Below are 57671 nucleotides of genomic sequence, written 5' to 3' on the forward strand. Positions count from 1 at the left end.
CCCCTGTTACCGCCGTGAAAGGGCGGTGTCCTAGGCCACTAGACGAAGGGGACACGCTGCCCGGAACACATGGTGTGTGTTTCGGTGCCCAGATCCGTATCCGAAGATCAGGTTCTGGTTTCACTCAGCCCTGCCCGAAAGCAAAGCCGTTTAAAACTGGAGCGGGAAACGAGACTCGAACTCGCGACCCCGACCTTGGCAAGGTCGTGCTCTACCAACTGAGCTATTCCCGCATTGGCGTCCCCTAGGGGACTCGAACCCCTGTTACCGCCGTGAAAGGGCGGTGTCCTAGGCCACTAGACGAAGGGGACACACGTACAACATTCACTCCCTACCGCGTTTCGCTGTGTGCTTTACGCTGTAAGTGGCGCGCATTCTATGGATGGATTGAGGGGTCGTCAACCCCCAGATATAAATTTATTTAAATCAATGACTTCGCCCTGCTTTCAGGAGCGTTTGAGGCTTTTCCGTCGACCGGCCTTTGGCGCCTATATTCTGGCATCCAGCAAGGCGCTATAGTCCCGCCGCGGATGATGGCAATGTGCATTTCCCCTGCTATTTACTTATCTATGCGGCGTTACGGCCGATACAGGCAGAAGCAGAGCCGATTCAACCCGTCGAGTGACCTAGGCGCCCAAATGCCAGGCAACTACACTCGATTCGCACGCGAACCCTGATAAAAGAGGTCTTACCGGTGACACCACTCATGATCACCCTGCTCGTCGTAGCCGGGATCGCACTATTGATCGCCATTGGCTACATGAACCATGTAGTGGAGAACAATAAGCTGGAAAAGGCCCGCACCAAGGTTGAACTCAATGACCGCCTGCGTCGTTGCGGCGAAATCACCGAGACCTTCCCCGGTCAGTTCATGACACCGACGCTCAAGCTGCTGTTGACGCGTCTTGAATTGAACGTGTGCCAGCGCTTGCTGAACCTGGAAAAATCCAACACCACCTTAAAGGCACGGATTGGCGAGCTGAGCACCCTCGTCGCCCAAGGCGAATCGATCCCGGTCAACAACCCGCCGGCACCGATCCAGACCGAAGCCAAAGCCAAAGACGTGCGCTTTTTGCTCGAAGCCTTGCATGGCCAGATCACCCGCGCGGCACAGGACGGTTTCCTGCCGCCCAACGAAGCCAAGCGCTGGATCCGTGAAGTGCGCCACATTCTGGTCCTGCTGCACATCGAATTCTTCAATAACCTGGGCCAGCATTCGCTGCAACAGAACCAGCCCGGCCAGGCTCGTCTGGCCTTCGAGCGCGGCGTGCAATACCTGCGCAAACAACAGGAACCGCAGATTTACGCTGAGCAGCTGGAATACCTGGAAAAACTCCTGGCCCGCGCGAACGCTCAGGTCATGGACACCATCGCCCCGGTTGAAGGCGACGTGAACCAGTTGACCGAAGGTCTCAAAGACGTCGAGGCTGATGCCGACTGGAAGAAAAAAGCGATCTACGACTGAAAAGCCACGGGTTCAGGTTAATGCCGGTAAGTTAAGACGCAGAACCTGTGGGAGCGTGGCTTGCCCGCGAAGAACGATGATGCGTAGCACCTGAAATACCGCGGTGCATTCTTCGCGGGCAAGCCACGCTCCCACAGGATTTTTTTCGTCGCTCAAAGGTTGGAATTGATGGAAGGCAGCGCTTACAACCTGAAATGCCCCACCATCCCCTTCAACTCAACCCCCAACTGCGCCAACTCAATACTCGACGCTGCATTGCCCTGCATCGCCAGCGACGATTGATCCGCACTGGCGCGGATACTGGTGACACTGCGATTGATCTCCTCGGCCACTGAACTCTGCTCTTCCGCAGCCGCGGCGATCTGCTGGTTCATCTGTTGAATCAACGAAACCGCTGCCGCAATGCTCCCCAACGCGCTCTCGGTTTGCAATGCATCGCTCACCGCCAGTTTCACTAACTCACCACTGTTCTGAATCTGCTGCACCGACGACTGCGCCGCCGAGCGCAAGGCGCTGACCAGCCGTTCGATTTCCTCGGTTGATTGCTGGGTTCGCTTGGCCAACGCCCGAACTTCATCGGCCACCACCGCAAAACCCCTGCCCTGCTCGCCGGCCCGCGCGGCCTCGATGGCCGCATTGAGCGCCAACAGGTTGGTTTGCTCGGCAACGCTTTTGATCACGCTGAGTACTGTGCCGATGTTCTGGATTTCCTCACTGAGGCTTTCGATGCTGGAGCTGGCCGAGGTGGCCGAGTCCGCCAATTGTTCGATCCGCGCCATGCTCTGACGCACCACCTGCTGACCGCTCTCAACCTTGCCATCGGCGGTCTGCGCTGCCTGGGCAGCCTCTTCCGCATTACGTGCGACGTCGTGCACTGTGGCGGTCATCTGATTCATCGCGGTAGCGACCTGCTCGGTTTCTTCCTTCTGGCTGCTGACTTCCAGGTTGGTCTGTTCGGTTACCGCCGACAGCGATTGAGCAGAGCTTGCCAGCTGTTCGATACCGGCCTGCAAACCACTGACGATATTGCTCAGCCCTGCGCCCATCTGCTGCATGGCTTGCATCAACTGGCCAATCTCGTCACGGCGGGTCACTTCAATCGTTGCACTCAAATCGCCCGCGGCGATCTGTTGAGCGACACGAATCACACTGCGCAGCGGCGTGACGATCAACCGGGTGATCACCCAGGCAGCAATCAGCCCCACCAGCAAGGCCAGCGCCGAAGAACCGATGATCAACAGCGAGTTCTTTTTCAGCTCCGCCTGCATCGACAGATCTTCAGCAACGTAGGCCTGATCCACCCGTTCCACCACTTGAGCGGCGCGCTGGTGAAGTTGCTCGTAGACGGTTTTTTCTTGTGCCAACAGGCCGGTGTATTCGGCGAGTTTTTCACTGAAACCGGCGATGTGACCGGACACTTCATTGAGGACAGTCTGGTAGCCCTCGTCCTTGATCGTGGTTTTCAGTTGCTCGGCCTGCACCAGCGCCTGATCGGCCTGCTCGATCTTGCCTTGCGCGCCGCTGTCGTCGCCCTTGCGGCTCTGGTCCAGACGAACGCGTGCTTCGTTCATGGCCTGCAACATCAGCCGTGCAACCTGGCTGACCTGATTGGCTTGTTCGATGAATTGCGCGCCGTCCTTGCCCTCGGACTCCTTCAAGGTATAGGCACCATCATCGGCAAGCCCGGCCTGCAGCACGTCCAGGTTATTGGCCACGCTGGACACCGACCAATTGGCCATTTCCAGTGCCAGGTCCTTGGCCTGACTCAGCGAGACAAACTCGTCGAACGCCTTGCGATAGGCCCCCAGAGATTGTTCGACGTCATTCATGACCGGCACATTGGCCGCCGACTGTGCCTTGAGTTCGGCCGCCAGAACGATCAGAGCGTCCACCCCGGCATGCAAGGCGTCCACGGTTTTCGGATTACCGTGCAAGGCGTATTCCTGCTCGAGCAAGCGAACCTTGAGCAAACCACTGTTGAGCGACGACATCTGCTTGAGCCCGTCGAAGCGCTGACTGATGGTTTGCAGGGACCATACGCCGATGGCTGCTACCAGTGCGGTCAACAGCAGCACCAGTACAAACCCGACACCCAGTTTTTTCGCCATACCGAGGTTGGCAAAACGTCCTTGCACGGCCGAAATCATTGCGCGTAGTCCCCTGCCATTGTCTGTTGATGCAGATTCGCAACGGGTTTGTGCCAACACAAGTCTCTGCCGGCGGAATAATGGCAAAAAGCTACGTTCGCGTCGTTTTCAGAACGCTCGAGGTCGATCCTCAAGGCCTGTTGAGGCTTGGCAACGCAACGCGGTTTGTTAGCGGACGTCAACAGACCCTGGCGGTGGCCTGAAAAAATGCCCGGGCGCGAGGATCACAGGCATAAGCTACGTTGATCCGTTGCCAGTCATGAGCCTGGCCGGTCGGGCTGAACGCCGTTGGGCAAGACAGCAGGACACCAAAGCGCCGAGCCTGAGTTCGCACCTGAGCATCGTCAGCGTTGCGCGATCGCGCCCAGATAAACAGGCCGCCAACCGGTTTGCCGAAAACCTCCCACTCCGTCTCTTCGAGCACCTGCAAGGCCGCTTCCCGGCCAATGCTCAAACGCTGTCGCTGACGCTGCACCAATTTGCGGTAGGCACCGCTGGCCAACAGATTCGCCAGCACCGACTCACTGAACCGTGAAGCCCCCATGCTGCTGATCATCTTGACCTGCGCCAGTCGCGAAATGACATCGGCACTGGCCACCACAAAGCCGACCCGCAATGAACTGCTGAGGGTTTTGGAATAGCTGCCGACGTAGATCACGTTGTCATCGATGCCGAGGGCCGCCAGGCGCGTGCCGGGACCGCTGTGAAAATCTGCATAGACATCGTCTTCGATCACCGGCACGCCATGGTTTTGCGCCAGTCGCAGGACCTGCTGAGCCACCCCCGGGGTCAAACTGCTGCCGGTGGGGTTGTGATAAAAGCTGTTGATGAACAAGCCACGGGGTTGGTACTTCAGCAGCACTGCCTCGAGTGCTTCGGTGTCTGGCCCGCGCGGGGTTCGTGGCACCTCGATCATGCTGACCCCCTGCAGCCTGAGCAGATCGAACAGCATCGAATAACCGGGGCTTTCCACCACCACGCAATCGCCCGGTTTGAACAGCGTACGCACAATCAGATCAAGCCCATGACTGGCCCCTGCCGTGGTCAGTATCCGGCTTTCATCCACGACAATACTCAGCTGTTTCAACCGCTTGAGGATCTGCTGGCGCAAGGCTGGCAGGCCCAGCGGCGTGCTGTAGTTGAACAACCCGGCCATGTCGGTGCGGCTGACCTGCCGTATGGCATAGCTCAGGTCGTCAGTCTCGCGCCAGCTTTCAGGTAGCCCGCCGCACCCCAGTTTCAGTTCCTCGACATGGCCGCTTTGCTTCCCCTCAGCCCCTTCGAACCAGGAAAAATCCTTTGGCCCCTGAGCGGCCAGCGCCGTTGCCGCGACAAAGAAACCCGCCCCGTTACGCGTCTCCAGTGCCCCTTGAGCCACCAGCCGTTCACAGGCCTCGACGACACTGGATTGACTGAGCAGATTGATCCGCGCGATTTGTCGCACGGAAGGCAAGCGCGCTCCCGGCGTCACCTCGTCGCGACGGAGCCAGTCGGCCAACGCGTCGACGATTTGCTGCACGACAGGCACCAATGCCTGTCGATCGATTCTCAACTCCATGAGCAAGCAAACTCCCTGTCCGTTTTGCGGGCAACAGTTAATCACAGGAGCGCTACAGGGGATGTGCGACAACGCCGCCAAAACCCTCGGTTCTAACCATTTGAAACACATTGATCGGCGTCTTCACGGAATTAACGCCGAACAAAAGAATGTGAGAGCGGGCTTGTGTGGCGAGGGGGCTTGCCCCCGTCCGGCTGCGAAGCAGTCGTAAATCCAGACAACTCGGTCTGTCTGGACGGGCGCCGGGGGCCGCTTCGCGACCCAACGGGGGCAAGCCCCCTCGCCACGCAAGCCCGCTCCCATACGTTGCGTACCATCGCAGCCTAAAGCACTAAAACGCCGTGACCCCACCATCCACCGCCAGCGAATGACCGGTGGTGAATGCCGCGCCATCGCTGCACAGGTACAACACCGCGCTGGCAATTTCCTCGACCTTGCCGATACGCCCGACCGGGTGCATGGCGTTGGCGAACTCGCCCTTTTTCGGGTCCGCTTCATAGGCCCGACGAAACATATCGGTGTCAATCACTGCCGGACACACCGCATTCACACGAATCTTTTTCTTGGCATATTCGATCGCCGCCGATTTGGTCAGGCCGATCACCGCGTGTTTGGAGGCTGCGTAAATGCTCATCTTCGGCGCAGCGCCCAGGCCCGCGACCGAAGCGGTGTTGACGATCGCGCCGCCGCCCTGGGCCAGCAGCAACGGCAATTGATACTTCATGCACAGCCAGACGCCTTTGACATTGACGCCCATGATCGCGTCGAACTCATCGAGCGTGCCGTCGGCCAGTTTGCCTTTCTCGATTTCGATGCCGGCATTGTTGAAGGCATAGTCGAGACGGCCGTAGGTATTCACCACCTCGTCCATCAGATGTTTTACCTCGCTTTCCACAGTGACGTTGCAGCGCACGAAGGTCGCTTCACCGCCGGCGGTACGAATCAGCGCCACGGTGCCTTCACCACCCGCCGCGTCCAGATCGGCGACCACCACTTTCAAACCTTCAGCGGCGAACGCCAAAGCGGTGGCGCGGCCAATACCATTGGCCGCGCCTGTCACAACGGCAACCTGGCCGGAAAACGTCATGCTCATTGTTATGTCCTCGGAGGGAAGAATGCAGGGGATAAGGTCGGGCCAGTCTAGCCACAGGCGTGTATGGCGCGGCAGCATTATCAGAAGGCCGGTTGGGCGCCCATGCGTTGCAGTGATAGAACCGGCGCCATGACTATCACCGCACTGGATCGATGTGCATTCGCAGCGTCAGCCAACCTTGCGACATCGCCCATGAAGGTCTATCAACAAGACTTCATTCATCTTGAGTGCCTGTCATGACTACCCAGACCAATCGCCAGTTCCTGCTCGCCAAACGTCCCGTGGGGCCGGCCACCCGTGAGACGTTCACCTATCAAGAAGTACCGGTCGGCGAACCGGCGGCGGGTCAGATTCTGGTCAAGAACGAATACCTGTCCCTGGACCCGGCCATGCGTGGCTGGATGAACGAGGGCAAGTCTTACATCCCACCGGTCGGCATTGGTGAAGTCATGCGTGCGTTGGGCGTAGGCAAAGTCATCGCTTCGAACAATCCGGGTTTCGCCGTGGGCGACTACGTCAACGGCGCCCTCGGCGTGCAGGATTTCTTCCTCGGCGAGCCGCGAGGTTTCTACAAGGTCGATCCGAAACTGGCACCGCTGCCGCGTTATTTATCCGCGCTGGGCATGACCGGGATGACCGCCTACTTCGCCCTGCTCGATGTTGGCGCGCCGAAAGCCGGTGACACTGTGGTGCTGTCGGGCGCGGCTGGCGCGGTGGGCAGCATTGCCGGGCAGATTGCCAAGATCAAAGGCTGCCGGGTGATCGGCATCGCCGGCGGCGCAGACAAGTGCAAGTTCCTGATCGATGAACTGGGTTTTGACGGTGCCATCGATTACAAAAACGAAGACGTACACGCCGGTCTCAAGCGCGAATGCCCGAAAGGCGTCGACGTGTATTTCGATAACGTCGGCGGCGATATTCTCGATGCCGTGCTGAGCCGGCTGAACATGAAGGCGCGGGTGGTGATTTGCGGCGCCATCAGCCAGTACAACAACAAGGAAGCGGTCAAAGGCCCGGCCAACTACTTGTCGCTGCTGGTCAACCGCGCCCGGATGGAAGGTTTCGTGGTGATGGATTACGCCGCACAGTTCGCCGCTGCCGGGCAGGAAATGGCCGGCTGGATGGCCAAGGGGCAGCTCAAGAGCAAGGAAGATATCGTCGAAGGACTGGAAACGTTCCCGGAGACGCTGATGAAATTGTTCAGCGGCGAGAATTTCGGGAAGTTGGTGTTGAAGGTTTAACGTATTACCTGACGACAACAAAACCTTGTGGGAGCGGGCTTGCCCGCGATGAGGGCGTGTCAGTCAACATCAATGTTGTCTGATTCACCGCTATCGCGGGCAAGCCCGCTCCCACAGGTTTAGTGGCGTTTAGACGAGTTCGGCAACGACCGCCGCCAACGCCTTCGCCGGATCCGCCGCCTGGCTGATCGGACGGCCGATCACCAGGTAATCGGAACCGGCCTCCAGCGCCTGACGCGGGGTCAGGATGCGACGTTGATCGTCCTGGGCGCTGCCCGCCGGACGAATCCCCGGGGTCACCAGTTGCAGCGACGGGTGCGCGGTTTTCAAGGCCCGGGCTTCCAGGGCCGAGCAGACCAGACCGTCCATCCCGGCTTTTTCCGCCAGCGCGGCCAGGCGCAGCACTTGCTCCTGTGGCTCGATGTCCAGACCGATACCCGCCAGATCCTCACGCTCCATGCTGGTCAGCACGGTCACGCCGATCAACAGCGGTTTCGGGCCGCTGCGCTGATCGAGCACTTCACGGCAGGCAGCCATCATGCGCAGACCACCGGAGCAGTGCACGTTGACCATCCACACGCCCATTTCCGCAGCGGCCTTGACGGCCATGGCGGTGGTGTTTGGAATGTCGTGGAACTTGAGGTCCAGGAACACTTCGAAGCCTTTGTCGCGCAAAGTGCCGACGATTTCCGAAGCGCAGCTGGTGAACAGTTCTTTACCGACTTTGACCCGGCACAGCTTCGGGTCCAATTGATCGGCCAGCTTCAGTGCGGCGTCACGAGTAGGGAAATCCAGGGCGACGATGATAGGCGTCTGGCAGGCGGACATGAGTGGGCTCTCAGGCAAGTCGAAATCGGCGCGCATTGTAGCGGAACCAGCGCCGCTGGGGGACCCGATGATCGGTAATTCGTCGTCGCGGCCAAGACAAGACTAGCTCCTGCGGCAATTGTGTCGAGTTAGGTACACACACGACACGCCCCCAATACCCTTCAGCACTACCCTCGGCAGCCGCAACAGGTCCTGCAGCACTTCCCGCCTCACGGCCGGACGCCTATGCTGAAGTCACAACCTCGCCGCCTATCTTTGTGGTTGGCAGCCTATCTGGCAGAACGCACGCATGCACAACTCCCCAGCACCTCTGAACGACGATCAAAAAGCGCCGGCCGACGATAAACGCTGGAGCATTCGCGCCCTGATCGTCGACGATGACGTCCCGATCCGCGAATTGTTGATCGACTACCTGGCCCGGTTCAATATCCGCGCCAGCGGCGTCACCGACGGCGCCGCCATGCGTCAGACGCTGCAAGCCGAGCATTTTGACGTGGTGGTGCTCGACCTGATGCTGCCGGGCGAAGACGGTTTGTCGCTGTGCCGCTGGTTGCGCGCCGAATCGGACATCCCGATCCTGATGCTCACCGCCCGCTGCGAACCCACCGACCGGATCATCGGCCTGGAACTGGGCGCCGACGACTACATGGCCAAGCCATTCGAGCCGCGGGAGCTGGTTGCACGGATTCAGACCATTCTGCGTCGGGTGCGCGACGACCGCACCGAACAGCGTGCGAATGTTCGCTTCGACAACTGGCGCCTGAACAGTGTGCTGCGCCAGTTGATCGCCGCCGATGGCCTGGTGGTGCCGCTGTCCAATGCCGAATTCCGTTTGCTCTGGGTGTTCATCGAACGTCCGCGCCGGGTACTCAGCCGCGAACAACTGCTGGACGCCGCCCGTGGTCGCTCGATCGAAGCCTTTGATCGCAGCATCGACTTGCTCGTCTCGCGCCTGCGCCAAAAACTGGGGGACGACCCCAAAGCCCCACAACTGATCAAGACCGTTCGCGGCGAAGGTTACCTGTTCGACGCACGAGACATCGGCTGATGCCCGCGCGCTTCGATACGCTGTTCGGCCGCCTGTTTGGCGTGCTGCTGCTGGCGATCATACTGGCGCACCTGTTGGCGTTCTTCTGGTTCAGGCATTACGGTCCACCGCGTCCCCCGCCTGCACCGTCGGCATTTTCCGAGCGCTTCGACGGACAACACCCATCACCGGCCCCGCGCTTCGGCAACCGGCCGCCACGGCCGTGGTTCGGCGGGCCGCTGGTACCACTGACTTTTCAATTTGTCTCGCTGATCATCGCCGCCTGGTACGGCGCCAAGCTGCTGACCCGTCCGATTCAACGCCTGAGCGACGCCGCCGAGCGCCTGAGTGAAAACCTCGACAGTCCACCGCTGGAGGAGTCGGGGCCACGGGAAGCGCGGCAAGCGGCGCATACCTTCAACCTGATGCAGAAGCGCATTCTTGAACAGGTGCAGCAGCGCTCGCGGATGCTTGGCGCCGTGTCCCATGACCTGCGCACGCCGCTGTCGCGGCTCAAGCTGCGGCTGGAACAGATCGATGACGACAAGCTGCAAGGCCAGATGCGTCAGGACCTGGACGACATGATCGGCATGCTCGACTCCACCCTCACCTACCTGCACGAACAGCGCACCAGCGAGGCGCCCCAATGGATGGACGTGCAGGCACTGGTGGAATCCCTGAGCGAAAATGCCCAGGACCAGGGCGCCAACGTCCAGGCCAGCGGCCATTGCGCCCCGTTGCAAGTTCAGCCCATGGCCTTGCGCTCGTGCATCAACAATCTGCTGGACAACGCCCTGCGTTATGCCGGGGACGCGTTGATCACACTTGAGGACAGCCGTGAGGAATTGATCATTCGGGTCATCGACCATGGCCCCGGAATCGCGGCGGATAAACGTGAAGCGGTGTTCGAACCGTTTTTTCGCCTGGAAGGTTCACGTAATCGCAACTCTGGCGGCGTCGGCCTGGGCATGACCATCGCTAGGGAAGCCGCGCAGCGGATGGGTGGGCAGTTGAGTCTGGAAGAAACTTCCGGTGGTGGTTTAACCGCCGTCATCCGCCTGCCCCGCCTCTAAGCCACAACGACTTCCCTGTGGGAGCGGGCTTGCCCGCGATAGCGGTCCGACAGCGAACATTGATGTTGAATAGGCTGGCCTCATCGCGGGCAAGCCCGCTCCCACAGGATCTGAGCCGGGCCAATATTTGTGTGTACTCATCGGTACAAACCCCACATACCCCCGACAACTCACCCCTTGAGGCTGCATAAGCCGGTGCACTCACCGGCGACCTGCCACCGCACGATCAGGCACCGAGCACCGAACTGGCCGATGCGCTGATCAGAGCTGAAGCCCTGAACAAAATGATCGCCAACCTGAGCAAGCAGTACTCGCTCGACAACGTGGCGACCGTGGGCAAATACCTGAACGAGGCGACCTGAGTCAAAAGCTTCGCGGGCAAGCCTCGCTCCTACTGATGTGCAGGGCACTGATGCCTCGTCCCCCCGTAGGAGCGAGGCTTGCCCGCGAAGAGGCCTTAAGCCCCAACAAAAAACCAGGGCCGGATATCTGAATCCGGGCCTGGCTTTTTTGCTTCAGCGGCACAGGGTTGGTAGATCAAAAGATCGTAGGCTTCGGCAGCTCTTACGCGCGATTGTGCTCAACCGCGATAGGGTGGTGAACACCGAATCTGTAGGAGCTGCCGAAGGCTGCGATCTGTTGACGTTCAAAACCCCAAACAACGAAAAGCCCGCCATTTCTTTCCAAAGAAATGGCGGGTTTTGTACTTTCAGCTCACACCGTATCCACCTTCAACGAATGGTCATTGAGCATGCCGTTGATGATTGTCGCGGTATCGTGACCGCCAGCAATCACACCATCCGCTCCCGGTGTGACGCCGTAGTGGCTGGCCAGGTTCACGCCGGCAAGGTCGATGGTCTGGTTCGGCGTAGCACCGGCCATGGCGCTGACGTCGATGCTGGTGATGACCGATGCGCCGCTGCCGCTGACGGTGAAGTGCAGGTAGTCATCCAGCGATTGCGCGGTGCCGTTTTCCCCTTGCAGCAGTTGCGACAAATCGAGTTTGTCGGTGCCTGGAGTGAAGTCGGTAATGACGTCGTGGCCGCTGTTGCCTTTGAGCCACTGGAAGGTGTCGGCACCGCTGCCACCGGTGAGGGTGTTGTTGCCCAGGCCACCGATGAGGAAGTCGTCGCCATCCCTGCCGTTGAGCACATCGTCACCCAAGCCACCGTTGATTCTGTTGCTGGTGTTGTCACCCATGAGGCTGTCGTTGAAGTTCGAACCGGTAAGGTTTTCGATGCCAGTCAAGGTGTCGGTGCCTGCGCCAAGGGTGTTTTGCGCGGTGAGCAGGTTCAGGTCGGCGGTGACCGCGGCAGTGGCGTGGGCGTAGCTCGCGGTGTCGTTGCCGGTGCCGCCGTCGAGCAGATCATTGCCCGTGCCACTGAACAACAAGTCATTGCCGGCGCCACCGTGCATTTCGTTGTTGCCTCCACCTGCGGTGAGCACGTCATTGCCGTCGCCGGCATTGATGACGTTGTTGCCCGCACCCGCCAGCAGTACGTCGTCACCTGAAGTGCCGGTCAGCGTATGGCCATCCTGATAGCTGATGGTCACATTGGCCGAGTCGCTGCCGCCGTGGTTGTCGTTGGCGGTGTAAGTGCCGTGGAAATCCGGCGTGCTGTCGTGGGCTCCGGCGTAGTTGACGGTCAGGGTCAACTGGTAGTTTTCCGCCCCCTTGCCGCTGTTGCCCGGACCACCGTCGTCGATGTTGATGATGTGGATCTGGTACGTGCCGTCCGCCGAAGCGGTGATGGTCTGGCCGTCGGCGATGGCAATGAAAGCCCCGCCGTTGACCGAGTACTCCAGGGTGATGTGCCCGGCCGCCAGGTTGTGGTCCAGGTTAAGGGTTTCACCTTGCTTGAGGTTGACGGTGATCTGATCCTCATCGTTAGTATTGTTGTTGCTGACCGCCCCCAATGCCCCGCTGACCACCAGCACCGCGGTCATGGCTGCCGTGTTGGCGACGAATGCGCTACGGGCGATGGTCACTGCCTGGTTATTTCCGGTGAAACTGAAGTTCGGGTTGGTTCCGGTAAAGTCCCCGCCCCTGGTCAGCCAACCGGTATTGAAGGTGGTTGGCGAGGCCGTAAGCGCGTCACCATTGACGTCGCTGTCGTTGGCCAGCAGCAGTTCGCCCGGCAGCACAATGCTGCCCGACAGCACGTTGGTGATGACATGGTCATCGACCGCCACCGGCGGCGTGTTCGGAATCACGTTGATCACCAGCGTGGAGCTGGCCAGATCGCCGTCGTTGTCGCTGACGGTGAAGCCGATGTTTTCGGTGATCATCGCCGTCGTGGTTTTCTGCGAGAGGTAGGTGTACTCGCCAGTGTCGAGGTTCACCAGCAGCGTTCCGCTGTCATTGGTGGCAATGCTCAGGGTGTTATCGGCGGTGTTGAAGGTGCCATGGTTGGCGCCACCGCTGAAACTCAGCGCCCCCTGATTACTGTTGGCTTTCGGGTCATAGGTGTAGGTGGTGCCGTCAACCGTGAGGGATTTGATGAAGCCGCCATCGGCACCGAAAGTACCGCCCTCGCCCAGCAAGGAACCGGTAACCGGCGCACCTTGTACGGTGCCCGAAAGTACCGAGTCGAGTTGATTGAGATCGGTCACCAGCACCGCGTTGGTGTCGGTGTGCGTGCTGCCGTCATAGGCCACGGGATCGAGGCTGTCGTTACTGACGCCACTGCCCAGGCCGATGGCGTAGTTGTTGATGTCATTGGCGTCAAGGAAGGCTTTGAGCGCGGCCTCGTCCGTAGGGCCGATGTCGCCTTCGTTGGGTTTGCCATCGGAGAAGAAGTAGCCGACGTTCTGCGCCCCGGTGAGTTTGCCGGGGGTGTTGAACGCGGTTTGCATGGCGGCCACGGCGGCGTCGTAGTTGGTGCCGCCGCCCTCCGTCAGCGTCGCGATGATCAACTTGGCGGTCGCCACATCGACCCACACCGAAGTCTGTTCCGTGGCGCTGCTGCTGAAGGTGACGATCTGCACTTTCACATCACCCAGATCGTCGTATTTGTCGAGCAATGTGCTGATTGCCTGCTTGGCCAGGTCCAGTCGCGACAGCCCCGATACGCCGGAAGGGTCGACCATGCTCCCGGACACATCGATCACCAACAGCACGTTGGAATCGATCTGCACCGCAGGCACCGAACGGTCGGAGGCGACGGCGTTGGGCACGTCATCGACGATGCTGACCACAAGGGTGCCGGTGGTGCTGTTGCCCACGGCATCAGTGGCGGTGTAGGTGAAGCTTTCGTTCAGGGTGTTCGCCCCGTCATTGGCGTTGGGCGAAGTTTTCGGCGCCGAGGTCAGGGTGTAGGTGTAGCTGCCGTCGGGGTTGAGCAGGATTTGCCCGTAAGTTCCGGTGGCGCTGCCGACCAGGCTATAAGTGATCGCGCCACTGGCGCCAGTGACTGCACCGACCAGCGTACCGGAGCCGGTTTCACCGGTGTTGCCGGGTTCGCTGCCAGTGGCCGTGCCCGCTGCCAGGTCCTGGCCGTTCTGGGTCAAGTCCAGGGCTTTTTCGTAGACCGTCACGTCAGTATCGGTGTCTGTTACGAGGCAGTTGTTGTGGACATCGATGGTGATCGTGGTGGTGCTTTCATCGCCATCGGCATCGCGCACGGTGTAGGTAAACACATCCGTGGCACCCGGTTCGCCGACCGAGTTCGGGTGGCTGTGGTACACGGCATTGCCGTTGGCATTCAGCGTCAGGTAGCCGTAGGTGCCATTGATTTGCGTGTTCAAACCGCCGACGGCCGAGGTCGAAGTGTCGCTGCCGGCGCGCACGCCGACCACGGCACCTCCCACGGCCGGGCCGTCAGCACCGAGCACATCGTTGTGCAACACGTTGCCGCTGACCGTACCGCCCTCTACCACCGCGACTGAATCGCAGTAAGCAGTCGGCACGTCATCGACGATGGTGATCACGATGGTACTGGTGACGCTGTTGCCTAGAGAATCGGTGGCCTGATAGGTGAAGCTTTCGCTCAGGGTATTCGGTCCGTCGTTGGCATGGGGCGTGGTCGCGGGTGCGGACGTCAGGGTGTAGGTGTAGCTGCCATCCGGGTTGAGCAGGAGTTGCCCGTAGGTGCCGGTGGCGCTGCCGACCAGGGTGTAAGTGATGGTGCCAGTAGCACCAGTGATGGAGCCGGCCAGTGTGCCGGAAGCGGTTTCACCGGTATTGCCGGGATCGCTGCCGGTGACGCTACCCGCCGCCAGATCCTGGCCATCCTTGATCAAATCCAGCGCTTTTTCGTGCACCGTTACGTCGTTATCGGGGACCACAACCAGGGAGCAGTTGGCCACGTCGATGGTAATGGTCGTGGTGCTTTCATCGCCGTCGGCATCACGTACGGTGTAGGTAAACACATCCGTGGCGCCCGCCTCGCCGACCGAGTTGGGGTGGCTGTGGTACACGGCATTGCCGTTGGCATCCAGCGTCAGGTAGCCATAGGTGCCGTTGATTTGCGTGTTCAAGCCGCCAATGGCCGAAGTCGAGGTGTCGCTGCCGGCGCGCACGCCAACCACCGCACCACTGAGTGCCGGGCCGTCGGCGCCACCAACGTCATTGTTCAGCACGTTGCCCGAGGCCGTTGCGCCTTCGGCCAGGGTGGCGAAATCAGGATTGGCTGTGGGCAAGTCATCGATGATGTTGACGTTGATCTGACCCAATGCCGTGCTGCCATCGACGTCGATGGCAACAACGTCGAGGTTCTCGGTGAGGCTGTTGGTGCCGTCCGCGTTCGGATGGGTTTCGTTATCCGTCAGGGTGTAGCTGTAACTGACCACGCCAGTGGTGCTGTTGAAACCGCTGATGGTCAGCGTATTGCCGAGCGCGGTGACAACCGATTGCGGGAAGCCTGCGGCCACGCCACCGCTGACCACCGCGATGCCGCCCACGGTCAGGGTTTGCAAACCGTCGGGGGCGGTGACGGTGAAGGTGCCGCTTTGGGTCAGGGCGGGTGTGTTGGGGCTGGTGCCGTCGCTGAGGTTTTGCTCATGAACGTTGAGTTCGCCGCCGTTGACGTTCAGGCCCTCGAGGGTCACTGGGTCATCGTTGTCATGGATGTTCAGCACCAGCGTCGCAGTGCTGGTATCGCCATCGGAATCGGTAAGGGTGTAGACGAAATTTTCGGTTCCGTTGCCACCACCGTTCAGGGCTTTGAAGTCGGCATCGCTGGTGTTCAAGGTATAGGTGTAGGTGCCGTTGGCATTGAGTACCAAGGTGCCGTAAGTCCCGTTGAACGTGCCGCCGATGACCGGTCCGCTGTCGGGGCCGGTGGCAATGCGATCGGCACCCTGGATGTCATTGGGCAGCACGCTGCCGGTTAACGTCAGCAGGGTTTCCGAAGCGCTGTTGGCATTACTGTCGTCCACGGCTTGCGGCACGTCATCGACGATGTTCACATCGAGAATGCCGTGGGCCGTGGTGCCATTGTCGTCCACCAGGGTGACCGCAAATTGCCCGGCGACCCTGTCGGCGCCACTGGCATCCGGGTGAACGTCGTTAGCGTTAAGGGTGTAGCTATAAGTGATCACGCCGGTCGCACGATCAAACCCGATGATAGTCAGCGTATTGCCGAGCGGCGTGACGAACGATTGCGGGAAGTCTGCAGACAGCCCGCCAAGTACCACGTTGATGGCGCCTACGTGAAGGCTTTGCACGCCGTCTGGCGCCGTGATGGTGAACGTGCCGCTCCGGGTCAGCGCCGGTGCATCGGGGTCACTGCCGTCAGCGAGGTTTTTCTCGTAAACAGTCAACTCGCCGCCTTCGGCATTCAGCCCACCGATGATCACCGGGTCATCGGCGTTGTGAATCTCCAGCACCAGGTTCGCGGTGCTGGTGTCGCCATCGGCATCCGTCAGGGTGTAGATGAAGGTTTCCGTAGCGCTGCCGCCACCGTTCAGCGCTTTGAAGTCGGCGTCGCTGGTGTTCAAGGTGTAGGTGTACGTGCCGTTGGGGTTGAGCACCAGGGTGCCGTAGGTCCCGTGGAACGTGCCGCCAATAATTGGCCCGCTGTCAGTGCCCGTGGCGATGCGGTCGGCGCCCTGGAAGTCGTTGGGCAGCACATTGCCGGTCAGGGTCAGCAAGGTTTCCGAGGCGGTATTGGCGTTGGTGTCGTCAATGGCTTTGGGCACATCGTCCGTAATGTTGACGTCCAGCGAACCGGTGGCGGTATCGCCGTTGCTGTCACTTGCGACCACGGTGAACTGTTCACTGAGGTTGTTGGCGCCATCGCCCGCCGAGTGGGTTTCGTTGCCCACGAGTGTGTAGCTGTAACTCACTACGCCAGTGGCCGGGTTGTAGCCGGTAATCGTCAGGGTGTTACCCAGTTGAGTGGTGATCGATTGTGGAAAACCGGCGGGCACCCCGCCACTGATCACGTTGATCCCACCGATGTTCAGGCTGGTCAGCCCGTCAGCGGCAATGATTGTGAAGGTGCCGTGTTGAATCAGCGCGCCGGGGTTGCTGGCCGAACCGTCCGCCAGGTGGGCTTCATTGAGGGTCAGTTCCCCCTCCGCCGCCGACAGGCCGATAAGGGTGACCGGGTTATTCGGTGCATCGCCGCTATCGCCGTTGTCTGGATCGGTATCCCGGCGTTCCAGGAGAAATTCGGGAATACCGTTGAAGCCCGCGGTGGGAAAACCAACCGTGGGATCGACCCGGCCAGCCACTTCTTCCAGCAACACAAAAGTGTGACCGCCGCCCAATCCACCTGGCGCGCCCGAGCCCGGCCCGGCGGCGGTGGCTTCACCGGTCTGCGTCGGGTCGGCACCGGCGGCAATGGCTTTTTGCAGCTGCTCGACATCGGTCAATTGCGCCTGGCTCGGCGTCACCGCATCGGCGGTCTCCACGTGCGGAACCTGATGCGCCAGTAATCGGGACGTCATCTGCAAGCTGCTGTCACGCCCCAGGGTCAGTTCCTGGCCATTTTTCAACTGCACCGCCACCGCGCCTTCGGCCCCGGTGACCAGTTGCTCGCCGGCAAACAGCCGATCGCCCTCGACCAGGCTGCGCCGGGTGCCATCACCCGCCACTGCATACACCTGACCGATGACTTTACTGACGATACCGATGAGCGTTGCCATGTGCATTTCCTCCGCTGCCAACTGCTGTCGGCATCCTGTTTGCGCGAAGAACGTGCCCATGGTTCAAGCAGGTTGGCCTGATGGATCGTTTGCCGAGAAGCGTTTACCTGACGTAAACCACTGCCTCCCGACACTTTCGCCAGGCGTGTCGCTCGCAAGGGGAATTTCTGGATCGGGATAAAACCCTCTGCAATCAACGGCATCGGGATCCACTTCCAAAGTAACCGCCCTGCCAACGATGCGTAACGGTTTTGAATCACTCGAGTGACAAAAAATTGTCGCCTTCAAACCGTCTCGCCTTCCTCCCCTCCAGCACTTCTTCGCTCTGTGTCGAAAAGTGGATTGAACATTCCTCAAGCCCTTCGATGCTCTTCAGAGCTCATAAACAAAGGCTTTCGCATTGAACAATGTGCTGGATTTTTCAGGGCGCATAAGTTTTTTTCCGCATAAGCCTTATGAGAAATCCTTCTTAGCTTCGCGTCAGGATGTTCTTAGCTCTGTTGTAACAAGCGTGAGACGGTCTCACTTAAAAATAACGTCAAATATTTGGCAACCAGCGAAGTACCATCAGGAATCAGGGAGAGGCATTCATGCGCGTTTTAACCCCCCTCTGCAGCGCGATTTTGCTGGCCATGGCCTGCACTTCTCAGGCTCAGGCGATGTCATTGACCGAGGCGATCCAGAGCACCATTGCGACCCACCCGGAACTGGCGTCGCGGGTCGATGCCCGGCTCTCGGCCGACGAGCAGGTTAAAGTCGCCAAAGGGGGCTTTTATCCATCGGTGGATTTGAACGCCGGCTACGGGCGCGGGTACAGCGATAACACCACCACTCGGGCGCAGGGCAATCACCACACCGAAATCCTCAACTACACCCAATCGGAACTGCGTCTGCGGCAGATGCTGTTCGACGGTTTCAACACCTCCAACGAAGTCTCGCGCACCAAAGGCGTGGCCAACTCGCGGGCCTATTACGCTCAGGGCACCGCCCAGGATCTGGCCCTGCGCACCGTCGAGGTGTACCTCGAAGTGCTCAAGCGTCGCGAACTGGTGACCCTGGCCAAGAACAACCTGCAAGCGCACATGCGGGTCAACGATCAGATCGGCTTGCGCACCCAGCGTGGGGTCGGCAGCAACGCCGACTCCGACCAGTCCACCGCTCGTCGGGCACTGGCGCAAAACAACCTCGACACCGCCGAAGTCGATCTGGCCGATGCCGAGACAAATTTCTACAGCGTCGTGGGGCGCATGCCCGATGAACTCGAAGCACCGCCATCGACCCGCGGCGAATTGCCCGCCACCCTGCCGGAAGCCCAGCAGAGCATGGTGGAAAATAACCCGTACCTGAAATCAGCCCAAGCCGATGTGCAATCGGCCGAAAGCCAGTACGAGGTCGCCAAGTCGCCGTTCTACCCACGCTTTGACGCTGAAGCGGCAGTGGGCGCGAACAACAATATTCAGGGCGATGAAGGCCACGACAACCAATGGCGAGTGGGTGTGGTGATGAACTACAACCTGTTCCGTGGCGGCAGCGACAAGGCGCGGCTGGCTTCCGATGCGCACCAGATCAACCAGGCGCTGGACATCCGCAACAACGCTCTGCGCCAGCTCAACGAGAACATCCACCTGGCATGGAACGCCATGCTCAATGCCAGGAAACAAACCCCGACCGCCCGTGAATACGCCGAAACCACCACCCGTGTGCGGGCCGCGTATCAGGATCAGTTCGGCCTGGGTCAACGGACCTTGCTCGACTTGCTCGACAGTGAAAACGAACTCTACAACGCCAACCGCCGCTACACCGAAGTGCGCTACACCGAGGAATTTTCGATGTACCGCGTGCTGGCGAACATGGGCCAGTTGCTGAGCAAACAACGGGTGGTACTGCCTGCCGATGCGATCGCCACCACCGAAGTGAAAAACGAAGCTCGCTTGCCTGAACTGAAATGAATTAACCCCGCTTGCCTGAATTGAAATGATGTAACCCTGCGTAGGAGCTGCCGAAGGCTGCGATCTTTTGATCTTGATCTTTAAAAGCAAAATCAAAAGATCGCAGCCTTCGGCAGCTCCTACAGGGAGATGTGTATCCATTGCCACGGTTCAACAGGAGCGATCAAGTGACCAGCATGGAACCCGGCAACATTGGCGTCGATCCGCGTCTGAGCTTCGATGACCCGTTTCTGGACGGTCTGTTGATCCTCTGCAAACTTCATGGCGCGACGGTCAGTCGCGCCAGCCTGAGTGCCGGGCTGCCAATGGCACACCAACGCTTGAGCCTGGACCTGCTGCCGCGCGCAGCGGCCCGGGCCGGTTTGCAGGCGCGTGTGTTGCGCCGTGAACTGGGGGAGATTTGCGCGCTGAACCTGCCTGTGATGCTGATCCTCAACCATGGCCGCTGCGCGATCCTGCGTCGCTTCGGCGATGACGGTCAGGCACTGATTCTGCCGAGCGAAGCCGACGGCGGAGAACAATGGGTCAGCACGGACGAGCTGGCCGCCAACTACAGCGGCCAAGCCTTGTTCGCCCGGCCTCGACATGAACTCGAAGACCTGCGCGCACCGCTGGTGCCGCGAGTCGAGGCATGGTTTCGCGACACCTTGAAGTTATCGAAGTGGTTGTACAGCGATGCAATCCTGGCGAGTTTTCTGATCAACTTGCTGGGGCTGATGGTGCCGCTGTTCGTGATGCAGACCTACGACCGGGTGGTGCCGAACCAGGCCACTTCAACCTTGTGGGTGCTGTCGATCGGCTTGCTGATCGGCACCGGTTTCGAACTGGTGCTGCGGGTGGTTCGCGCGCACTTGCTGGACACCGCCGGGAAGAAAACCGACGTGATTCTTTCGGCGACCTTGTTCGAACGCATCACCGGCATGGCGATGAAAGCGCGGCCGGCGACTATCGGTGGTTTCGCCCAGAGCATTCATGACTTTCAGGGCCTGCGGGAATTTCTCACTGCCGTCACACTTACCAGCCTGATCGACCTGCCCTTCGCGGTGCTGATGCTGGTAGTGATCGGCCTGCTCGGTGGCTGGCTGGTAGTGATTCCGCTGTTGGCTTTCCCCATCACCATCATTTTTGCCATGGTGATTCAGGCGCGTCTGCGCGACACGGTGCACAAGAGTCTGAGCCTTGGCGCCGAACGCCAGGCCCTGCTGATCGAAACCCTCGGTGGCCTGGAAACCCTCAAGGCGTGCAGCGCCGAAAGCGAACGCCAGCACAAATGGGAAAGCACCCACGGCGCCCTCACCCGCCTCGACAGCCATGCACGCAACCTCTCGGCACTGGCCACCAACGGCACGTTGTTCATTCAGCAATTGTGCGGCATGGCAACCATCATCGCCGGGGTCTACAGCATCATCGCCGGCAACCTCAGCGTCGGCGCGCTGGTGGCGACCTACATGCTCGGCAGCCGCGTGCTTGCACCGCTGGGGCAAATCGCCGGACTGATCACCCGGTATCAGCAAGCGCAACTGACCATGAAAAGCACCGATGCGCTGATGTCGTTGCCGCAGGAGCGTGACGCCAAACAGCGGCCATTGGAGCGCACGCAACTGCAAGGCGCACTCGACGTCAGCGGCGTGACGTTCCACTACAACGGCCAAAATGCTCCTGCGCTGGCCAACGTCAGCTTCAGCATGAAACCCGGCGAACGGGTTGGCATCATCGGCCGCAGCGGTTCGGGCAAAAGCACGTTGGCGCGGCTGGTGATGGGTTTCTATACGCCGGAAGAAGGCCAGGTGCTGCTCGATGGCCTGGACCTGCGGCAACTGGATGTCGCCGACCTGCGTCAACAGATCGGTTACGTCGCCCACGACCTGCCATTGCTGGCCGGCAGCCTTCGGGACAACCTGACCCTCGGCGCGCGTTACATCAGCGATGCCCGAATGCTCGAAGTCGCTGAACTGACCGGCGTCACCGAGCTGGCTCGTCAGCATCCCCAGGGCTTCGATCGGCCGGTGGGCGAGCGCGGTCAGCTGCTGTCGGGCGGTCAACGCCAAGCGGTGTTGCTGGCCCGCGCGTTGTTGCTCGACCCGCCGATCATGCTGCTCGACGAACCCACCAGCGCCATGGACAACAGCAGCGAAGACGTCCTGCGAAAAAAACTCCACGGCTGGATTCAGGGCAAAACCCTGCTGCTGATCACTCATCGCACCTCGATGCTCAGCCTGGTGGACCGGTTGGTGGTGCTGGACAACGGGCGAATCGTCGCCGACGGCCCCAAAGAAGCGGTCATCGATGCACTGCGCAAGGGCCGTGTCGGCTCGGCGACAGTTTAGGGGCACTGACACATGAACTGTGGCGAGGGGGCTCGCCCCCGTTCGGCTGCGAAGCAGTCGTAAACCTGCTAGCTCGATCGGCCTGATACAACGGGGTGAATGGCTTTGGGGCCGCTTCGCGACCCAACGGGGGCAAGCCCCCTCGCCACAAAGCTCCCTCGCCACAGGTTTGGGTTTGGCTTTATTTCTCTAACTGACGGGTATCGCCCATGTCTGCTCAAACACCGGATTCAGCGGCCCGAAGCTACCTGGGCAGTTTCAGCAAAAGTGCCGAAAGCGAATTCATGCCGGAAACCGCTGGTGCCTCGTTGCAAGATTCGCCGCGCTGGTCGCGGATCACCGTGTGGCTGGCGGCGGCGCTGCTGATCACCTCGCTGGTCTGGGCGAAGTTCGCGGTGTTGCAGGAAGTCACCACGGGCGAAGGCAAGGCGATTCCGTCAAGCAAGATTCAAGTGATCCAGAACCTGGAGGGGGGCATCGTCACGGAAATCTTCGTGCGCGAAGGGCAAATGGTGAACAAGGGCGACACCTTGCTGCGCCTGGATGACACGCGATTTCTGTCGAACAAGGGTGAAAGCGAAGCGGACCGCTATGCGCTGACCGCACAAGTCGAACGGCTGTCCGCCGAAGCGGAAGGTCGGCCGTTCAAGCTGTCCGCGGAAGTGATCGCCAAGGCGCCGCAAGTGGCCGAGGACGAACGCTCGCTGTACGAACAACGCCAGCGCAGACTGGCCAGCGAGCAGCGCACGCTGACCGAACAACTTCGGCAGAAAACTCAAGAACTGGCGGAGTTCCGTTCCAAACAAGGGCAGTTCAGTTCCAGCCTGGCGCTGCTGCAACAAGAGATGAACATGTCGGCGCCGCTGGTGGGCACCGGTGCGGTTTCGCCGGTGGAAATCCTGCGACTCAAACGCAGCGCGGTGGAAATCCGTGGCTCGCTGAACGCCACGACCCTGGCGATTCCCCGTGCCGAATCGGCCATCAATGAGATCAAAAGCAAGATCGACGAGTCCGAACAATCCTTCCGTTCGGACGCGGCAAAAGAGCTGAATGAGAAACGCACCGAACTGTCGAAAATCACTGCCTCAAGCATTGCCATCGACGACCGGGTGACGCGCACCACTGTGGTGTCACCGGTGCACGGCATCATCAAAATGCTGAAGGTCAACACCATCGGCGGCGTGGTCCAGCCGGGCAACGACATGGTGGAAATCGTGCCGCTGGAAGACAACCTGCTGATCGAAGCCAAAGTCCGGCCACAAGACGTGGCCTTCCTGCATCCGGGCCAGAAAGCCATGGTCAAGTTCAGCGCTTACGACTACACGATTTACGGCGGGCTGAGTGCGAAGCTGGAGCTGATCGGGGCGGACACCATCACCGATGACAAGGGCAACAGCTTTTATCTGATACAGGTGCGCACCGATAAGAATCACTTGGGCGGGGATGCGAAACCGTTGCTGATCATTCCGGGGATGATAGCGACCGTGGACATTATTACCGGGGAGAAAAGTGTGCTGGATTACCTGCTTAAACCGGTGTTGAAAGCGCGGACTGAGGCGATGCGCGAGCGTTGATCGCTTATCAGTGATCGTTCCCACGCTCCGCGTGGGAATGTCGCCCGGGACGCTTCGCGTCCCTTTCCGGATGTGACGCAGAGCGTCACTGGATGCATTCCCACGCAGAGCATGGGAACGATCATCGCCCGTGATTTTTTTGGTAGGTTTCCTCCCCCATCGCCGCAATCTGCCCCTCGATCAACGCCTCGAACGGTTTTAACAACGGCTCAAAACTGACGGGTGATTCAAGCGTCTGCAACGCCTGCACAATCGCCTCCACCGTCGACAACGCCCCAGGCCCCGGCGCCTTGCGCAGGCGATAACGGGACACCCCACCCTCGGCCAATGTCACCCTGGGCAACGCCGCCAACAGCGGATTGAGGTGCAGCATTTTGCGCGCCTTGCGCCAGGTGCCGTCCGGGACCACCAGCAATAGCGGTTCATCATGGGTGGTGTAAGTTTGCAACGGCTGCGCCTCGTCGGCAGGAAACAGCAACCGCGCCTGATAGCCCGGCTGATTCAACAGCGCCGGCAAATCCGCGAACACTTCGCCAACAATCAACTCGGCATTCTTCAACCCCAATGCTGCCAACCGCGCGGTGTTCAGCGCATGGTTCACTTCGCTCGGATGTTGCAACAACAGCACCCGGGTGCGGCTGTCGAGGCTCGGGATCAGCGGGCACAGGCAGTGAGTTTGTGGACGCAGGCAGCGTGGGCATTGGATTCTGGACATGTTCTCAAACCTGATTGAGCTGTGCTTTGAGCAAATCGCGAAAAGTCTGGATCAGCGGTTCGCGGCTGCGGCCACGGCGCACGATCATCGAGAACGGAGCCTGATAACCGAACGTCGCTGGCAGCAACACGCGCAAATCCCCTTTGTCGGCCCAGGCTTGGGCGTAGTGCTCCGGCAGGTAACCGATGTAAGCGCCGGACAGCACCAGAATCAACTGGGCCTCCATGCTTTCCACAGTCGCCGCGCTGTGCTTGAAACCGTGGCGGGCCAGTTCGGCCTGGCTCCAATAGCCGCGACCGACCATGCGCTGCTGGGTGATGACTTGCTCGGGAATACGCCGCTCGGTGAACAGCGGATGGCGACTGCTGCAATACAGCCAGTGTTGCTCGCGGTACAGCGGCATGTAGACCAGACCGCTCATGCGCGTGGAAAAGGCGCCAATGGCCAGGTCGAGGCGGTTGTCCTGCACGCCGAGTTGCAGCTCGTAAGGGCTCATCACCGACAGATGCAAATGCACCGCCGGGTGCTCCTGACTGTAGGCACCGATGGCCTCGGCAAAGGGTAAGGCCTTGTCGCTGACGGTGGAGTCGATCACACCCAGGTTCAAGGTGCCGCGCAGCTCGCCTTTGAGGGCTGCGGCGTATTGTTCGAAACCTTCGAGTTCGGCCAACAGACGCAGGGTTTCCTGATGGAACAACTCGCCCTTGCTGGTCAGGCTGAAACCACCGCGACCGCGATGGCAAAGCACCAGGCCCAGGGCTGCTTCGAGCTGGCTCATGTAAGTGCTGATGGCCGAGGTCGAGAGGTTGAGCTCTTGCTGGGCGTTGGCGAACCCCTGATGGCGGACCACGCTGACGAAGATGCGCAATAGTTTCAGGTCGGGTAAAGCGTTGGCCATGGGGGACTCCAGCAGAAAACACGCAGACGATGACGCCTGTAGCAGCTGCCGAGCCTGCGAGGCTGCGTTCGGCTGCGAAGCAGTCGTGAAATCAGGCAACGCGGTGTTTCAGGTAGTCCTCGTGCTCAGGTTCTACGACTGCTTCGCAGCCGAACGCAGCCTCGCAGGCTCGGCAGCTGCTACATGAGCACTGCAAGTCTATCGCCGCCGCGCCCATTAGTTTAGAAAAATCTGAACTAAGTATTTGCCCGTAGCGATTCTTCCCGGCCACTGCATTTCGCAGAATCGGCCCACAGCGGTGCCCGTCTCTCCCCGAGCGTGCAACCGACATAAATAAAACAACGACGATGAGGCCTTACCCGTGGACAAGATTCTTCACCAACCACTGGGCGGCAACGAAATGCCGCGCTTCGGCGGCATCGCCACCATGCTGCGACTTCCCCATTTGCCCTCCGCCGCCGGCCTGGACGCGGCCTTTATCGGCATCCCGCTGGACATCGGCACATCGCTGCGCCCCGGCACCCGTTTCGGTCCGCGTGAAATCCGTGCGGAATCGGTGATGATCCGCCCGTACAACATGGCCACCGGCGCCGCGCCGTTCGACTCGCTGTCGGTTGCCGACATCGGTGACGTGGCGATCAACACGTTCAACCTGCTGGACGCCGTGCGGATCATTGAAGAAGCCTACGACAACATCCTGGAACACGATGTGATCCCCCTGACCCTCGGCGGCGATCACACCATCACCCTGCCGATTCTGCGTGCCATCCACAAAAAGCACGGCAAGGTCGGCCTGGTGCACATCGATGCGCACGCCGATGTGAACGATCACATGTTCGGCGAGAAGATCGCCCACGGCACCACCTTCCGTCGCGCCGTAGAAGAAGGTCTTCTGGATTGCGACCGCGTGGTGCAAATTGGCCTGCGCGCGCAGGGTTACACCGCTGACGACTTCAACTGGAGCCGTAATCAAGGCTTCCGTGTGGTTCAGGCTGAAGAATGCTGGCACAAATCCCTGGCGCCGCTGATGGCCGAAGTTCGCGAGAAAGTCGGCGGCGGTCCGGTGTACCTGAGTTTCGACATCGACGGCATCGACCCGGCCTGGGCACCCGGCACTGGCACCCCGGAAATCGGCGGTCTGACGACCATTCAGGCGATTGAAATCGTGCGCGGCTGCCAAGGCCTCGATCTGGTCGGCTGCGATCTGGTGGAAGTCTCGCCAGCGTACGACACCACCGGTAACACTTCATTGTTGGGCGCCAACCTGCTGTACGAAATGCTCTGCGCATTGCCGGGCGTGGTTCATCGCTGAGGATCGGTCATGAACGAACGTGATCAGGTACTCAACGCCGCCGCAGAACTGGTGTCAGCCTTTGCCCGTAACGATCGCGAAGCCTACTTCGGCGCATTCAGCGCCGACGCCAGTTTCGTGTTCTACACCCTCGAGCAGCCCTTGCTGTCGCGCGATGCCTATCAGGCGTTGTGGGACAGCTGGCGCGCCGAGGATGGCTTCGAGGTGCTGTCATGCACCTCGAGCAACGCCTTCGTCAGCCTGCAAGGTGACGTGGCAATTTTCATCCATGACGTGGCCACCGAGCTGCGCATGCAAGGGGAGCAACACTTCAGCCAGGAGCGCGAGACGATTGTTTTCAAGAAACAAGCGTCTGGCCAAGAACAACAAGGCCTATGGCTGGCCTGCCACGAACATTTATCCGCAATGCCGGAAGGGCTGCCACCCCCTTAGCCAAAGTGACGCTCACGCACGATGAGCGCGCCTTTATGATCGGAGCAGATCATGAATAACAACAACAAAGACCAAAGCCTTACGCAAATCGAAACCCACGGGGTCGAACAGATCCCGGACAATGAACGCACCGCCGGCCCAACGGACTTGTTCCGGATGATCTTCGGCGGTTCCAACACCTTTGCCACCGCCGTGCTCGGCAGTTTCCCGGTACTGTTTGGCCTGTCTTTCCAGGCGGGCATCTGGGCAATTGTGCTGGGCGTATTGCTGGGCTCGCTGATCCTTGCGCCGATGGGTTTGTTCGGGCCGCTTAACGGCACCAACAACGCCGTGTCGTCCGGTGCGCACTTCGGCGTGCACGGGCGAATCGTCGGTTCGTTCCTGTCGCTGCTGACCGCCATCGCCTTCTTCTCGCTCTCGGTGTGGAGTTCGGGCGATGCGTTGATCGGTGGCGCGAAACGCCTGATCGGCCTGCCGGAAACCGACTTCACTTTAGGCCTGGCCTACGGTCTGTTCGCGATTCTGGTGCTGACGGTGTGCATCTATGGTTTCCGCTTCCTGCTGTGGGTCAACAAAATCGCCGTGTGGAGCGCCAGCCTGTTGTTCCTGCTGGGCATCTTCGCTTTCGCCGGTCCCTTCGATGTGAACTACGCCGGCAGCGTCAGCCTCGGTCAACCGGGTTTCTGGGCGGCCTTCATCGGCGCGGCACTGGTAGCGATGAGCAACCCGATTTCCTTCGGCGCGTTCCTCGGCGACTGGTCGCGCTACATCCCGCGTGACACCTCCAAGCGCCGGATCATGGCCGCCGTGGTGATCTCGCAGATCGCCACCTTCATCCCGTTCCTGTTCGGCCTCGCCACCGCCACCATCGTGGCGATCAAGGCACCGGACTATATCGCGGCCAACAATTACGTCGGCGGTCTGCTGGCGGTGTCGCCGAGCTGGTTCTTCTTGCCGGTGTGCCTGATTGCGGTGATTGGCGGCATGTCCACCGGCACCACTTCGCTGTATGGCACCGGGCTGGACATGTCCAGCGTGTTCCCGCGGGTGCTGTCGCGGGTCAAGGCAACGTTGCTGATCGGCGTGATGTCGATTGCGTTCATCTTCATCGGGCGCTTTGCGGCGAACCTGGTGCAGAGCGTGTCGACCTTCGCCGTGCTGATCATCACCTGCACCACCCCATGGATGGTGATCATGATCATCGGCCTGCTGGTGCGTCGCGGCTTCTATTGCCCGGATGACCTGCAAGTGTTCACCCGTGGCGAAAAAGGTGGCCGTTACTGGTTCACCCACGGCTGGAACTGGCGCGGCCTGGGTGCCTGGATCCCAAGTGCGCTGGTGGGTTTGTGCTTCGTGAACCTGCCGGGGCAGTTTGTCGGCGTATTGGGCGATCTGGCCGGGGGCATCGACATCTCCCTGCCGGTGACGCTGGGCCTGGCTTGCGTGGTGTACCTGACGCTGCTGAGCCTGTTCCCGGAACCGCGGGAAGTGTTTGGCCCGACCGATGCACGCAGCAAGGGCACTGATTCGCTCGGTAAACCGGCGATGCGTCAAGTTGCCTGATTCACCGGATTACCTGTGGTCAACGCATTACCTGTGGGAGCGAGGCTTGCCCGCGAAGAACGATGACGCGGTCTGCCTGATGGGCCGCAGCGCAGCCATCGCGGGCAAGCCTCGCTCCCACAGGAATTGGTATTCCCACAAAGATTGATTTTCGCCTCACCATAAAAAAGACAATCGGAGAATCGCCATCATGGCTTTGGATTTATTCGTCGTTCTCATTTACGCCGCCGCGATGCTGGTGCTCGGCTACTTTGGCATGCGCAAGGCCAAGACCCACGAAGACTATTTGGTCGCCGGTCGCAACCTCGGCCCTGGTCTCTACATGGGCACCATGGCCGCTACCGTTCTGGGTGGTGCGTCCACCGTCGGCACCGTGCGCCTGGGCTATGTTCATGGCATTTCCGGTTTCTGGCTGTGCGCCGCCCTGGGTTGCGGGATCGTCGCGCTGAACCTGTTCCTGGCCAAACCGCTGCTGAAACTGAAGGTATTCACCGTTACCCAGGTGCTGGAAAAGCGCTACAACCCAATGGCTCGTACCGCGAGCGCAACCATCATGCTGGCCTATGCGCTGATGATCGGTGTGACCTCGATCCTGGCGATCGGCACTGTGCTGCAAGTGCTTTTCGGTCTGCCGTTCTGGCTCTCGGTGCTGCTCGGCGGCGGTGTGGTGGTGATCTACTCGACCATCGGTGGCATGTGGTCCCTGACCCTGACCGACATCGTCCAGTTCGGGATCCAGACCGTGGGCCTGATGTTCCTGTTGCTGCCGATCTGTCTGTACCGTGTCGGTGGCTGGGATCAACTGGTTGCCCAATTGCCGGCCGCCAGCTTCAACTTCACCAGCATCGGCTGGGACACCATCATCACCTACTTCCTGATCTACTTCTTCGGCATCCTGATTGGTCAAGATATCTGGCAACGGGTATTCACCGCACGAAGCGAAAAAGTCGCCAGGTACGCCGGTACATCAGCCGGGATTTACTGCATTGTCTACGGCCTGGTGTGTGCGCTGATCGGCATGGCTGCTCATGTGCTGATTCCGGATCTGGACAACGTCAACAATGCCTTTGCCGCCATCGTCAAAGTGTCCCTGCCGGACGGTATCCGCGGCCTGGTGATCGCTGCTGCACTGGCGGCCATGATGTCCACCGCCAGCGCCGGCCTGCTCGCCGCATCCACCACCCTGACCGAAGACCTGCTGCCGAAACTGCGCGGCGGTAAACAGTCGAACGTGAGCGTCAATCGCCTGTTTACCCTGCTGACCGGCATTGCAGTATTGGGCATCGCTCTGGTGGTCAATGATGTGATCAGCGCACTGACCCTGGCCTACAACTTGTTGGTGGGCGGCATGCTGATCCCGTTGATAGGTGCCATTTACTGGAAACGCGCCACGACGGCCGGCGCGATCACCAGCATGGCCCTGGGCTTTGTCACCGCGCTGGTGTTCATGTTCAAGGACGGTATGGACGCCAACACCCCGATTTACTACAGCCTTGCCGTAGGCCTGGTGAGTTTCGTGGTGGTCAGCTTGTTGTCCCGTCGCCCGGCCGTGGTAGCAAGCGCGATCTAAGCTTTCCTTAACGACTTGATGCTTTCTTCGACGGGTGTGGCGTCGGTTGCCACACCCGTTTTTTTTCGCCTGAAGGAATCTGCTTATGAAGATCGTCAGCCGCGATCAGTGGCGAATTCCCGGAACGCCTGGTGCACCCGGCCGAAGCGCAGATTCTGGCTTCTCCGGATGGTGAAAATACTTTGAGTAGGGCTTTCGTCGGCGACGACATGTTCGAGGCTCATCCCGACTGCCCGCTGTGCTACGCCGAATACCGGGTAAAAGCCGCGCCGGCCACCGGTTTTATTGAAGAAGGCGACGTGCTTGATCTCGGTGATCGGGTCTTGCAAGTGCTGCACACGCCGGGGCATTCACCGGGCGGCATCAGCCTGTTCGAAGCGGCGACCGAAACCCTGTTCAGCGGCGACATCATTTACGACGGGCCACTGATCGAAGACGCGTACCACTCCAATCTCGATGACTACGCCCGCAGCCTGCAACGCTTGCGCGCACTACCGATCCGCACCGTGCATGGCGGGCATTTCGGCAGTTTTTCCGGGGAGTATTTACGCACGATGATAGACGAGTGGCAGCGTCGGCACGCCTGAAGCCTGCTGTACTCAGCACCAGGGATAACAATAATGACGCCCTCGAAGAACAACCATGACCAGAACAGCCGTTCGTACAGCCGTGCACCGCTTCATCAGCCGCCTGCTGGAAAATCAGCATGACTTTGACGACAACTCCAACCTGATGCAGTTGGGACTGGATAAAGAAGATATTGAAGAACTGATCTTCCATCTAGAGGATCAGTTGGGACTGACAGCGTTTACCGCCGAAGAAGACCGGATGCTCAAGACCGCTACGACTGTCGATGACTTGAGCCGGTTTTTGATAGAGATCGGGCGGTATTGAGACGGGTTGTCAGATACCACCGATATGACGAATGACCTCTGTGGCGAGGGAGCTTGCTCCCGCTCGATTGCGCAGCGATCGCAAGCTGCATCCGTGCTCGACTTGATCCACCTCTGTGGCGATGAACGGGGCCGCTGCGCGCCCCAGCGGGAGCAAGCTCCCTCGCCACAGGTGATTTGACAGATTTACCGGCGGCGCTGCTGTTGGCGGCGACGTTGTTCGTCGTCAGTGCGAATGGGCACGGGTTGCAGAGGCGGTTCGATCAAACCGAGTGCGACACCCAGGTCATGCAGCCAGTTTTGGATTTTCTCTTTCATGGTGCCCCCTTCAGGGTAGTGCCGAGCGGCTGAAGTTCTGTTGCCCCTTCGCACTGATAATAGTCCGAAGTCCTATGCAATGCTCGTCCAACATCGCAATGATCTGTTACTGAATTGATCCAAATCCCTGACCGTTAGTTCAAGCAAATGCCTGGGCCTGAATGGCTGTCGACGGATAGACCGCCTGCTGCTGTTCGATCCACGCATTCAGGTTGGCCCCGACCATGCCTTTGCGCCACATCAGCCAAGTGGTCGCGCTGGCGAACGGCTCGGCCAACGGGTGCACCGCCACACTTTCGCGCCCCGGCAGACTCGCGAGCATCGACTCCGACATCAGCGCCACGCCGGAGCCGGCAATCACGCAGGCGAGCATTCCCGGATAAGACTCGATCTCTATCGCCCGGCCCATGGCCGCATGGTCATGGGCAAACCAGGCTTCCAGACGCATCCGATAGGAACACCCCTGCCGAAACGTAAACACCGAACGTCCTTCGACATCCAGCGCGCTGCGTACCGGCGGATGATCGGCCTCGCTGATCAATACCAGCCGTTCATCGCACAACGGCACGCCGTCGAGCCCGGCCAGTTCCAGCGGTCCGTCCACCAGCGCCGCATCAAGACGCCCGGTGAGCAAACCTTCGAGCAATTCGCCGCTGGGCCCCGATTGCACTTGCAGGTTCACCGCCGGGTAACTGCGGTGATATCGCGCCAACAACTCCGGCAGATGAATTGCGGCGGTGCTGTACATGGTGCCGAGGACGAAATCCCCGGCCGGTTGCCCGCCCTGCACCGCCGCGTGGGCTTCGTTGTGTAAAGCGAACAGCTTGGCGGTGTAGTCCAAAAGGACTTTTCCCGCAGGTGACAACTGCAAGCGCTGACGCTCACGTACGAACAGTTCGACACCGAGTTGCTCTTCAAGCTGCTTGAGCCGGGTCGACAGGTTGGACGGCACACGATGCAGGCGTTCAGCAGCGCGAGTAATGGAGCCCTCCTGCGCCACCGCCTGGAAGATCCGCAATTGGCTGAATTCCACGCAATTCTCCAAACCAGAACAAGTTTCTCACTATTATTCATTTTTAAAGAAAGTCAATCAGTCCTAGCCTGACGGTCATTGATCCTCGAAACGGAACTGCGACCATGTCCCCTCTGATCCGCTTAACCGCCAGCTTTATTGCCTTGATGATGGCCATGGGGATCGGGCGTTTCGCCCTGACCCCGCAACTGCCGCACTTGCTCAGCGAAGGCCTGATCGACCTGACTGCCGCCGGTCTGATTGCCGCCGCCAACTACCTGGGCTACTTCGTCGGCGCGGTGGACGCGATGTTCGCTCGTCGCCCCGGCCAGGTTCGTCGACGCTTGCTCGGCGGCTTGTGGCTCTGTGTGCTGCTGACTCTGGTCTCGTTCTGGGCCAACGGATTCTGGTGGCATCTGGCATTGCGTTTCGGCACAGGCGTGGCCAGCGCCTGGGTCTTGGTGATGATTACTGCACTGAGTCAACCGCTGGCAGCGGCGGCCGGTCGTCCGCGGCTTGGCGCCCTGGTCTTTGCCGGGCCGGGTCTGGGGATTCTTCTGACAGGATTATTGGCCTTGGGCTCGAACCTGCTGGGTCAGACGTCCGCGACGTTGTGGCTGGTGTATGCCGGAGTCGGGTTGGTGATGCTCTTGGGAATTCTGCCGTTTCTGCCGCAACCGGCTGCGCCTGTTATGGCGACCACGCCTGCTGCCACATCGGGCGCCCAAGGTGTCGGACGTTTACCGGTGATTTACGGGTTATACGGTTTGGGCTACATCATTCCGGCCACTTTCCTCTCGCAAATGGCCAGCGCACAGTTCCACGGGCAATGGCAAGCCGACCTGTTCTGGCCATGCTTCGGCCTGGCGGCAGCAATCGGGGTGGTGTTGGTGAGCCTGCGTCGGCACAACCCGAATGCCACTCGCCATTGGCTGATGGCAACGTTGTGGTTGCAGGCGGGTGGCGTCTTCGCCTGCCTGTTGGGCAGCGGTGCCGGCCTGGCGTTGGGAGTGATCTTGTGCGGCGGACCGTTCCTGGCTTGCATGCAACTGGTGATGCAGCGCTCCCTGGAGCTGGCGCCCCATGCCACCCAGCGCAACGCCGGGCTGCTGACCGCGTGCTTCGCCGTGGGTCAGCTCAGCGGGCCCTTGCTGGCGGCGCTGAGCAGTCACTTCAGTGGTGGCTTGCAACCCGCCTTGCTGATCGCCGGCAGCGGTTTGATCATCGCGGGGGGTTTATTGTTGAGCCCGATCAGGGTTGCCCAAGTGCTTTGCGCAAGCGACGGCTGACCCACTGCTCTGCGCTCACAAAAGTGATCCCGAGCAGCACCAGCACCGCGCCGATCACAAAGTTGAGGCTCAGTTCTTCGCCCAGCAGCACCACGCCGAATGTGACGCCGAACAACGGCGTCATGAACGAAAACACCGCCAGGTTCGCTGCCAGATAACGACGCAGCAGCCAGAACCAGGTCAGGTAACTGAAGAACGACACCACCAATCCCTGGAACAGCACGCTGGCCACGGCAACCGTGGTCAGGCTGACATGAGTGACCTGCCCGCTGAGGATCGCGATCAACAGCAGGCCGACGAAGCCGACGATCAGCTGATAAAAAAGCGTCAGAGTCACCGGCGCTTCCGATAAACGCGAGGCGCGCACTACAACAGTGGTCGCGCCCCATGATGCGCCCGCCAGCACGCCCAAAGCATCGCCCATCAGCATGCGGTGGTCGAGGTTGTCCCACGACACGCCACCGGTAAACGCGATGGCAATGCCGATGAAGGCAAGAACAATCCCCAACCACTGCACCGGTCTTAAACGCTCACTGGGCAGCAGCCAATGCACGCCCAACGCGGTGAAGATCGGCGCGGTATAAAGGAACACCGACATGTGCGCGGCCGTGGTCAATTGCAGGCCTTCGGAAATGAAGAAGAACTCCAGGCCAAACAACGCACCCGCCAGCAAACCGCCGCGCCAGGTGCTGCCGACCTGATCCCAGCCGCCCTTCCAGCAGATCAACAATCCCACGAGTAACGCGGAAATGCCTGACCGCCCCGCTGCTTGCATGACGGGCGCAATATCAGGCGCGGCCCACTTGATCATCACCTGTTGCACGCCCCAGATCAGGCACAGCCCGACCATCACTTGCAGGGCAAATCCATCGGCGCTACGCCGGCTGGCGCTCACCGGAACACCTCGATAACACAATCCATGGCAGTGACTCGACAGTAAACAACTTCCACCGTGATGCATTCCTTGTAGCAGCTGCCGAAGGCTGCGTTCGGCTGCGAAGCAGTCTGAATCCAGTTAACGTGGTCTGCCTGATGCACCACAATTTCTGATTTTACGACTGCTGCGCAGCCGAACGCAGCCTTCGGCAGCTGCTACAGATTGCATTACGGCCGCTGGCATTTTTCGCAAAACGAAGGAGGATTGCCCGCAAGAACACCTTGCAGGCAACTCGAATCAGCTGAGCTCGATACGATCAGCGTGAATGACGATCTGGCCGTTCTTGTACAACGAACCGATGGCTTTTTTGAAGTTGCCCTTGCTGACGCCGAACATACTGCTGATCAACGTCGGGTCGCTCTTGTCACTGACTGGCAGGGTGCCGTTGTTGTCGCGCAACTTGGCCAGGATCTTCGAGTTCAGGCTGGTGGCCGCTTCCTCGCCCACCGGTTGCAGGCTCAGGCTGATCTTGCCGTCGGCGCGGACTTCTTTGATAAAGCCCTTCTCTTCTTTACCGGCGCGCATGAACTTGAAAATTTCGTTCTTGTGGATCAGCCCCCAATGCTTGTTGTTGATGATTGCCTTGAAACCCATATCGGTCGCTTCGGCCACCAGCAAATCAACTTCCTGGCCCTGGGTGTAATTGGCCGGGGTCTTGTCCAGATAGCGATCCAGACGTGCCGTCGCGGTAATGCGCCGCGTGTGTTTGTCGAGGTAGACATGCACCACGACGTACTCGCCGGCTGTCATCTGGCGCTTTTCTTCGGAATACGGCAGCAGCAGATCCTTCGGCAAACCCCAATCCAGGAACACGCCGATGCTGTTGACTTCAACAACTTTCAAACTGGCGAATTCACCGACCTGAACTTTCGGCTTTTCGGTGGTAGCGATAAGTTTGTCATCGCTGTCCAGATAAATAAAAACGTTGAGCCAGTCTTCATCTTCGCTGGGAATATCTTTGGGAATATAACGGTTAGGCAGAAGGATTTCGCCATCCGCCCCACCGTCCAGATATAAACCGAAGTTAGTGTGTTTAACCACTTGCAAACTGTTGTAGCGCCCGATTAAAGCCATGTCCAATACCCTCATTGCGTGGGCGGCATTCTACCCGGTTTTGCGGGTCGCGTTCGGCGGCCGGCCCGGTGGCGCAAGAAAATCCGTCGAAGGTCTTAATTTTCCTGGGTTTTATTCGATGCGCTTGCCCGCTCGTCAGACCATTCGAGTGCCTCGCACCAAGGCCTGCCCGCCCGAAAAACGCTTGTTCTTCACTCGGGTTCCTAGTTAAAACAGCAGCTTAGAGGAACATTGCGAATAATAACTTGCGATAAATCGCCTTGCTCAAGGCGTATTTCAAAAGGATATTTACCAAGCAATTGTCAAGTATTTCCTGTACGATGCCTGGCCAAGTTAATTTCTACAGGTTAATGGCCGCCATGCGTGTAAAAGCATCCAACAGCAAAGCAAAGCCAGCTCCAGCCGTTGAAACCAGCGAATCGATCAACAACCAGATCGCTGCGTTCCTCAAGTCTGGCGGAGAGATCCAGCAAATTGCCAAAGGCGTCAGCGGCCAGACCTTCGGCCCGTCCAAGCAGATCACGCTGGGCAAGAAGTAACTCCCCGTTAGCTGGTCCGTAAGCGCTTTGAGCTTCGAAGCGCTTGGACTGGAACCCTCCCGCAATACCCCATAAAACAAATCAATATTTCAAAAATCGACGAACGGCCCTCGATGCCGGACATTCGTCGGTATGCTTGCACGTGTCTGGATCAAGCGTTTCAGCAGGTTTTCAGGACCTGCTCCTCGCTGTTCATGGAGTGACGCATGCTCAAGTCCCCTCTTTTTCTGCTCGGCAGCCTGCTGTGGTATTCGGTCGCCCAAGCGCAAGTCTTCCAGCGCGAACTGGGCGATTTCGATCTCCAGCTCGCGACCACCCCCAGCCGCAGCATGGCCCAGGGGCTGGTCAAACCCTCGACGACCGGCTCGTTCCATGGTGGCCTCGACCTGAGCCACGACAGCGGCTTCTACGTCGGTCAATGGGCCCCCAGCATGGGACTGAGCCCGTCGAGCAATCTTGAAGTCGATTCCTACATGGGCTTTAAACAGCCTTTCGATCACTCCTTCGGCTACGAAGTGGGCATGATCCATTACAGCTACCCGCAAGTGGACACCCTTGACAGCCAGGAGCTGTTCGGCGGCCTGACCCTGCTGGGCAGCCGCTTCGGCGCGGCCTTCAGCAACGACCCCGACAAACAGAACAGCACCCTGTTTGCCGACCTCAGTGGCAATCAGCCGTTCGGCATCGGGCTCAGCCTGAAATACACCACCCACCAACTCAACACGCCGGTGTCCGTCGACGATGGGTATGTAGGGAGTTTTACCGACTGGTCGGTGAAATTGTCCCGCCCATTCATGGGCATCGATCTGGACTTGATCTACAGTGATTCAAGCCTTAGCGGCAACGATTGTTCCGCTTATTCAGGCCACAATGCCCAGTGCGACGGCGTGGTGACGCTCAAGGCTGCACACAGCTTCTATTAATTGGCTGAACCGCCGGGCTTATCCCGCGATCACACAAGAGAACCCCTCAAGAAACCAGGTCTTCGCAAGGACTCATCATGTCGCACTGGTTGAAGCAGGTCGGCGTCATCATCACCCTTAGCCTTACCGTCGCCGCATGTAGCCGCGTAGGCCTGGCTTACCGCAATCTCGACGTGATCATTCCCTGGACGCTCAGCGACTACCTGGAGATGAATCACGAACAAAAAGACTGGTTCAACGAGCGCCTCAAAGAACACCTGACCTGGCATTGCAACACGCAATTGCCCGGCTACCTCGACTGGCTGGATCGCTTGCAGGCCATGGTCGAGGCCAACCAGATCACCGACGCCGCACTGCGAACCCGCGCCCAGGAAGCTAAACAGGCCATCGCCGAAACCGCCCGGGAAATCACCCCGTCGGCCATCGAGTTGTTGCAGGGTCTTGATGACAAGCAAGTCGCGGAAATGAACGATGCCTTCGCCAAGGACCAGCGCAAACGTCAGGAGGCCTACCTCAAACCGTCTCTGGAGCAACAAATCAGGGAGCGGAGCAAGCGCATGGAGAAACGCCTGAATGTCTGGCTCGGCCCGCTCAACCCGAGCCAACAGCAACGGGTAGTGGCCTGGTCGACTGCCTTGGGTGATCAAAACACACAATGGATTGCCAACCGCGCCCATTGGCAACAGCAATTCAGCGCGGCAGTCGCGCAGCGGCAGAGCCCGGAATTCCCACAGCGAATCGAGACACTTCTGGTGAATCGCGAGAGTTTGTGGACGCCGGCTTACCGCGAGGCCTACGACAACACCGAAGCCCAGGCTCGGGCGTTGCTGGTGGACGTGATGGCCGAGAGCACACCGGTTCAACGTGAACGGTTGCTGCACAAAATTGAAGGCGTGCGCAAGGATTTCGCCGATTTGAAATGCCTGAAAGCGGCGCGGAAGGTATAGGTTCCAAAGATAAAAGCTTCGCGGGCAAGCCTCGCTCCTACGGATAAGTGTCGTTCACACATTTTGTGAACAACACAAAACCCGTAGGAGCGAGGCTTGCCCGCGAAGCTTTTTACGGTATCAAGCAATCTGCGCCTTCGACGCCACCTCATCAAACGTCAATTCCTCCAGCGCATCTTCCTGTTCATCCAGCACCTGCCGCGGATGCTCATTACCCGGAATGCTGCTGTCGATCAGGCTCAACAAACTCGAGCCCCTGGGCGTCAAAATGTAGTTCTCGCCATTACCACCCTGGTCCTCGGGCCGAGGCTCGATATAGCCGCGCTGCAGCAGTAGTTTTTCATACTCGCCAGCCACCGTTTTCAGGTGATCCAGGTTCTCGAACGGCTCACCCGCGGCGGCTTTCTGCGCCGCATACTGCTCGGCATAAGGCCGAGGAGTGAAACTGTGGCCAGCGCCGTTCTGCACTTCATGCAGCAAGCGCTCCATCAAATCCCAGTTATAAGTCGTCATCCTGATCAACCTCCAGAGCCCGTGAGTGAAATGGCCTTCATAGTTGTGACCGACATGAACAGCAGCCGTTCAGCCGAGATATTTCGCCTTACCGACCGGCGGCCTGTCGATTTGAGCGCAGGCCAAACGACTAGGCTGTGTAAGACGGTTTACCCCTCTGCGCGGATCGACTTTCGCCAAAGCATGCAGGAGAAATCACCATGAACATTCAGAACCATCCGGTCGTGTCCCGGGAAGAATGGCTCGCCGCCCGTAAACAACACCTGGCCCACGAAAAAGCCTTCACCAAGGAACGAGACAAACTCAGCGCCGAACGCCGTGCCCTGCCCTGGGTGAAAATCGACAAACCCTACCGCTTCCAGGGCCCCAACGGCGAACTGAGCCTGGCCGACCTGTTCGGCGGCCGCAGCCAATTGATCATCTACCACTTCATGTTCGCCGCAGGCTGGGACGAAGGCTGCCCAGGCTGCTCGTTCCTCTCCGACCACATCGACGGCGCCAACCAACACCTGGCCCATCATGATGTAGCCGTGGTCGCGGTTTCCCACGCCCCGTTCGCCGAATTCCAACCCTTCAAACGGCGCATGGGCTGGAAATTCGACTGGGTCTCGTCCGAAGGCTGCGACTTCAACTATGACTTTGGCGTCTCAGCCCGAGCCGAAGACGTCGCCGCTGGAAAAGCCACCTACAACTACGAGAAATCCGACGGCGCCGAAGAAGAACTCCCAGGGCTCAGCGTGTTTTATCGCAATGAAGCGGGGGAGATTTTTCACACCTATTCAACGTATGCCCGAGGTTTGGATTTGCTGGTGGGGGCCTACAACTATCTCGATCTAACGCCGAAAGGGCGTAATGAAGAGGAGATCATGGATTGGGTGAGGCATCACGATCGGTATGAGAACAAGGCCTCGGCCAGTTGCTGCCATGGAGGATAGAACGCAGCCATCGCGGGCATTGGCTCGGGTTGAACACAACATCCGTGAACACCACAAATCCCCTGTGGGAGCGAGCCTGCTCGCGATGACTGACTGACATTCAACATTGATGTCGACTGATACACCGCTTTCGCGAGCAGGCTCGCTCCCACAAGGTTGCGTGGTGTTCTGTAGGTTGCATCCGTTTGCCTGACTGCAACTGGGGCAAATGCCCTACAACAACCTCGGAATCAGGCACCTTGCACCGCTGGAACGATGAAGCTTATAGTCCGCCCGTCGCCCAAATGGCGATTCAGGTTTGGCGACCTGATTATAGAGAATGCGAAGGCTATCAGCTTAATTGCAGGCGCCAACGCACCCGCAAAGCCGCTATTTTATGGCGGCTGTGCGCGGGAGATCTTCGGATCTGCCGGTTTCTCTGTACCGGTTCGCCAACCTGCGTACAGCTGCCACCCTCTCGTTTGGCGACGACTGAGTGACGGCATTAGCCAATCAAACAGAGATCTTCAAATGAATCGATACATGCCCCTCACCGGAATCGACCTGATCCCGGCGTCTCTACTTATTGATACCCAAGCGCCACTCGACGTCCTGCACGCGATGGCGGATTACCGCATTCGCACGGTTACCCAGGTGCTGGAGAACATCGCCTTTCGTGCCGAGATTGGTTGCGACACGGTGGTGCTTTCTGACTTTTCCAAACTGCTGGCCATTCCGTTGCGGGATGGTTGTGATTTGATGGATGTGATTGGTAGACGGTTGCGGGCGCAGGCTGCGGAGTGAATGAAAATGGGCGACCTATAGGTCGCCTGTTTCATATGGGGTATACAAATTTATTTACCTGCTTCCATTACACCCTCCTGAGGATAGATCAGAAGGTGTAAACCTTATTCAGGACGGGACAGACCAGACAAATAAATCCGTCCCCTTTTCTCCAGCCCCCTTTTCTCACAGGCATTTTAGGCATTAAAACCTTAATCTTCCGTCTTCGTCAGCGCCTGTAAATATTTAAAAGGAGAATTTCCGACATCAAACCCCATATCTAATGCTAACTGCTGAATTTCTTTAAGCTCATCAATAGTCAAAGCCACATCATATTCACAAATACGTTCACAAAGAATCTCTAAGGCCAAGCTCTCTTCATTATATTTAACATAGTCCAATGCACCCTCAAGAAACACCGCCTCCAAACGCCCTTCAAACTTAGCACCTAACTTTAATATTCATTGCGAGTACATAGCAGCCTACTTAATCGACTTATAGGGTGGTATAGGTGCGTCGTCAGGAAATGCAGTTACGACATTGCTTATCGCGGGTTGATAGACAACACGCCCCCATCGCGCACCTCGTAAGCAACCCACTTCGCTGGATCGCCATTTTTTGTGTACAAACCGCCCGTTCCTGTCTGGGCATACCACTTCGTATCTGGCGATGTCACAATATCACCCACTTCATGAATTACCTTATCTGCGGACCAGCTTTCCGGAAAACTGTTTTCCCCGACTTTAAAGGGGACAGATTTATTTTCTGACGCTATTTTCTGGCCACCACTCTTAGAAAATAAATCCGTCCCCTTTACGACCCAACCATAATTATGCCCCTTCCCCTCACCAAGTTTCTCGCTTTGACTCATAATCTTTAACCACATCAAAAATTATCTCAGAGGCCTTTTTTTTATCAATTATCACTTCAGACACCTTAACCAACTCCAAACCAGTTACTGCACCCCCCCTCACTAGAGAGACAGTTAAGATTAGCCCCCAGTATCCTTATTTTATTTTTAAACCCTACTGCAAAAACAAAGCACCCAAACTCTTCTAGATTATTTGACGATGCGTGAAACCTATAATCCTCAACAAAACCTTCATGAGACTCAGCGCCCAGCTTCGCAGGCAACATACCCTCAAGCATGTACAGAAATGCAATCTTGGCATCCATATGAAATAATTTCGAGTCATCAACTGGATTGACTAGAGCATTATCTGACTTCACACAGTGAACATCACCTCCTAACGTGGCAACACCCGCCACATCAGGAAAGATTGCAGAGTCAATAATAAAATGAAACATCCCATTTTTATAACTACCTTCTTGACTCCATTGCGGAATGTACTTCATCAGGATGGCAAATTTTATCGGATCACCAAAAATCATTTCATCACCTCCACTTTCCTTTTACCCCTAACACATCCTTTACACTTTGCGGAATATCGGCCTTATTAATAGGCACTCTTTCGTCACCCGTGCTTCCTGCCCAATGAGAAAAAAAGGGGACGAGAAAAAAGGGGACAGATTTATTTTCTGGCCACCACTCTTAGAAAATAAATCCGTCCCCTTTACGCTGTCCCCTTTACGCTCTCAAGAAAAACGTGGCCTGTCCCCGCCCTTCTCTTGTCTCACGCCTGCTTAATAACTTGAAAAAAAGTAACAACTGGACCGTAGTCCTGATCAGAATTGGAAACCTCAACAGAAAACAACCTATTCGGAAACTTATCCTTTAAAACCAAACGCCAAGATAATGCAACAATTTCGCACAACTGCTCAAAGACAACATCATCCACCTTATCAGTGCAGCCTGCAAAAACATCATATAAATGAGTATGATTTAACATTCTCTCTACTGCACCAATATCACCTTCAAAACTCTGCATCCAAGATGCAAAAACATCAACATTATACTTGCTTTCTAGAATAACAGCTTCGCCCACGACGACAAAATCAGGAAACAACAGTCGGCAAAACAACAATGAATCCTCAGGACTACATACATCACTCATATAAGCAAATACATCAACACTATTTTTATCCGCCCACTGGGATCGCCATAGTTCATACTTACTCAAACCACTAAACGGCTTAATTGTATTAATTTTTATCATGGGATCTCATCCAACGTAGCAGGTCTTGGTGGCGATTTCGTTGAGGGGGACTGAACTCTGATCGTCCCATCCGGCAACGTATTCTTTGTATATTCTATTACATGGGGCGTCGCTACATTAGCATGAGCGGCACCTGTAACATCAACTCTCTTAACAATCATTCCAGAAGAATCATAAACAGCATAGCTGGTAATATTCCCTTGGTTATCCGCCCGGTACATTGTTCCATTGGCGGGGCCACCTTCCAGTATGAATCGGCCACTAACCTGAGTGGCACTCTGAAGCGGGCCTCCAGCAAGGTTACTTGCATTCCGTGGAGTACGACTGCTACCTCCCTTCCCAATCACCCCCCCACCCATTGCGGCAAGCAGGTCACTGAACCATCCGGCATCTTCAGGCGAGACGCCTTGGTTGAGTAGGTTCAATTGCGATTGTGCTTTGGTCAGCGCCGTGATGGCACTGGTATTTTGCAGCTGATAACGATGCAGGTCCTCCTTGAACATCGAAGGAATGCTGTCATCAAGGGACATTTGAGCAAGACGCTCCTGCAAGCTGTTCCGATCATGCAAGAGATCACCGAAAAGCTGAATACACTGATCCGGACTACTGGTGCACAACCCCGCTAGCGCGTCATCATCAGCGACGCTTTGAAGCCGAAATTTCTCCTTAACTTCTTCACAGTTACCTTTGGCTGGACATCCACGGGCTTCGTCCTCCAAGGCATCAAGGTCCTGATGTCCCATGAAGTTGTACAGCGTCGCATTGTTGGCAACCCATGCCCCGGTTTGCAAATTGTCCGCATCAACATCCCCTTGCGTCGATGCCGCAAGCACCCCAACGATCTGCGACGCCATTGAGAGCAAGTCAGGGTTGCCACCAACCAACTTATTCAGGTCTACGATGAGCGCTTCATTCGCACCAGCCGCCAAGGCTCCGGTTGCAAAATCACCGCCTGTTATCTCTGAGAGCAACCCGCCCACCACGGCGTGAATGGCGACTTTAGCTGCAGAACCATCGTCAAACACGTTTTTGGTGTAATCACCTACGGCATTGAAGCTGGCTGCCGCCAATGTGTTGAACAAGGCAGTTTTCAACACATCACTCACGTTGACGTCTTCCCCCAGCGCCTTGCCCAGCAATGCGGACGTTCCGCCTTGCAATACCTGATTTACGCCAAACCGACCAATCCCCTCCAGGCTGCTGAGGTCAACGGTTACCTTGCCTGTAATCGGGTTGGTCGTTGTTTTCACAATGCCGTCAAAGACACCAGCCGTTAAACCAGCCGTCACACCCGATATCACATACCCCTTGAGCGCATCCGAGGACGTCACGTCCTTGAATACCGCCCCAAGATTCCCTCCATTGTTGATAAAACTAGTCGTCGCATTCGTCGCAGCACCCGTAGCCACTGCGGCAAGGCCTGCGGCTCCGATGGTCCCCATACTGGCAAAAGCACTCAGTGCCGCAGGGCCGACAAAGGCCGCCATGACAATCGCAATGATCAACTGCGAAGCCGGGCCAAGTCCCGAGTTCTCGTACTTGAACGACTCGTGGATTTCCTTGACCTGCCTCCAGTCCACATCGCCACGTGCTTCGGCTTGCTTCAGCCAGGCCAGTTGTGGATCGGCCTGGACCATCGCATCAATGGTTTGACTGACGGTTTGCTGATTCACCTGTTTGACGTCGATTTGCAGACCATCGACCGCCTTGATCACGATGTTGCCTTTGGCAATCATCTGGGTCTGGCGCAACGTCTCGTCGGTATTGCCCTTGCCTTTCGATGAGGTCCAGAAAGCGTCGCCATCACTCTTGGTGTGGCTCTCATCATGAAGGTCCTTCACCCCTTCAAAAACGATCGCCCCACCACTGTCGAGGATGATGTCCTTACCACTCTCCAGCTTCGCCACCTGATACCGCTGATCCCCCCCGCTGACCAAGCTCAGGTTGCCCCCGGTGGTGATTGCACTGCCGATGTTTTTTACATCGGTGACTTCATCACGCTGGGTTTTTTCGGCGCCGAAACCGCCCTTTTTCTTCATGTCATACAGCGTGTAGTCGCGGTCTTGCGCCGCCAGCAGCTCGAGCTTGTCACCGGCCACCAGATAGGCCTCATCCCCGGCGGTGACCTTGCTCGAGATCAGCGTCAAATCCTTGCCCGCCTTCAGGGCAACGTTGCCCCCCGCGGTGATCTCCGAGGACACCTGACTGACATGGTCTTCCTGCTTGGTGACACTCTCGGTTTTTTCATACGAGTGCTGTTCATCCGCCGCCGAGGCCAGGGTCAGATTGTTTGCGGCAGCCATGGCGATGTCGCCTTGGGCATCGATCTGACTGGCAATCGCGCTCAAGTCGCGGCCGGCGTCAATGGTCATATCGCGCCCCGCCGAGACCTGAGAGCCAAGCTGCGTCACCGACGCATCGTTATGATCCCGGCCATCGGTGATGCTGTTGCTCTTTTGCGCCGACACGATGTTCACGTCCCGGCCCGCGTTAATCGTCAGCTCACCCCGGCTGTTGACCACGCTGCCGATGGTGTTGAAATCGCGCCCGGCACCGATGGTCAGGCTGTTGGCCGCTTCAATCCGTGCCGCGCTGTCGGCAAAGCCCTGGGACCAGGACCATTGGCCGTTCTGGTCGTCGTAACTGCTGACGGTGCGTTCGTTGATCACGTCGCCCCGGGTGGCGGTGAGCGTGACGTCACGGCCGGCGATGATGCCGCCGGCCTTGTTGACGAGGTTGTTGCTGGCTTTCAGGTCGAGGCGGTTGCCGGCTTCCGCCAGACCGCTGTTGACCAGGTCGTTGCTGGCGGTGGCCGACAGGTTGTTGGAGGCGCGCAAGGTGCCGGCGTTGTTCAGGTCCTTGCCGGCGATCAGGGTGATGTCGTTGCCGGCAATCAACGCGCCGTTGGGTGATAAACGGTTGTTGGCCTGGGCCAGATAGAGCACCGGCACCAGCACCTTCTCGCCGTTCACTTCGTGCTCTTCCATCCAGACAATATCGTGGGTCAGCGCTGCGACCTGTTCGGAGGTCAGGCTGACGCCCAGAGACAGGTTGAGCTCCGTTTTGCTGGCGACGGCGTTGTTCATCAGGTATTTGAACAAGCCCTCGTCGCTGGTCTGGCCACCGATGAAGCGTTGGCCGGTACGGGCCACTACCGCTTGCTGGATCAGGCGTTGTTCGTAGAGGCCATCGCCCAGGCGTTTGGCGCTGGTTTCCGGGTCGTAACCGAGGTTCGACAGCAGGTAGTCCGAGCTCATGAACTGCTTGAGGTCGGTGAGTACCGGGTTGGTTTCGATCAGGTATTTGTGCGGCTGGGATTTGCCGGCATTGTTCGGCAGGCCTTGCACACGGTTGATCGTGACGGCGCTGGTGGCCGGTACCGTTTGCTGCCGCTGGGTCGGGCTGATGCTGGCACCGCCCAGGGTCCAGCTTTGCGGACCGTTGTTGCCGGCGCCAGAAGCCGTGCCCTGCGTGCTGAGGCGGAACAGGCCGTTTGTACCTTGCGGCAACACGAAGCCCGGCAGCGTCAGGGGATCGACCCGTTGTTGGGCCAGGTCCGGTGGGAGTTGGCTGTTGAGGTGGACGATGAATGGAGTGGTCGCGCGTTGGGTGCCGGTGGCGTCCACCTTGCTGTCGCTGGTGACAATGGGCGCGTTGACCGTTTGCACGCTGTTGTTGAAAGAAGTCGAAGCGGTGATGGTCGTACTGCCACCGGACTGAATAACGGCGTTGATGCTTTTACCGGTGCTGGCGGTTTGCGTGGCCGAGAAAACCCCATATTTGGTGACCGCTTCAGGCACCGGCAAGTTCTTCGACGGATCGTAATCAGGGTTGAGCTCGGTGCTTAATCCGCTCTCCTGTTGGTAGAAGTAACCGCCATCGGCTCGCCGGTATAACGGCACGTATTTGGCGCTGTATTTGTTGTACTCATTGACTGCACCGCCCGGGTCGATCAACCCCAGGTAGATGCTTCCCGGCTCCGTGTCGGCAGGGTTTTTATAGTGGCTGCGATAAGTAATGGTCTCTAGATCCACACCTTCATTCTTGAACGTGTCGACCGTGATGTTGATGTTTTTGGCAGCCGACACCGAGCTGTATTGATTGAGGAAGTTCGATCCAGTGATATCGAGGTTACCCCCGGATGTCAGGAAGGCAGACGGCGAGTCTTTATCGACCGTGCGCTCATACACTTCAGTGACGTAGTACCAGACGTTCCACTCGTCCGAGCAATGGCTACAGCTGTGGGTGATAGTGCCATTCACCCGTTGCTCCGCGAAGGTCAGCACGTCCCTGCGGTTGCTGATTGAAGTCGCCAGCAAGCGCATGTCACCGGCGCTTTCCAGGCTGCCGGAGATGTTTTCGATAGCGTCGGCCCGCTCGCCCGCCGCGTTCCGGGAGACGGTCAAATCACCCAGGCTGTAAATGTCGCCATAGTTGTTCGTCAGCGTATTACTGCGCAGCTGCATGTTCGCGCCGCTGAAAATCAGGCCCCGCTGATTGAGCAATTGCGAGGCGTTAACCGTAAGGTCTTGTGCACTTCCCACAGTGCCGTAGTTGCTGAGGGATGCCGTATTGAGCAGCAGATCGTCATTTGAGGTGATCCGCCCATAGTTGATGATCGGGCCCGAGGCACTGATATCTGTCCGCCCGCCGCCGGCAATTCGTCCGGCTTCGGCCAGATTCAGACTGGCCGCGCTGAGCGAAAGACTCCCCAGGCTGGTGACTCGACCTGCACCGGTATAGGCACCACTGAGGTTGAGCTGCAGGCTGCCGTCACTGGCAATCAACCCCTCGTTGAACCAGTTGACACCGGTACCGACGAGGCTCTCCGAGGCCAGCAACTGACCGCTCGCCGTCTGGGTGAAACTGGTGACGTTGACCTTCAGACGCCCGGCCTGGATGACGTTGCTGTTGGTCCAGCTGTCGGCGTTGAGGGTCAGGCCGCCACGGGTGACGATGCTGCCGCCGGCGCCGGTGACGTTGGCGGTGGAAATGTCGAAGGTGCCGTTGCCCACGTGCAACAAACTGCCGCCGCCGTTGAGGAAACTGCCCACCACCATGGTCAGGTCGGTGTTGGCGCTTTCCAGGGTGCCGTTGCGGTTGTCGAACAGGCCACCGATCTGGAAGCTGGTTTTGCCATTGGTGCCGAGGGCGCGCAGTTGACCGGTCTGGTTATCGAGGCTGGCGGCCTTGATCGCCAGGGTAGTGTCGCTCTCGATGATGCCCAGTCGATTGTTCAGGGCGCCGCTGAGATTGAGGTCGATCTGTTGACCGGCAATCTGGCCGTCATTGTCGCCGCTGTTGTCAAAATTGTTGCCGGTGACGTTGACCTTGCCTTTGGCATAGAGGCCGCCGTTGCGGTTGTCGAAGTTGCCCGTGACGATGATCGCGTCGCCGCTTTGCGCAGCGATACGCCCGCCGTAGTTGTCGATGCCGGCCAGCGCGGTCAGGTTCAGGCGCTGGGCCTGGGTGACGCCGCTGCGGCGGTTGTTATTCAGGTCATAGCCGTTTTTCAGTACGCCGCTCAGGTTGGCCGTAAACGCGGCTTGCAGGCTGGCGAGCACACCGCCGCGGTTGTCGAGGTTGGTGGCCTTGATGGTCAGGTCACCGTCCGTGGCGACGATGCGGCCGCTCTGGTTGTCGATATCGCCACTGACCGTGAGGTTCAAAGCCCCTTGGCTTTGCAGGGTGCCCTTGGCGTTGGCGAGGCTGGCGGCCTGGATTTGCAGGTCGCCCTTCTGACTGTAGATCTGGCCGGCGGCGCTGTTTTGCAGCGTACCGTCCGTGGTGATGGTCAGCAGATCGTTGGCGGCGATGGTGCCGAAATTGCGGTTGTCCAGGCCACCGGTGAGCAGGGTCATCAAGCCTTGGCTGGTGAGCTGGCCACCCTGGTTATTGATTTGCGTGGCACGCTGCACCAGCAGCGGGCCGGCGCTGGCCAGTTTGCCTTTGGTGTTGGTCAGGATGCCGAGCAGGTCCAGGGTCACGGCAGCGTTGCCGATCAGATTGCCGCCGGTGTTATCCAGTGTGATGCCGGTGAAACTGAGGTCCTGTTTTGCGTTGACCGTGCCGCCGGCATTGCCCAGCGTCATGGCCTGCATGGTCAGGGTTGCGCCGCTGTCGATCAAACCGCCTTGGGCGTTGTTCAGCAGACCGCTGAGGGTCAATGTCTGGGCGCCGGCACTGGAGAGGATGCCGCCGTTGCTGTTGTCCAGGCTGGCCGCGTTGACGCTCAGGGTTTTCTGGCTGACCAGCGCACCTTCGCCGCTGTTGAGAATCGCACCGCTGACACTGACGGCCACATCGGCGTCGTGGCTCGACAGCGTGCCTTTGTTGCGGTTATCCAGGCTGTTGCTGGTGAGGCTCAGGCCTTGCCAGCCGGAGATCAGGCCGACCTGGTTGAGTACCGTGTCAGCGTTGACCGTCAGCAGGTTGCTGCTGATCAGTTTGCCGCCGCTGTTATCCAGGGCGCGGGCCGCGAGGTCGAGGCTTTGGCTGCTGGAGATTTCACCGTTGCGGTTATTCAGGTCGCGCAGGTGCTGGAGGCTCAGCAAGCCTGCGGTAGTGATCAGACCGCCGCTGTTGTTCAGGTCCCCGGTGGCCGCCCCGAAGTCGATGGCAACGGCGCTGCCCAGCAAAGAACCGTTCTGGTTATTCAGGCCGCTACTGTTGATTATCAGGCCGGTGGTGGCGTTGATCAGGCCTTTGATGTTGGTCAGCGCCTGATCGATGCGCAGGGTCAGGTTCTGATTGCTCAGCAGTTTGCCGTTGCTGTTGTCCAGGTTCTGCGCGGCCAGAGTGAAGGCCTCGGCGCTGGAAATCTCGCCGCCATTGTTGACGTCCTTGAGGTTTTTCAACATCAGCAACGGTGCGTTGATCAGCCCGTTCTGGTTGTTTAGTTGGCCCTGATTCACGTCCAGGCTCAGGGACGTTTTGCTGAACAGCTGACCGCCCTGCTGATCGAAACCGGCGACACTGGCGGTCAGGGCTTTGTCGCTGGCGATTCGGCTGGCAACACCGTTGCTGACTTGGGTCGCGGTCAAATCGAGCGTATCGCCGCCGATCAATTGCCCGCCCTGAGTGTTGTCGAACGTACCGGTGGTGACGGTGGTCGCGTTCTTGCCGCTGATCAGGCCGTTCTGGCGGTTGTTCAGGCTTTGGCTTTTGAGGGTCAGGCGGCTGTCGGTGGTGATCGAACCGTCCTGATTGTTCAGCATTCCCGTCGCGGTCAGCGCCAGCGCGCCGGCGCTCGACAAGCTGCCGCGAGTGCTGTCGAGGCTGGCCGCGTTGACCGTCAGAGTGCCTTCGCTGCTGATCAGGCCTTCGACGTTACTCAACGCATTGTCGAGGCGAATATCCAGCCCGCGCTGAGCGACAAGGCGGCCATCGCTGTTGTCCAGACTCTGGCCCACAACCGTGGTGATGCCCGTGCTGGAGACCTCGCCATTGCGGTTGTTCAGGTGGCCAAGGGTGGCGTTGAGATTACCGCTGCTGTTAATCAGTCCTTGGCCGTTTAGCACCTGACTGGCCGTAAGGTTGAGATTGCCCTTGCTCAACACCCGGCCGTTATTTTGATTGTCCAGCGTTCCAACCGTGATGTTCGCGGTTTGCGCGGCGCTCAATGTGCCGCCCTGATTGCTCAGAGTCTGGCTGGTGTTGACCGTCAGGGTACGGCTGGCCACCACCGTCTTACCGGTGTTGTTGAGGTTCTGCGCGCTCAGGCTCACATCGCCGTTGGCGTTGCGGCTGGTGTCGGCGTTGACCCCGGCTTCGATGATGCCGTTGTTGGTCAGCACACCGCCGGCACTCAACGTGATGTTGTCCCGGGCGGCGAGGGTTTGCTGGTTGGTCAGGTTGCCTTGGGTTTGCACGTAGACGGCGGTGCCGGCGTAAACCGGTCCCTGGGCGTCGAGACTGGCGGCTTTGACGTTGACGGCGCCCGTGGCAGAAGTCTGTGCGAGGCTGAGATGCCCATTGGCATCGAGCTGGATATCCCCGCCACTGGCCGCCAGGTTGCCGTCGAGTTTCACCCCGACCCCGGCCTCGGTGCCCACCAGTCTGATCGCCCCGGCGTACATGCCGCCGAGGGCCGAGGAGTCGATGGCCAGTTGCGGTTTGGCGCTGCCGTCATCGGCGCGGGCGGTGGCGTTGAGGCTGTCGGCGTTGACGTCGTTACGACCGGTGATGATGGTCAGGTTTTTCGCCTGAATTTCGGCATTGATCTTCGCGCTACGGGTGATGATTTCGAAGCGGTCGACGTTGTTGGCGTTGAGCCCGGCGCCGTCAATGGAGACGCTGCCCTGATCGACCTGGAAGCGATCCAGACGCCCGTTGTCCAGCACCGGTTTGCCGGTGGTCAGCGTCACGCGCGGGGTGTTGATGAAGCCGCAGCCGTTGCAGCTGATGCCATAGGGGTTCGCCACAATGACCCGCGCCGACTGCCCCGCCACTTCGGTGTAACCGCGCAGCTGACTCGGGCTGCCGCCGACCACTTCGTTGAGGATGGTTTGCGCAGCGACCCGGTTGGTCAGGTTGGGGTTGCCGACGATGATCCCGCCCAATTGCGTCGCGCCGGTTTGGTTGGCGACGTTGTTGAGGATCACGCCTTGGGCGCCGACGTTGTAATCGTGAAACTGGTTATGCGACAGGCCCGTGCCGTTGGGCGTGGCGATGTTGACGATCGGCACACCATTGCCCGCCTGACCGAGACGGGTGCCCGGCGAGGCCACCACAATCCCGTCCGCCTGCGCCCACATCGGCTGCCAAAACATGACGTTGGCCAACAGGAATGCCAACCCGCGCTTGGGCATGCCCCAGAAGTGTTCTCGGTTTTTGACGGCAGCAGAAGGCTGGCGCGCGAGGAAGGCGTAATGGCGAACGTCCATGATTTGAATCTCGTTAAAGCAGAATTTAGAGGAAGACATCCACGCGGAAATAGATCGGCGCTTCACGCTCGGTCAGCACGTCAGGGCGTTGCAGGGAATGGGCAAAAGTCACGCTGGCGGCCAGGTGCTGCCCCCGGGCAAACAGCTCTACGGAGTTGCTGGACATGCGCCCGTGCTGATTGCCGTTGTAGCGGTCGCCACGGATCACGCCCTGGTCGTAGCCGAGGCTGGTGCCGTATTCGGCGAACACCGGACGCAGCCATTCCAGGGTCACCGGGCGGCTCCAGCGCAGGTCGTTGCGCCAGTAGCCGCCGCTGTCGCCGGACAAGGATTGATCCTTGTAACCACGGATCGACGACTGCCCGCCAAGGCTGGTGCGCTGCGGGCTGAACAGCACGTCTTCGCTGCGCTGGCCGGTCATCAGGCTGCTGAAACTGAAGGACTCGCCCCACAGCTTGAACGGCTGCAAGTAGCTCGCGGTGGCGGTGTATTTGCGGTAACGCGCATCCGGCTCGCCGGGGCCCGGGTGACCGTTGCCCTGAGCATCGAACGCGCCGATGCCTTCCTGCATGCCCAGGTCGAGGTTGACGAACGCATTGCCGACCCGCCGACCGTGGTTGATGCCGAACTGTGCTTCGCTGATGCGGTTGCTGCTCAGCTTGAGTTTGCTGTCTTCGATGAAATTGTTGGTGCGCAGGTACGAGACACCGGTGCTGAGGGAGGTCTTGCTCAGGGCATCGCGATGGATCACCCGCTCGGCACGCAACTGATGGTTTTCGCTGTCGCCGGTCTGCTTGAAATTGAAACCGTTGGCCTGCGCTTGCGAGCGGTACTCGCTCTGGCTGTAGGTGTAGCTGAAATTCCACCAGCCCCACGGCACGCTGTAATTGAGCATCGCGTTGTTGGAGGTGTGCTGGTGATCGGTCATCGCATCGTGACCGCCGCGCAGCATCAACTGATCGGCCAGGCCCAGCGGGCTGTCCCAATCAAACGTCGTGCCCCACTGCTGCTCGCCGGTGCTGCGCTGGCCGTCATTACTGCGGGACAACCCTGCACGCCAAGGCTTCTGCGGCGTGTTCTTGACCAGCACTTCACTGCCACCGACGTTCTTGCCCGGCGACAACTCCATCTGCGCCTGATTCGACGGCAAGCGGTTCAGCTGATCCACCATCTGCTCGATTTCCCGCAGATTGACCAGCTCACCGCTCTTGCCGGGGAAAGCCATTCCCAGTTCACGGTCCGACAGCTTGCTGCCCTCCGCGCCCTTCAATCCTTCGAGCCTGCCCTCGACCACCAACACCTTCAGATGCCCACCGGACAAATCCTGCTGCGGCAAATAGGCCCGACTCGTGACCAGGCCTTTCTCGATGTAATGATCAGTGATGACTTTCAGCAACTCGTTGAGCTGCGTGACACCCAGGCACTGACCGATGTAAGGCTTGAGCAGGCGATTTTTTTCGCCGTCCGAAAGACTGTCTGCGCCTTTGAGTTCGATGTCCTTGATCGGGAAACAACGGGCGTCGGCCGGGGCCGTCGGTGGCGTGGGTTTGGCTTCCTTGCCGGGTAATTCCTTGAGCTCTTCGAGACGCCGACGCTGCTCTTCGAGCAAGCGATCCTGACGTTCGCGGATCAGATCGGTTTCACCGGGGGTGGGGGCGGCGTAAGCAAGATTCAGCGGAGAAAGGCACAGCAAAGCCAGGCACAACCTCGCCACGAGGGCGGGTGGGTACATGTTCGTTCCCTTGAATGAAGAGTGATGGCGCAATAGTGGCGCGATATTAGAGAGCCATCATTCTGACGTCAAATAATGGATCCATTCGAGTAGGTTAGGCGACGAACGGGTACCGTTAAATCAGCTGCTTCCGTTAGGAATGCAGGACATTTCTTGATGCAGGCGTCGAAAAACGTCCGCTATTGACGAGGTATTTCCGAAGAGAGACGCGTCCTACAGACAGATGAACTTTCAGCTACCAGTGACCTCAACCGTTTAACCGCCCAACACGGAATCCAAGGCCCCTGATATGAAACCTTTAATGACGCTCACCCTTGCCGCCACCCTCACCTGCGCCCTTCCCGTTTGGGCCTGTCCTCCTGACGAAGCCACCGCCAAGCGCGAACAATTGGCCCGGGAAGTCGCCAAGATCACGGAGCAAAACCCGGAAAAGGCCAAGGAGATCAACAAAGAGTTACAGAGAATGGATCTGGACACCGCCAGCAAGGATTTGCCGGATGAGTGTCAGTTGATTGATCGACGTCTCAAGGAGCTGGAGTCGGCGGAGAAGAAAGCCAAAAGTTAACGGCAAGATCAAAAGATCGCAGCCTTCGGCAGCTCCTACGGGATGAACGCCGGATCCCGTGTAGCGATCTTTTGACGTAAAAAAACCCGGACACTGTCCGGGTTTTTATTGGAACGCTACAGCGCCTTATTCAGCCGCCGGCGCTTGCGGCTTGCGGCGCTTGAGCGGGGCCATGCCGTCCTTGCTGACCAGCGACAGGGCGTCGGTTTTCGGGCGATTGGCGATCTTGCGCTTGGTCGGGGCCTTGGCGCCGGCTTTCTTCTTGTCGCCTTTGGCATCGACTTTTTTCTTCTTCACGCCAACGGCTTTGCCCGAGGCCTTGACCTTTTTCGGCCCGCCGTAGGTGCCTTTGACTTCCTTGATGGTGCGGCGCTCGAAGCTCTGCTTGAGGTAGCGCTCGATGCTCGACATCAGGTTCCAGTCGCCGTGGCAGATCAGCGAGATGGCCAGGCCATCATTGCCGGCACGACCGGTGCGACCGATGCGGTGAACGTATTCGTCGCCACTGCGCGGCATGTCGAAGTTGATCACCAGGTCCAGGCCTTCCACGTCCAGGCCTCGGGCGGCGACGTCGGTGGCCACGAGGATTTTCACGCCGCCTTGCTTCAAACGGTCGATGGCCAGTTTGCGGTCTTTCTGGTCTTTGTCGCCGTGCAGCACGAACGCTTTGTATTCCTGCGCCACCAGACGACCGTAGATGCGGTCGGCCATGGCCCGAGTGTTGGTGAACACGATGGCCTTCTGATAGGTCTCGTTGGCCAGCAGCCAGTTCACGATCTGTTCTTTGTGCTGGTTGTGATCAGCGGTGATGATCTGCTGACGGGTTGTGTCGTTCAGCTGGCTGACCGCGTTGAGCTGCAAGTGCTCAGGGTTGTTCAGGACCTTGGCGACCATCTCGCGCAGGCCCGAACCGCCGGTGGTGGCGGAGAACAGCATGGTCTGCTGACGGTTGGTGCACTCGTCCACCAGGCGCTGTACGTCTTCGGCGAAGCCCATGTCGAGCATGCGGTCGGCTTCATCGAGCACCAGCACTTCGACTTCTTTCAAGTCCAGGTTGCCAGCGTTCAGTTGCTCGATCATCCGGCCCGGCGTACCGATCAGGATGTCCGGCACTTTGCGCAGCATGGCAGCCTGGACCTTGAAATCTTCACCGCCGGTGATCAGGCCGGACTTGATGAAGGTGAACTGAGCGAAGCGCTCGACTTCCTTGATGGTCTGCTGGGCCAGCTCGCGGGTCGGCAGCAGGATCAGGGTCTTGATGCTGACGCGGATTTTGGCCGGGCCGATCAAGCGGTTGAGGATCGGCAAAACGAATGCAGCGGTTTTGCCGCTACCGGTTTGCGCCGTCACCCGCAGGTCACGCCCTTGGAGCGCCAGCGGAATAGCCGCTGCTTGCACAGGCGTTGGCTCGACAAATTTAAGCTCGGCCACGGCTTTGAGCAGGCGTTCGTGCAGGGCGAATTGGGAAAACACGGGTGCTACCTCGAAGAAATACAAAAAACAGCTGCATAGGGTAACGGTTTCGAGCGCGAAGGCCGAGTTTCTTTATACAAACGGCTGCAAACAGTGGTTTTTTGTCGCCTGTTTTGTCTCAAAACGTCATCCGGAACGTCTTAAATGCTCTAATCACCCGGTCGCATCCTACAGAAGAACCGTTTTCGCCCATGGATATTAAACAGCTCTGGCTCCACGCCCAAGACCTCTGGGGTGCTCTCGATCAGCACCCGCTCCTGCATTCCACGCTCGCGCTGATGTTGCTGCTGGTAGTAGCGCTGGTGCTCGGACGAGTGGCGCGCTACCTGATTCTTCATGCGACCAAAATCCTCGGTCGCCAGCCGTCGCTGCACTGGATCACCGACTTTCGTCACAACAAAGTGTTTCATCGCCTGGCGCAGATGACGCCCTCGCTGATGATCCAGTTCGGTCTGCACCTGGTACCGGACCTGAGCAAAACCGCCCTTAACTTCCTCGGCAATGTGGCGCTGTCGTTCACCATTCTGTTTCTGGTGCTGGCCGTCAGCGCATTGCTCAATGCCTTGCTGGATATTTATGCCCGCACCGAACACGCCCGCACCCGCTCGATCAAGGGCTACGTGCAACTGGCGAAAATGGTGTTGTTCGTGTTTGGCGCGATCATTATTGTCGCCACGCTGATCGACCGTTCGCCGCTGTTGCTGCTGTCGGGTCTGGGCGCCATGTCGGCGGTGATCCTGTTGGTCTACAAAGACACGCTCTTGTCATTCGTCGCCAGCGTGCAATTGACCAGCAACGACATGCTGCGGGTCGGCGACTGGATCGAGATGCCACAAGTCGGTGCCGACGGGGACGTGGTGGACATCACCTTGCACACGGTCAAGGTGCAGAATTTTGACAAGACAATTGTGTCGATCCCGACCTGGCGCCTGATGTCCGAGTCGTTCAAGAACTGGCGTGGCATGCAGCAGTCCGGCGGCCGCCGGATCAAGCGCAGCTTGTTCATCGACGCCAGCGGCGTGCGGTTCATCCGCGATGACGAAGAGCTGAAGCTGTCTCAGGTGCATCTGCTGACCGACTACATCAACCGCAAACAGGCCGAACTCAAGGCCTGGAACGAAGCTCAGGGCAACGTCGCGGCGATGTCGGCTAACCGTCGACGGATGACCAACATCGGCACCTTCCGCGCCTATGCACTGGCGTATCTGAAGAACCATACGGAAATCCAGCCGAACATGACCTGCATGGTTCGCCAGATGCAAACCACCGCCCAGGGCATCCCGCTGGAAATCTACTGCTTCACCCGCACCACGGCGTGGGCCGATTACGAGCGGATTCAGGGGGATATTTTCGATTACCTGCTCGCGGTATTGCCGGAGTTTGGCTTGAGCCTTTATCAGCAGCCGAGCGGTGGGGATTTGCGGTCGGGGTTGCTTCCGGCAGTACTCGGCGCGAGCCATATCCCTGCCCCCGAAAAACACATCATGTAGCAGCTAGCACTGATCGTTCCCACGCTCCGCGTGGGAATGCAGCCCGGGACGCTCCGCGTCCCTTCGCGGATGTGACGCAGAGCGTCACTGAATGCATTCCCACGCGGAGCGTGGGGACGATCATGCGATAGCGGGTCTACGAACACCCAACCGACTGATCCACACCGCCATCAGAATCACCGACCCACCAAACAACAACCGCCCCAGCTCTTCATGCTGATTCCAGATCAGCAAGTTGACCAGCAATCCCACGGGCACATGCAAGTTATTCATCACCGCCAGCGTCCCGCCATTCACCAGGCACGCGCCCTTGTTCCACCAGTACAAACCCAGCGCGGTCGAGACGAGACCGAGGAACAGCAGCACGCCCCATTGCAGTGGCGCTTCGGGCAGGAAATTCTGTTTGCCGAACAGCAGAAACGCCGGCAACGCCACCGCCAATGCGCCCAGATAAAAGTATCCGAAACGCCGGTAATGCGGCAGATCGCTCGGATGACGGGCCACCAGATGTTTGTAGAGCACCTGCCCGGCGGCGTAGGTGAAATTGGCCAGTTGCAGCAGCAGGAACCCCATGAAGAAATCCGGGTTGATCCGGTCAAAGCGAATCACTGCCGCTCCGAGTACTGCCACCAATGCCGCGATCAGGGCCCAGGGATTGAAGCGCCGGTTCAGCGCGTCTTCGATCAGGGTCACGTGCAATGGCGTGAGGATGGTGAACAGCAACACTTCCGGCACCGTCAGCACCCGGAAGCTCAGGTACAGGCAGACGTAAGTCACGCCAAACTGCAACGCGCCGATCAGCAACATGCCACGCATGAACGCCGGCTCGACCTGACGCCAGCGCGTCAGCGGAATGAACACCAGCCCCGCCAGCAGCACCCGCACCAGCACCGCGAAGTAACTGTCGACATGCCCGGCCAGGTATTCGCCGATCAAGCTGAAGGAAAACGCCTGGATCAGCGTGACAAAAAGTAGATAGCCCATGCTCGCCTCATTTCGAATGGCGGCGACGATAGCGTTTTTTGCCCTTCATCGCGAACAGTCCGGTAATACACAAAACACTGTGGGAGCGGGCTTGCCCGCGATGGCGGTGTATCAGTCGACTTCAATGCTGCCTGACACACCGTCATCGCGGGCAAGCCCGCTCCCACAGGTTTATGTTGCGCTCACAAAATCCCAGGCAAAAAAAAGCCCGATTTCGCAATGCGTTCAATCGGGCTAGAGCACTCAGGAGCAACAAGTGCAAAGGGAGGTTCGATGCGCGTACAGGCTTGAAGGGTTGCGCCAGGTCACTAGACCATCCAGCGATTATCTGGCGATTAACGGCTCAGGCCACTTGGGAAAGCTTGGCGTTGGCCTGGTTCAGGCCTTTCTCCTGGAAGTCACCGCCCAGGTTCATGCCT

General features: G+C 58.8%; 40 protein-coding genes, 2 tRNA genes and 4 pseudogenes (1 of these 46 running past the window's edge). 22 read left to right on the plus strand and 24 right to left on the minus strand.

Features of this window, described 5'->3' with window-relative positions; translation table 11 throughout:
• Positions 1-157 precede the first annotated feature (157 nt).
• Positions 158-233, minus strand: a tRNA-Gly gene (locus tag BZL43_RS09495).
• 2 nt (positions 234-235) lie between these two features.
• Positions 236-311: transfer RNA gene (locus BZL43_RS09500), tRNA-Glu, on the minus strand.
• 395 nt (positions 312-706) lie between these two features.
• Here BZL43_RS09500 and BZL43_RS09505 point away from each other — a divergent pair.
• On the plus strand, positions 707-1465 hold the full coding sequence (locus BZL43_RS09505; RefSeq protein WP_095632076.1) for a hypothetical protein: 759 nt from the start codon (positions 707-709) through the stop codon (positions 1463-1465).
• Positions 1466-1647: 182 nt separating this feature from the next.
• On the opposite strand, the gene BZL43_RS28785 is transcribed toward BZL43_RS09505, so the two are convergent.
• The 4 genes and pseudogenes from BZL43_RS28785 to BZL43_RS09525 form a co-directional block, all read right to left on the minus strand.
• Positions 1648-2529, minus strand: a complete 882-nt coding sequence (locus BZL43_RS28785; protein ID WP_371916210.1) for a methyl-accepting chemotaxis protein — start codon at positions 2527-2529, stop codon at positions 1648-1650.
• Positions 2509-3612: pseudogene (locus BZL43_RS28790) on the minus strand (HAMP domain-containing protein); the annotation flags it as partial. The gene BZL43_RS28785 and the pseudogene BZL43_RS28790, both read right to left, overlap by 21 nt.
• A 178-nt stretch (positions 3613-3790) precedes the next feature.
• The gene (locus BZL43_RS09515; protein WP_095632078.1) at positions 3791-5170 is read right to left on the minus strand and encodes a PLP-dependent aminotransferase family protein; all 1380 of its coding nucleotides are present in this window, start codon (positions 5168-5170) and stop codon (positions 3791-3793) included.
• Positions 5171-5501: 331 nt separating this feature from the next.
• On the minus strand, positions 5502-6263 hold the full coding sequence (locus tag BZL43_RS09525; protein ID WP_095632080.1) for an SDR family oxidoreductase: 762 nt from the start codon (positions 6261-6263) through the stop codon (positions 5502-5504).
• A 236-nt stretch (positions 6264-6499) separates the two neighbouring features.
• Here BZL43_RS09525 and BZL43_RS09530 point away from each other — a divergent pair, with 236 nt between their 5' ends.
• Positions 6500-7504: an NADP-dependent oxidoreductase gene (locus BZL43_RS09530; RefSeq protein ID WP_095632081.1), complete on the plus strand. Its 1005-nt coding sequence runs from the start codon at positions 6500-6502 to the stop codon at positions 7502-7504.
• Between the two features lie 129 nt (positions 7505-7633).
• On the opposite strand, the gene pyrF is transcribed toward BZL43_RS09530, so the two are convergent.
• Positions 7634-8332, minus strand: a complete 699-nt coding sequence (pyrF, locus tag BZL43_RS09535) for an orotidine-5'-phosphate decarboxylase (protein ID WP_168185078.1) — start codon at positions 8330-8332, stop codon at positions 7634-7636.
• A 289-nt stretch (positions 8333-8621) separates the two neighbouring features.
• Between pyrF and BZL43_RS09540 the strand changes: the two genes are divergently transcribed.
• From BZL43_RS09540 to BZL43_RS28540, 3 genes and pseudogenes are all read left to right on the plus strand, one after another.
• Positions 8622-9380 (plus strand): response regulator, encoded by a 759-nt coding sequence (locus BZL43_RS09540; RefSeq protein ID WP_095632083.1) that lies wholly within the window; start codon positions 8622-8624, stop codon positions 9378-9380.
• On the plus strand, positions 9380-10432 hold the full coding sequence (locus BZL43_RS09545; RefSeq protein ID WP_095632084.1) for a HAMP domain-containing sensor histidine kinase: 1053 nt from the start codon (positions 9380-9382) through the stop codon (positions 10430-10432). The genes BZL43_RS09540 and BZL43_RS09545 overlap by 1 nt, the downstream gene beginning before the upstream one ends.
• 269 nt (positions 10433-10701) lie before the next feature.
• Positions 10702-10794: pseudogene (locus BZL43_RS28540) on the plus strand (histidine kinase); the annotation flags it as partial.
• Between the two features lie 352 nt (positions 10795-11146).
• Here the strand turns inward: BZL43_RS28540 and BZL43_RS09555 are convergent.
• Positions 11147-17524, minus strand: a complete 6378-nt coding sequence (locus BZL43_RS09555; RefSeq protein WP_095632085.1) for a retention module-containing protein — start codon at positions 17522-17524, stop codon at positions 11147-11149.
• Positions 17525-18114: 590 nt separating this feature from the next.
• Here BZL43_RS09555 and BZL43_RS09560 point away from each other — a divergent pair.
• From BZL43_RS09560 to BZL43_RS09570, 3 genes are all read left to right on the plus strand, one after another.
• The gene (locus BZL43_RS09560) at positions 18115-19473 is read left to right on the plus strand and encodes a TolC family outer membrane protein (protein WP_095632086.1); all 1359 of its coding nucleotides are present in this window, start codon (positions 18115-18117) and stop codon (positions 19471-19473) included.
• Between the two features lie 167 nt (positions 19474-19640).
• Positions 19641-21800, plus strand: a complete 2160-nt coding sequence (locus BZL43_RS09565; protein WP_095632087.1) for a type I secretion system permease/ATPase — start codon at positions 19641-19643, stop codon at positions 21798-21800.
• A 209-nt stretch (positions 21801-22009) separates the two neighbouring features.
• Entirely contained in the window at positions 22010-23374 is a 1365-nt protein-coding gene (locus BZL43_RS09570; protein ID WP_095632088.1) for an HlyD family type I secretion periplasmic adaptor subunit, read from the plus strand.
• Positions 23375-23495: 121 nt separating this feature from the next.
• On the opposite strand, the gene BZL43_RS09575 is transcribed toward BZL43_RS09570, so the two are convergent.
• On the minus strand, positions 23496-24089 hold the full coding sequence (locus tag BZL43_RS09575) for a tRNA-uridine aminocarboxypropyltransferase (RefSeq protein ID WP_095632089.1): 594 nt from the start codon (positions 24087-24089) through the stop codon (positions 23496-23498).
• A gap of 4 nt (positions 24090-24093) precedes the next feature.
• Positions 24094-24987: a LysR family transcriptional regulator gene (locus BZL43_RS09580; protein WP_095632090.1), complete on the minus strand. Its 894-nt coding sequence runs from the start codon at positions 24985-24987 to the stop codon at positions 24094-24096.
• 361 nt (positions 24988-25348) lie between these two features.
• Here BZL43_RS09580 and speB point away from each other — a divergent pair, with 361 nt between their 5' ends.
• The 6 genes and pseudogenes from speB (at position 25349) to BZL43_RS09615 (ending at position 30758) form a co-directional block, all read left to right on the plus strand.
• Positions 25349-26299 (plus strand): agmatinase, encoded by a 951-nt coding sequence (gene speB, locus BZL43_RS09590; RefSeq protein WP_095632091.1) that lies wholly within the window; start codon positions 25349-25351, stop codon positions 26297-26299.
• A 9-nt stretch (positions 26300-26308) separates the two neighbouring features.
• On the plus strand, positions 26309-26731 hold the full coding sequence (locus BZL43_RS09595) for a nuclear transport factor 2 family protein (RefSeq protein WP_095632092.1): 423 nt from the start codon (positions 26309-26311) through the stop codon (positions 26729-26731).
• Positions 26732-26782: 51 nt separating this feature from the next.
• Entirely contained in the window at positions 26783-28294 is a 1512-nt protein-coding gene (locus tag BZL43_RS09600) for a cytosine permease (RefSeq protein ID WP_095632093.1), read from the plus strand.
• 190 nt (positions 28295-28484) lie between these two features.
• Positions 28485-29864, plus strand: a complete 1380-nt coding sequence (locus BZL43_RS09605) for a sodium:solute symporter (protein WP_095632094.1) — start codon at positions 28485-28487, stop codon at positions 29862-29864.
• A gap of 113 nt (positions 29865-29977) precedes the next feature.
• Positions 29978-30451, plus strand: a pseudogene (locus BZL43_RS09610) (MBL fold metallo-hydrolase); the annotation flags it as partial.
• 55 nt (positions 30452-30506) lie between these two features.
• On the plus strand, positions 30507-30758 hold the full coding sequence (locus BZL43_RS09615; protein WP_095632095.1) for a phosphopantetheine-containing protein: 252 nt from the start codon (positions 30507-30509) through the stop codon (positions 30756-30758).
• Positions 30759-30943: 185 nt separating this feature from the next.
• On the opposite strand, the gene BZL43_RS28545 is transcribed toward BZL43_RS09615, so the two are convergent.
• Together BZL43_RS28545 and BZL43_RS09620 are read right to left on the minus strand one after the other, a co-directional pair.
• On the minus strand, positions 30944-31075 hold the full coding sequence (locus BZL43_RS28545; protein ID WP_256580670.1) for a PA1414 family protein: 132 nt from the start codon (positions 31073-31075) through the stop codon (positions 30944-30946).
• Between the two features lie 139 nt (positions 31076-31214).
• Positions 31215-32108: a LysR family transcriptional regulator gene (locus tag BZL43_RS09620; RefSeq protein WP_095632096.1), complete on the minus strand. Its 894-nt coding sequence runs from the start codon at positions 32106-32108 to the stop codon at positions 31215-31217.
• 104 nt (positions 32109-32212) lie between these two features.
• Here BZL43_RS09620 and BZL43_RS09625 point away from each other — a divergent pair, with 104 nt between their 5' ends.
• A complete protein-coding gene (locus BZL43_RS09625) occupies positions 32213-33376 on the plus strand; it encodes a YbfB/YjiJ family MFS transporter (RefSeq protein WP_095632097.1) in 1164 nt (387 codons plus the stop codon).
• Here BZL43_RS09625 and BZL43_RS09630 read toward each other — a convergent pair.
• Entirely contained in the window at positions 33339-34271 is a 933-nt protein-coding gene (locus BZL43_RS09630) for a DMT family transporter (protein ID WP_095632098.1), read from the minus strand. The genes BZL43_RS09625 and BZL43_RS09630 overlap by 38 nt on opposite strands.
• A gap of 279 nt (positions 34272-34550) precedes the next feature.
• Positions 34551-35387, minus strand: a complete 837-nt coding sequence (locus BZL43_RS09635; RefSeq protein ID WP_095632099.1) for a S1 RNA-binding domain-containing protein — start codon at positions 35385-35387, stop codon at positions 34551-34553.
• A gap of 350 nt (positions 35388-35737) precedes the next feature.
• On the opposite strand from BZL43_RS09635, the gene BZL43_RS09640 reads away from it, so the two are divergent.
• The 3 genes from BZL43_RS09640 (at position 35738) to BZL43_RS09650 (ending at position 37796) form a co-directional block, all read left to right on the plus strand.
• The gene (locus BZL43_RS09640; RefSeq protein WP_017337097.1) at positions 35738-35926 is read left to right on the plus strand and encodes a hypothetical protein; all 189 of its coding nucleotides are present in this window, start codon (positions 35738-35740) and stop codon (positions 35924-35926) included.
• Between the two features lie 206 nt (positions 35927-36132).
• Positions 36133-36849, plus strand: coding sequence for a TorF family putative porin (locus BZL43_RS09645; protein WP_095632100.1), 717 nt, complete (start codon positions 36133-36135; stop codon positions 36847-36849).
• A 77-nt stretch (positions 36850-36926) separates the two neighbouring features.
• Positions 36927-37796, plus strand: coding sequence for a DUF6279 family lipoprotein (locus BZL43_RS09650; protein ID WP_095632101.1), 870 nt, complete (start codon positions 36927-36929; stop codon positions 37794-37796).
• A gap of 120 nt (positions 37797-37916) precedes the next feature.
• On the opposite strand, the gene BZL43_RS09655 is transcribed toward BZL43_RS09650, so the two are convergent.
• Positions 37917-38309: a transcriptional regulator gene (locus tag BZL43_RS09655; RefSeq protein ID WP_095632102.1), complete on the minus strand. Its 393-nt coding sequence runs from the start codon at positions 38307-38309 to the stop codon at positions 37917-37919.
• A 200-nt stretch (positions 38310-38509) separates the two neighbouring features.
• Between BZL43_RS09655 and BZL43_RS09660 the strand changes: the two genes are divergently transcribed.
• Positions 38510-39244 (plus strand): thioredoxin family protein, encoded by a 735-nt coding sequence (locus BZL43_RS09660; RefSeq protein ID WP_095632103.1) that lies wholly within the window; start codon positions 38510-38512, stop codon positions 39242-39244.
• 510 nt (positions 39245-39754) lie between these two features.
• Positions 39755-40027 carry a hypothetical protein gene (locus BZL43_RS09665; protein ID WP_028939944.1) on the plus strand — a complete coding sequence of 91 codons (273 nt, stop codon included), beginning with the start codon at positions 39755-39757 and terminating at the stop codon, positions 40025-40027.
• 191 nt (positions 40028-40218) lie between these two features.
• Here the strand turns inward: BZL43_RS09665 and BZL43_RS09670 are convergent, their stop codons facing one another.
• The 6 genes and pseudogenes from BZL43_RS09670 to BZL43_RS09695 all read right to left on the minus strand — a co-directional run bounded on the left by BZL43_RS09670 (position 40219) and on the right by BZL43_RS09695 (position 52740).
• Positions 40219-40467: a MafI family immunity protein gene (locus BZL43_RS09670; protein ID WP_256582834.1), complete on the minus strand. Its 249-nt coding sequence runs from the start codon at positions 40465-40467 to the stop codon at positions 40219-40221.
• A 21-nt stretch (positions 40468-40488) separates the two neighbouring features.
• Positions 40489-40733: pseudogene (locus BZL43_RS28795) on the minus strand (EndoU domain-containing protein); the annotation flags it as partial.
• Positions 40734-40942: 209 nt separating this feature from the next.
• Positions 40943-41398 carry an Imm42 family immunity protein gene (locus tag BZL43_RS09680; protein ID WP_095632104.1) on the minus strand — a complete coding sequence of 152 codons (456 nt, stop codon included), beginning with the start codon at positions 41396-41398 and terminating at the stop codon, positions 40943-40945.
• A 242-nt stretch (positions 41399-41640) separates the two neighbouring features.
• The gene (locus BZL43_RS09685; RefSeq protein WP_095632105.1) at positions 41641-42123 is read right to left on the minus strand and encodes a hypothetical protein; all 483 of its coding nucleotides are present in this window, start codon (positions 42121-42123) and stop codon (positions 41641-41643) included.
• Positions 42120-51008, minus strand: coding sequence for a DUF637 domain-containing protein (locus BZL43_RS09690; RefSeq protein WP_095632106.1), 8889 nt, complete (start codon positions 51006-51008; stop codon positions 42120-42122). Before BZL43_RS09690 ends, BZL43_RS09685 begins: the two co-directional genes overlap by 4 nt.
• Before the next feature lie 25 nt (positions 51009-51033).
• Complete coding sequence (locus BZL43_RS09695) at positions 51034-52740, minus strand: ShlB/FhaC/HecB family hemolysin secretion/activation protein (RefSeq protein ID WP_095632107.1); 1707 nt, start codon at positions 52738-52740, stop codon at positions 51034-51036.
• Between the two features lie 289 nt (positions 52741-53029).
• Between BZL43_RS09695 and BZL43_RS09700 the strand changes: the two genes are divergently transcribed.
• A complete protein-coding gene (locus tag BZL43_RS09700) occupies positions 53030-53305 on the plus strand; it encodes a hypothetical protein (protein WP_095632108.1) in 276 nt (91 codons plus the stop codon).
• A gap of 126 nt (positions 53306-53431) precedes the next feature.
• Here BZL43_RS09700 and BZL43_RS09705 read toward each other — a convergent pair whose 3' ends face one another.
• Positions 53432-54778 (minus strand): DEAD/DEAH box helicase, encoded by a 1347-nt coding sequence (locus BZL43_RS09705; protein WP_095632109.1) that lies wholly within the window; start codon positions 54776-54778, stop codon positions 53432-53434.
• A gap of 191 nt (positions 54779-54969) precedes the next feature.
• On the opposite strand from BZL43_RS09705, the gene BZL43_RS09710 reads away from it, so the two are divergent.
• On the plus strand, positions 54970-56268 hold the full coding sequence (locus tag BZL43_RS09710) for a mechanosensitive ion channel family protein (RefSeq protein ID WP_095632110.1): 1299 nt from the start codon (positions 54970-54972) through the stop codon (positions 56266-56268).
• A gap of 120 nt (positions 56269-56388) precedes the next feature.
• Here the strand turns inward: BZL43_RS09710 and BZL43_RS09715 are convergent, their stop codons facing one another.
• Complete coding sequence (locus tag BZL43_RS09715) at positions 56389-57252, minus strand: carboxylate/amino acid/amine transporter (RefSeq protein WP_095632111.1); 864 nt, start codon at positions 57250-57252, stop codon at positions 56389-56391.
• Between the two features lie 343 nt (positions 57253-57595).
• A protein-coding gene (locus BZL43_RS09720) for an FMN-dependent NADH-azoreductase (RefSeq protein ID WP_095632112.1) crosses the window boundary here: on the minus strand, positions 57596-57671 show its 3' portion. It continues 524 nt past the right edge of the window; the window shows 76 of its 600 coding nt (coding positions 525-600); its start codon lies off the right edge, out of view — the gene reads right to left on this strand; it ends in the stop codon at positions 57596-57598.

Origin of the sequence: Pseudomonas sp. PICF141, from assembly GCF_002286815.1 — a bacterium.
Classification (GTDB): Bacteria; Pseudomonadota; Gammaproteobacteria; order Pseudomonadales; family Pseudomonadaceae; genus Aquipseudomonas.

What these genes read in the sequence shown, in the direction of transcription:
- BZL43_RS09505 (WP_095632076.1), top strand. Translation starts at nt 707, where the DNA reads ATGATCACCCTGCTCGTCGTAGCCGGGATCGCACTATTGATCGCCATT.
- BZL43_RS28785 (WP_371916210.1), bottom strand. Translation starts at nt 2,529, where the DNA reads ATGCAAGCCATGCAGCAGATGGGCGCAGGGCTGAGCAATATCGTCAGT.
- BZL43_RS09515 (WP_095632078.1), bottom strand. Translation starts at nt 5,170, where the DNA reads ATGGAGTTGAGAATCGATCGACAGGCATTGGTGCCTGTCGTGCAGCAA.
- BZL43_RS09525 (WP_095632080.1), bottom strand. Translation starts at nt 6,263, where the DNA reads ATGAGCATGACGTTTTCCGGCCAGGTTGCCGTTGTGACAGGCGCGGCC.
- BZL43_RS09530 (WP_095632081.1), top strand. Translation starts at nt 6,500, where the DNA reads ATGACTACCCAGACCAATCGCCAGTTCCTGCTCGCCAAACGTCCCGTG.
- pyrF (WP_168185078.1), bottom strand. Translation starts at nt 8,332, where the DNA reads ATGTCCGCCTGCCAGACGCCTATCATCGTCGCCCTGGATTTCCCTACT.
- BZL43_RS09540 (WP_095632083.1), top strand. Translation starts at nt 8,622, where the DNA reads ATGCACAACTCCCCAGCACCTCTGAACGACGATCAAAAAGCGCCGGCC.
- BZL43_RS09545 (WP_095632084.1), top strand. Translation starts at nt 9,380, where the DNA reads ATGCCCGCGCGCTTCGATACGCTGTTCGGCCGCCTGTTTGGCGTGCTG.
- BZL43_RS09555 (WP_095632085.1), bottom strand. Translation starts at nt 17,524, where the DNA reads ATGGCAACGCTCATCGGTATCGTCAGTAAAGTCATCGGTCAGGTGTAT.
- BZL43_RS09560 (WP_095632086.1), top strand. Translation starts at nt 18,115, where the DNA reads ATGCGCGTTTTAACCCCCCTCTGCAGCGCGATTTTGCTGGCCATGGCC.
- BZL43_RS09570 (WP_095632088.1), top strand. Translation starts at nt 22,010, where the DNA reads ATGTCTGCTCAAACACCGGATTCAGCGGCCCGAAGCTACCTGGGCAGT.
- BZL43_RS09575 (WP_095632089.1), bottom strand. Translation starts at nt 24,089, where the DNA reads ATGTCCAGAATCCAATGCCCACGCTGCCTGCGTCCACAAACTCACTGC.
- BZL43_RS09580 (WP_095632090.1), bottom strand. Translation starts at nt 24,987, where the DNA reads ATGGCCAACGCTTTACCCGACCTGAAACTATTGCGCATCTTCGTCAGC.
- BZL43_RS09595 (WP_095632092.1), top strand. Translation starts at nt 26,309, where the DNA reads ATGAACGAACGTGATCAGGTACTCAACGCCGCCGCAGAACTGGTGTCA.
- BZL43_RS09600 (WP_095632093.1), top strand. Translation starts at nt 26,783, where the DNA reads ATGAATAACAACAACAAAGACCAAAGCCTTACGCAAATCGAAACCCAC.
- BZL43_RS09605 (WP_095632094.1), top strand. Translation starts at nt 28,485, where the DNA reads ATGGCTTTGGATTTATTCGTCGTTCTCATTTACGCCGCCGCGATGCTG.
- BZL43_RS09615 (WP_095632095.1), top strand. Translation starts at nt 30,507, where the DNA reads ATGACCAGAACAGCCGTTCGTACAGCCGTGCACCGCTTCATCAGCCGC.
- BZL43_RS28545 (WP_256580670.1), bottom strand. Translation starts at nt 31,075, where the DNA reads ATGAAAGAGAAAATCCAAAACTGGCTGCATGACCTGGGTGTCGCACTC.
- BZL43_RS09625 (WP_095632097.1), top strand. Translation starts at nt 32,213, where the DNA reads ATGTCCCCTCTGATCCGCTTAACCGCCAGCTTTATTGCCTTGATGATG.
- BZL43_RS09635 (WP_095632099.1), bottom strand. Translation starts at nt 35,387, where the DNA reads ATGGCTTTAATCGGGCGCTACAACAGTTTGCAAGTGGTTAAACACACT.
- BZL43_RS09640 (WP_017337097.1), top strand. Translation starts at nt 35,738, where the DNA reads ATGGCCGCCATGCGTGTAAAAGCATCCAACAGCAAAGCAAAGCCAGCT.
- BZL43_RS09645 (WP_095632100.1), top strand. Translation starts at nt 36,133, where the DNA reads ATGCTCAAGTCCCCTCTTTTTCTGCTCGGCAGCCTGCTGTGGTATTCG.
- BZL43_RS09650 (WP_095632101.1), top strand. Translation starts at nt 36,927, where the DNA reads ATGTCGCACTGGTTGAAGCAGGTCGGCGTCATCATCACCCTTAGCCTT.
- BZL43_RS09655 (WP_095632102.1), bottom strand. Translation starts at nt 38,309, where the DNA reads ATGACGACTTATAACTGGGATTTGATGGAGCGCTTGCTGCATGAAGTG.
- BZL43_RS09660 (WP_095632103.1), top strand. Translation starts at nt 38,510, where the DNA reads ATGAACATTCAGAACCATCCGGTCGTGTCCCGGGAAGAATGGCTCGCC.
- BZL43_RS09665 (WP_028939944.1), top strand. Translation starts at nt 39,755, where the DNA reads ATGAATCGATACATGCCCCTCACCGGAATCGACCTGATCCCGGCGTCT.
- BZL43_RS09680 (WP_095632104.1), bottom strand. Translation starts at nt 41,398, where the DNA reads ATGATTTTTGGTGATCCGATAAAATTTGCCATCCTGATGAAGTACATT.
- BZL43_RS09685 (WP_095632105.1), bottom strand. Translation starts at nt 42,123, where the DNA reads ATGATAAAAATTAATACAATTAAGCCGTTTAGTGGTTTGAGTAAGTAT.
- BZL43_RS09690 (WP_095632106.1), bottom strand. Translation starts at nt 51,008, where the DNA reads ATGGACGTTCGCCATTACGCCTTCCTCGCGCGCCAGCCTTCTGCTGCC.
- BZL43_RS09695 (WP_095632107.1), bottom strand. Translation starts at nt 52,740, where the DNA reads ATGTACCCACCCGCCCTCGTGGCGAGGTTGTGCCTGGCTTTGCTGTGC.
- BZL43_RS09700 (WP_095632108.1), top strand. Translation starts at nt 53,030, where the DNA reads ATGAAACCTTTAATGACGCTCACCCTTGCCGCCACCCTCACCTGCGCC.
- BZL43_RS09710 (WP_095632110.1), top strand. Translation starts at nt 54,970, where the DNA reads ATGGATATTAAACAGCTCTGGCTCCACGCCCAAGACCTCTGGGGTGCT.
- BZL43_RS09715 (WP_095632111.1), bottom strand. Translation starts at nt 57,252, where the DNA reads ATGGGCTATCTACTTTTTGTCACGCTGATCCAGGCGTTTTCCTTCAGC.